Genomic DNA, 57247 nt, shown 5'->3' with positions numbered 1-57247 from the left:
CAGCTGCGCTTGCCAAAACGCGGTCAGGCCGCAAACCTCGCGCCGCGCCTCCCACCCTCTCCAGGCCGCCCCTCACGCCGACCGATGCAATCGGCTGTCCAGATTGAAAACCTGTCCGGAGGTGTGCGGCAAAAATCGATCGAGGTGAACAATGAAACGACCCACCTCCTGCGGAGTATTGAACCTTCCCAAGGTATGCGCCGCCAGGAAGGTCTTCTTCAACTCCTCCCCAAGGCCAGCGGTCATCCGCGTTTCCATGAATCCGGGGAGCACACAATTCACCCGGATGTTCCGCGCGCCATACTCGGCCGCCAAGCTCTGAGTGAGGGCCAGCAGACCCGCCTTGGCCGCCGCATAGTTGGCCTGCCCGGCCGGGCCTCGCCAGCCTGAAAAGGAGCCAATGAAAACGATGTGGCCCCGACGCTGCCGGCTCATGCGTTTTAACGCAGCTCGTGCCGCCCGGAATGCCCCGGTCAGGCAGGTATCGAGCACCTGGTCAAAGTCCAACTCCTCCATCTTCAGCATGCCACCATCGCGACAGACACCCGCATTGCAGACGAGGAGATCCAGCGCCTCCATCCCGCTGACAAACGCATCCACTGAGGCCGAGGAGGTCACATCCATTTCCGTCCGGCCCGGGGCATGCACGGCGTATCCCTGCCCGGTCAGTTCAACATGAAGGGCTTGAGCGAGATCGCCCAAGCCCCCGGTAATCAATGCCACTGGTGCGTGCATGCCCACCCACTACCACCACCAAGACGCGCTGGCTAGCCCGCCGGGCTGGTGAAGAGCACGGCAGAGGTATCGTAGCTGATGCGCACGCCCGCCACCTGGGCCAGATAGTTGAGCACCTCGCTCAACGGCATGTTGCTCAGATTCAGGCTCACCGATTTCTTGCCTATCTCAGGGGTCTTCAGGATGATATTGGGGATCACCTTGTCCTGGGTGGCCGCCTTAGCCTTCATGCGCACCGCCAGAATGGCCTCGCTCAACTCCACATCGGCGAATTCGATCTTGTCGATGATGATCTTTTCGTAGCTCTTGCGGAGCATCACGTTATCCTTGCCCAGTTTTTCCTCGATCTGGGCCATCATGGCGCGGGATTGCGTGTGATTGGGGTTCACCGCCAACACTTTGGCCAGTTTTTCCCGTGCAACATCGAACTGCCCTGCATAGAAGGCGGCGCGGCCATCCTGGTAGAGCACGTGGAGGGGTTCATCCGCCGCGCGGGCGATGGACTGGCCAAGCCAGACAGTGGTGGCCACCAGAAGGGCGGCGAGCAGGGCGTTCGTTTTCATAGTTGAAAAGGGGGAACAAGTTTTATTGTGCCCGCAATTTTCAAAAAACGTCAAGAGCATTCCCTTAGGGATGGAGAACCTCGGCAGCGGACAGAGCATTCAAATATGGCATCAGCGTAATCATCTGCTTTTTTCTCGAGTAGGGCGAAGTGGACGGAGAGTCTGGATACAGGCGTCCCTACAGAGTTGCGGCCTGAAGGGTTGCGAGAGAGGTGCGTGTGCTGTCGATGGTCGTTCGGCGGTGGCGGAATGCCTCCTGCCCGTTGAGCCCCAACGTCTGTCCAAACTTGGCGACATCGGCGAGCAAACGAACCCCGCAGATGCTTCAGCTAGTGCCTGCCAAGGAACCCGGGGGGGACTGACATGGAGGTGTTGATGGCGGAGGGGAGAAAGCGGATGCTGTCGGCCTTCCCACCTGATCAACGTCTCCGGAGGTACCCAGGGTTGACTCGCTTAAGGCTCGTCCAACCGCTGGGCTGTGCTAGAAATCCCCTTCGGGGTTTAACTTCGAACTGAGATTGACCTGCCAGAGCTGGTTCCTTGGCAGCCACCCCAAAACGCGCGCGATTGGTCGGTTCTCCTCACGTCGTCAACTACAGGGGCGCTGAGTTGCCCGCCAACCAAACTAAACTTCCACTCGCTCAGGAGTACCGTACGTCCTTGCGGGGCTCCATTTCAAACACCATCACCTGCTGGGTCTCGACCGAGCGATGCACCACTTCGAGGAGAAACTTGTAGTAGTGCGGGTCGTCCTGAAGGATGGCCAGCTTGTCCAGGCTTTCGGCCTCAATGCTGACGAACCAGTGCCAGGGGTCGGAGATCTTGATGCGCTTGCCCACATTCAGGTGCAGCACTTCCCGAATCTTCAGAAGGATGGCCCGGGTGGTCCACATCATTTCCTCCAACCGGTCCGCCGTGACTTCCGGTTTCAGAGTGAAGAGTGAAACCTGGCAAATCATACCTTCACCATTCGCGCTTGGTCTGTGAAGCGGTCGTTCGTACCGCACTCAAGTCGTGGTCCTGTGGACCTGCCAAAGTCTAGGAGCTCCAGTCGAGAGCCTTCTTGCGCCAGGCGTACAGAAATGCCACCAGCAAGATACCCACGAACGAGAGCATCCACCAGAAGATGGCAGCGCCGAAGACCGCGACGTAGTCTTTGAAAATGACCGCCCAAGGATACATGAAGACCACTTCGATGTCGAAAAGCACAAAGAGCATCGCCACGATGTAGAATTTCACGCTGAACCGGGGCTGGGCCTCGCCCAGAGGGAGCATGCCGCACTCATAAGCGGAATCCTTCATCTTGTTCCGCTTGGCTGACTTCCCCGCGAGCACGCTGGCCAGGAGCGTCACCCCGGCAAAGCCGGCGGCCATGAGCATTTGCATCAGGACAGGGAGATAGTTCTCAAGCATGACAGGAAGGGAAAGAAGGACCGCAACGAAGGGCTAAAAGAGAGCCGCAGGGTAGCGCGGAGGGCCGGAACGTCAAGAAAGCATCAAAAAAGCCGCCCCGGAAAAGGGCGGCTTGGTTTTGAAAGTTGGATTTGTGGGAACAGCGCGGACTGGAGCCCTTATTAGCGGGCGGCAGCGGCAGCGGCAGCTGCGGCTTCTGCGCGGGCCAGCGTATGAGCGCTGGATGCCATTTCAATACCCTTGAGTCCACGATAGCTCTTCAGTTTTTTCTCCACGAGGCCACGGCCTACAAGGTTCTGAAGCTTTTCATAAGAACGGAGTCGTAGCATTTCTTCGCCCCCGCTAACCGCGTTTTTTAGCTTTAGGTTCTCGTACACGAGCCCGAACAGAACGTTGAACTCATAAGTTTTGCCATCCGAGAGAACATTGACCAACTCATCAGTGACATGGTCAGGAACCCGACGTGAAAAACGTGTTTTTCTTACGGTAGCCATAGACTGGGAGTATAGCACCGCGCAAGCACGTTGGCGAGTTTTTGTTTGATTTCACAGGAAAAATCACCAATTTCCAGCCTAAAGTTGCCTATGGCGATAGTATTTTCCGTCTCCTCCGTATAGGCGGAATCTCAGCGGCTCGTGAAATTGCCCACCACCGTCAACTCACCGCCCTCGGCCTTGAGGGAAAAGATCTCCTCGCTGGCCGGGAAGGCGGAGGAGTCAAAGCGGTCCTGAAGATCGTCGGCGAATTCCTGAATCGCCTCGGCCCCCGCGGGGAAAACATAGAGGGAGTTGCGGTCCGGAGTCACCACCCAGACCTCTTTGCCAAAGACCTTCTCAAAGATCCTGCCCAATGAAGGCGCAGTCAGCAAGCAGGGGAAGAGGTGGTCTTCCCCCCGGTACACGGCGTAGATGACCTTTCCGGCCTCGTTCTTGATCAATTCTGGCTGCAGACCGGCCAGCCTGCGGTCGGCGGCTTCCGCAGCCTTCCTCTGAAAGCTGTCCGCGCTGATGCCCAGCTTGTTGAACTCCGACTCTGTGTAGGGCACGAGACGGGAGGTACTGGGATCCAGCTTCACCGGAGTGAAGACGGTCAGCCGGGCCTTCGCCAACGTCACCGAGATGGCAGAACGGACGACTTTGGGCTCCGGCAGCAGGAGGTAGTTCTCCACTCGAATCGGCACGGCCTTGGGAGTGCCTCCAGCCGCGGGCTGGGCTGTCGCGGGGGCCTCGGCAAGCAAAGTGGACAGCGGGGCCACAAGGGCTGCGACGGCACCAGCCGTGCCGAGGAGAGGGAGAAGGAAGCGTCTCACGCCGCCACGTTCCCTGAGGTGGGCCATTCTTCAACTGGCAAATGCCGGGGCACCCCACGACGTGACGCTTTCCCCTTGCGTGAGTGCGTCGACAGACGGATGTGGCCCCATGATCGCCTACCTCCGCGGCCACCTGGTCGAAGCCCTGCCCAACCAGCTCACGGTGGATGTCAATGGGGTGGGCTATCTCTGCCTCGTTCCCCTCTCCACCTACGACCGACTGGCGGGCAGTCAGGGGGAGGTGAGGCTGCTCACCCACCTGAACATCACCGAGCGCGATCACACCCTCTTTGGCTTCGCCACCAGCGAGGAACGGGACCTGTTCCGCCTGCTTATCAACCGGGTGAGCGGCATCGGCCCCAAGATGGCCCTGGCTGTGCTCAGCGGCATGGCAGTGGGCGACTTCAAGGACAATGTCATCCGCAACGATGTGACCGCGCTCTCCCGGATCAGTGGCGTGGGCAAGAAGACGGCGGAGCGGATCGTGCTGGAACTGAAGGACAAAGTGGGGATCGTGGACACCTGGCAGGCCGCCCGGAGCACGGGCAACAGTCTGGTGCCGGACCCCACCCAGGCTGCGCAAACGGATGCCGTGCTCGCCCTCATCGCCCTCGGGTTCAAGCAGACCGACGCGCAGAAAACGGTGCAGGATCTCGTGAAGAAGGCAGGTGGCGAGGTCAGCGCAGACAAGCTCATCCGCGATGCCTTGAGAAACCTCTGACAGCCAGTCTCCTGGCGAGTTACTTCAGCGTCTCCCAGTTGGGATTACCCAGCCCCTTTTCGATGAACCAGTCCAGGTTCACCGATTTGGGGTCGTTGCCCAGCCTCTTCACCCGGCCCCGCTGGGTGTCCACGAGGAAGAACCCCCTCATGGGGAACACGCGCAGGCCCCGATAGTCCAGTGCCCATGCCATGACGCGGTGCACCCCGGGAGGGAGCTGCTCGAAGCTGAACTGGCCGGTGAACTTGGCCAACCCCTCGTTCGGCAGATGGCCCTCGGGCACATGGGTGAACTGGAGGTCACGGGACATCACCTCCATGAAGTACAGGGGCAGTCCGGTCACCTGGGTGACGTGGAAGATCTCCCAGTGCCCATCATGGGGGTCCTTGTAGGTCAGAAGCACCGCATCGGCCACCCGCTCGCGATTAGGCAGGCAGGCGTATCCCCAGACCACTCCCCCTGCCCCCTGCTCGTTGGTCTGCACCACGCAGGCGGAGAGTTCCGCTGTATTGCTGCTGAGCAGCTTGGGGGTGAGGCTGAAGTTGTCCAACCGGGAATTCTTGAGCATGGCAGGCCTGAGGTGACCCAGATCGTCCGCCTTTCGCGCCAAGTTGCGATTCCCGGCCACATCTCCTTCCACGGTAAGGGGAAGCTTGTAGAAGAGCGTGTTGGCCGCGCCGCGGAGCCGTGACGATTCCCACACCGCCATCATGCGCCAGCCAAAGGACCACGAGATGGCCTGCATGAAGATCAGGGCAAAGGCGCCCGCCGTGAGAGACTGGAGGATGAATCGGCGGAGATCGGGCCGATGCTGGCCGAGATGCCGGGCGATGAGCCAGACCAGCACGACCAGAGCTACCGTGAGCGGCACGGCGTGGATCACATACCGGGCATGCACCGCATTGTCACCCGTCGTGGTGGCCCAGGACCGGCCCAGGGAGGTGAGAAAGGCCGCGCCTACGGAGTAGGTCCCCAGAAGCAGCCAGGGAAGCAGACGCTCCCGAAGCGCCTGCTCGCGGAAATGCCGCAGCCAGTAGCCCCCGCATGCGCCGAATAAGGCCAGGGAGGCTCCCCCCAGCCAGAGGCTGGTATGCATGAGGGAGAGGCTCGATCCCCGAGCCAGATGACAGCCCAGGAACCGGAGGATGAAGCTAGCGGCCGCCTTGGGCCGACGAACGAACTCGCTGACATTCCGCCCCATCGTGGCCTCTTCCCCCTGCTTGTAGGAGAAGGCTCCATCCACCTCGTTCTTGAGCCCGTGGAAGTAGAGAACGGCGGTGACCCCAAAGACAAGGAGCCAGGCCACCAGGAACCACTGGCGGTCCCTTCCGGGCTTCAGCGCACTGGACCACCAGATCATGGGCACCATGAGCACCCAGACCAGCAGACCGGTGGCAAAGGTCTGCGTGGCGCACTCTGCGCAAATGACCGCAAGCACGAGACGCAGCCGCGCTGGCCAGTTAGGACGCAACAGCACCACCAGCGCAGTGGTGAGGAAGAAGGCCGGACAGGCCACCTGAAACATCATGGGCCACAGCACGATGCGGTACTGCATCGGGGAGAGGATGGAAACACTGGCCAGGGCCAGCAGCGGCCACCACTGGGCAAAGGCGGCCTCCGAGGTGCGACGGATGAGCAAGCCCACATTTGCCGTCGTGAAGCACAGCAGGAGCCAGGTAAACCACATCTGGCGGGTGTATTCCCCCGGCCAGTAGTGGTGAAAGAGCATGATCACCCCGCGAACAAAGGCCATGCGATGCTCCATCTGCACGAGGAAGAAGTCCTGCCAGGTGAGCTGACCTGCGGCCGCCTTCACATCCATGTCCACGAACATCCAGTCATCCAGGAAGGGGATGTTCACCTTGTACTCCTGGATCATGCGGTTCAGCAGGATCGCGGGCAGGAGAATGAGGAGCCAGCAGCCCGTCTTCTTCAGCACAGGGAGCCACGCCGCCAAGCGAGACTGGTAGGTGCCCGCCGCATGGGTGTTGCTTGAAGTCGTAGGCCGTCCGCTCATCCGGCTTCAGCAAAAGCACCCGATGAAGCCGCTGGCAGGTGAATTTTCCCTCATCCCAGTGTGGCCTGGCCAGACTTCGTCAGGCCTGCCATGGGGACTTTCAGGGTCATCACGGTGTTGTCTGGCTTGGAGGCGGCGGAGAGGGAGCCCTTGTGCTCCTCTGCGATCCATCGGGCAATGCTGAGCCCCAGACCGCACCCTTCCGTGGTGCTGCCGCGGGAGTTCCCGCTGCGGAAGAAGCGGTCAAAAATCTTCGGCAATTCTTCAGGACCGATCCCACGCCCGCCGCTGCGCACGGTCACCACGGCCTGCTCCCCTTCCTGGCGCAACTGGTATTCCACGTACCCATCCAGCCGGTTGTACTTCACCGCATTGTCCGTGAGGTTCAGAAGGAGCTGACGCAGGCGATGACGATCCCCCCGCACCCGGCATGGCGTGTCGATGACCACGGTCACACTGAGGTTGAGCGTCTGGCCCAAGATGGAGGCCTCCCCGGCGGCGTCTCGCACCAGCTCGGCCATGTCCAGATCCTCCACCAGGAGGTGCACTTGATGAGCATCCGCCTGAGTGAGGAAGGTGAGGCCCGAGACGATCCGGTTGAGCCGCTCGATCTCATCCAACTGGTTTGCCACCCGGTCCCGATGATTTTCCGGCAGGGTGGTGTCCATGAGCGCCTGCTCAAAGCCATTGCGCAGGATGGTGAGCGGCGTCTTCAACTCATGAGAGGCATGCAGGGTGAACTCCCGTACCTCCTGGAACGCGGTGTCCAGACGTCGCGTCATGTCATTGAGCACGGAGGTCAGGCGGTCCAGCTCATCGCCAGTGCCCCGCAGGGGAATCTGCTGGTGCAGACTGTCCTGGTTGATCTTCTCCGCCGCCTGGGTCAGGGCCAGAATGGGAGAAAGCGCCCGTCGGATGAGCCACCAGCTCACGGCCCCCAGCAGCAAGACAGGGACACAGGACGCCGCCGCCGCCGCGAGGAAGTAGGACCAGTCTGCGGTGCCTGTGCCCTGAAGCGGCCCCCCTTCCCTGGCCAGCTCCAACCAGGTGAACAGGACCGAAATGACTCCGGCGAGCAGGAACAGACAGGTGTGCGCCCAGAAGAGCCGTGTGCGCAGGGACCTTTTCATTTTCATGGTTGCTTGTCCGACATCAGGTAGCCCACGCCCCTGACGGTGTGCAACAGCGGAATGGCATGACCTTGGTCAATCTTGTCACGCAGCTTCCGGACATACACGTCCACAAGGTTGGTGCCCGGGTCAAAGTTGTAGTCCCAGACAAGGCGGAGCAGCATGGTGCGATTGCAAACGGTGTCCACGTTCTGCATGAGCACTTGCACGAGCCGGAACTCTCGGGGGCTGAGCTCGATGTTTTTGCCAGCACGCTGGGCGACGCGGTGGGGCACGTCCAGAGTGAGATCCGCCAGACGCAACAGGATCGCACCCGACTCCCCACCCCGACGAGCGATGGCGCGAATGCGGGCCACCACCTCCCCCATGGAGAAGGGTTTTGCCAGATAGTCGTCTGCGCCGGCATCCAGGCCGCTGATGCGGTGGTCCACATCGCCCCGGGCAGAAAGCATGAGCACCGGGGTGGAATTGTGCATGGCCCGGAGCTGTTTGACGATGGAAAGCCCGTCTTTACCAGGCAGCATGATGTCCATGATCACGGCATCAAATGCCTGGGTGCTGATGCACTGCACGGCTTCGTCCCCGCGCATTAAGACCTCGGCGGTCCAGCCGGCGTCCGTGATGGATTCCCGCAGGGCTTCGGCCGTGCGGGGGTCGTCTTCCACTACCAGTATGGTCATGATTTCAGGGGCCCGCCCCGGAGCGGGGCAGAAAAGAAGCGTGGTTGAAAAGGATACGGATGCTCAGGTGGAAGATTCCTAGCTTCCAGTAAAATGGCCTTCATGGAAACTCGAATGAATCAAGTTTCATACGGGTTGCAGCAGTGCTGCAAGCTTGAAGCGAGTACGGGTTTTCCGGAATTTTTCATGCAGTGGTCTGCTGGGTAGGTCGGTTGGGCGAAGCAAAGTAGTATAGAGCTTTAGCTCGTCAGTCGCGCTACCCACGTGGCTCCAATATACGAGTTGAAGCTCTGTACTCCTTTCCCCGCGCCCCCAGCCGGTCATCTACCACACCCACATGAACGTCCGTTAATATTCGCTTGCCACGATTCTGAAGTGTGGTTGCTTTCTTGATGAGAATAAATCTCAACAATCCCAGCACAGGCTTTCGCTCCTGGCTCCTCCTCACGGGTCTCACTTTCTTGGGCGGCACTCTGTTGTCTGCCAAAGAGCTGAACGTCTATACCCACCGCCACTACAAGGCGGATGAGGAGATCAATGCGCTTTTCACCGAGCGCACGGGCATTAAGGTGAACGTGGTGTCTGCCGAGGCGGACCAGCTCATTGAGCGTCTCAAATCCGAAGGGGCGAACAGTCCGGCGGATCTGCTGGTGACGGTGGATGCTGGCAGGTTGCAGCGCGCCAAGGAAGCGGGTTTGCTGAAACCACTGAAGTCTGAGGTGCTGGAGCAACGGGTGCCTGCCGCCCTCCGCGACCCTGGCGGTCACTGGTATGCCTATGCACTGCGCGCCCGCGTCATCCTCTATGCGCAAGACCGCGTGAAGCCCGGTGAGATCTCGAACTACGAGGATCTCGCCGACCCGAAATGGCGCGGCCGCCTTCTGATCCGCTCCTCTGGCAACGCCTACAACCAGTCCCTGCTGGCCTCTCTGATCGCCGCAGATGGTGAGGAGAAAGCCGAAGCTTGGGCAAAAGGCGTGGTGGCCAACCTGGCCCGTCCTCCGCAGGGCGGTGATCGCGACCAGATCAAAGGCGTGGCCTCCGGGCTGGCCGATGTGTGCGTGTCCAACACCTACTATCTGGGGATGCTGCTGAACTCCAAAGATCCGGCCGAACAGGCGGCAGCGAAGAAGGTGACGGTGCTCTTCCCCAACCAGACGGGGCGCGGCACGCATGCCAACATCGCTGGCGCAGGCCTGACGGTGTACGCCAAGAACGCTGAAAACGCGAAGGCCTACCTGGAGTTCCTGACTACCCCGGAGATCCAGAAGCTGATCGCCAATGGCACCTATGAATTCCCTGTAAACCGCGACCTGAGCCTGAGCGAAACACACAAGGCATGGGGCGAGTTCAAGCTGGATGAGGTGACCTTCCCGCAGATCGGACGGTATCAGGAGCAGGCCGTGCGCCTCTTCGACAAGGCTGGCTGGAAATAACTCCGGCTCCTCGAACCTTCCTTCAATCTCGTGGCGGCAGGTGCGGCAAGGCACCTGCCGCTTCTGTTTTACCGGTCAGCAAGGTGGAGTTGACCCCTTCATGCTGCTGGCCAGACTGTACCGATGTCTGAATCCCCCACCAGGACATCCGCCCCCCGCCTCCGGGGCGGCAGGTTTCGCCCCTCCGTCGCCTTGGCGTGGATGCCCGCGTTGCTGGTACTTCTGCCTTTGTTATTAGTTTTTGTCCGCCTGGCTGCACCCGCTGGGGACGCATGGGCGCATCTCGTGGAGGTTCTGCTGCCGGGCTATGTCTGGCAGACGCTGCTGCTGATCGCGCTGGTGGTGGTCCTCGCTCTCGCACTAGGGGTGCCGACGGCCTGGTGGGTGGCGACCGCCCAGTTCCCGGGGCGCGCATTTTTTCAGTGGACTCTTCTGCTGCCCCTGGCCATGCCCGGCTACGTTGCGGCCATGGCCTATGGGGATGCCCTGGAGGGTCTGGTCCCCGTGTACATCTGGGTGCGCCAGAAGTTCGGCATCGATGCCTTCCTGGCTGCCCAGCAAGTCGCGCGATGGGTGCTCGCTGTCCTGGTTCTAGGGGCAACGCTTTCGCCGTACGTGTACCTGACCTGTCTGGCCTCGTTCAGCCGCCAAACCGCCGGTCCGCTGGAGGCGGCACGGCTCTTGGGTGCCGGGCCCGCGCGCCAGTTCTGGACGGTGGCCCTGCCCATGGCCCGGCCTGCCATGGCGGCAGGTGCCAGCCTGGTGGCCTTTGAGACGATCAACGACTACGGCGTTGTATCCTACTTCGGACTCTCGCCCCTCACGGTGGGGGTGTTCCGGGTGTGGTTAAGCGAGGGCGATCTGGGGGCAGCCATCCGGCTGGCGGTGTTTCTGCTGATCTTTGCCATGGGCGCGGTGATGCTGGAGCGGCTGCAACGCGGGCGGCGCGGTTTCGACAGCGAGACCGGGGAGACCTTGCTGGCCCGTCGGCGGCCCGGCTGGGCGTGGCGGGGAGGCATGGCATTGCTCTGCCTCATCCCCCTGCTGCTGGGCTTTGGCATTCCCGGCTGGCGGCTAGGCCGATGGGCCTCGCAGAGCTGGCAGGAAACGGATTGGGGCGCCACACTGCAGGCCGCAGGACACAGCTTTGGTCTGGCAGGCGGCGTGGCCTTGCTGGTCGTGGCCGCCGCTCTGCTCATGACGGGCACTCAGCGGGCCTGGCGCTCGGCTTCATTGAGGGTGGGACGGCGCATCGGCCTGTTGGGGTACGCGATTCCGAGCGCTCTGGTGGCCGTGGGCGTGGGTGGCCTGCTCACCTGGATCGCCACCCTGCCCGGGATGGGCTTTGCCGCACTGAGCGCCTCCGTGACCGGATTGGTCTTCGCTTACTTCGTCCGCTTTCTGGCGGTCGGTCTGCAGGCCGTGGATGCCGGGTTCAAACGGGTGCCTGCCTCGCTGCATGAAGCCGCGCGCACCTTGGGAACCAAACCTTGGGCTGCGCTCTGGCGCATCGAGGTGCCTCTGGTCTGGCCGGCCCTTCTGGCGGCCGCAACCCTCACCTTCATCGACGTTTTCAAGGAACTGACCCTGACGCTGGTCCTGCGTCCCTTTAACTACGAGACGCTGGCCACCCGCATCTTCCGGCTGACGGATGAGAGTCGCATCCCGGAAGCCGCCACGCCTGCCCTCGTCCTTATCGGCCTCAGTCTGCTGGGGCTGATCCCGCTCGTCCATCTGCGCCAACCCCGTTCCGAATGAGCCTGCTTCACCTCACGAATCTCTCCAAGACCTACCCTCGCTCGGAACGCCCGGCGGTGAGAGACGCCAGCCTGCAAATGCAGCCGGGAGAACTACTCGCTCTGGTGGGCGAGAGCGGCAGTGGCAAGACCACCCTGCTGCGTCTGATCGCGGGGCTGGAGACAGCCGATGCCGGACAGATCACGGTCGGGGACATCACCGTGACGGATGGAAGCAAGAACGTCGATGCGGAACATCGCGGCGTTGGCCTGGTGTTCCAGCATCACGCGTTGTTCCCCCACCTGACCGTCGCCGCCAACATCGCCTTTGGGATTCGCCGTCTCGACCGGGCGGAGCAAAAGCGACGGATCGAGGAATTGCTGGCTCTGGTGGGACTGCCGGGATATGAGCGGCGGTACCCCCATGAACTCTCGGGCGGTGAACGCCAGCGCATTGCCCTGGTGCGGGCTCTGGCACCCGAACCGCGGCTGCTGCTGCTGGATGAACCCTTCAGCAATCTCGACCCCCAGTGGCGGGTGGAGATCCGGGATGAGACGCGGCGGATTCTCAAGAAACGGGGCACCAGCGCCCTGCTGGTCACCCACCACACGCAGGATGCGCTCTCGGTCGCGGACCGCATTGCCGTGCTCTACCGCGGAGTGATTCAGCAGGTGGGCACGCCAGCGGAGATCTACCATGCCCCGGCCAACCGCTACGTGGCGCAGCTGTTTGGCGTCTGCAATTTCATCCCGGCCGCCAGCCTGGTGCGCCCCTGCGGCACGGTGATCGAGTGCGACATCGGCCCCGCTGCCGCTGAAGATCAGGGTCTGTGGGTCCGGCCCGAGGACCTGGAACTGGCCCCTTCAATGGCTGCGCCAGAAGGCGTGCTCAGAGGCGTGGTCCGGACGGTCTCCTTCCAGGGCGATCACTATGATGTGACGCTGGATTGCACGCTGCCGGGCAAGAACCCCTTCGACGTGCGCGTGCAGCACCGGGGTCCAGAAGCCATCGCCGCAGGAGAAATCTGGGCACTGCTTCCGCGACCACGCACAGGGCGCTAGGTGCCTGGCTGCTGACCTTTGCGGGCAGCGGCCTGGGTGCGGTGATGGGCGATTTCCTGCGGAGTCAGCAGCCCATCCCCATTGTCATCGGCCGAGTTGAAACGTCGCTCCAGCTGGGGAATGGTCAGGCCGCGCCCTTGGTTCGCGGTGACGAACTCCGGCCACGTCATCGGATGCGGCGGCACCGCCATGAGGCGGGCCTTTTTCTTAATCTCCGCCTTGTTCTCCGTCTTCGGTTCAAAGAACCACCAGACGCAGGAGGAGGACATGAGGGTGGCCCCGAACAGGGCCATGGTGCGCACCAGGACAATCATGACAAAGACAGGCGGGAGGTGGGGCGGAGACGCGCCGAGGGTGCAACCTTTCCCAATGGATTGCAAGCATATCAAAAAAACTGATTTTGTTTGGCGGATGCAGCACGCGAGCGGCAACTGGCGGTCGAAGTCCTCGCAATTCCCACCACATCCTCTATCCTGCCCACCATGCCCGAGGCGTCCCCCCAGCCCAAGCGCCCCCGCCGGTTCTGGCGGCGTTTGTTCCGGTGGATGTTCCTGCTGGGATTCCTGGGTGTGCTGACGCTGGGTGGCGGGTTGTGGTGGGGTTATCTGGAGCGGGTGAGCCTGGCCAACCGGGCTCTGGCTCAGATCGGCCCCTATCAAGCGCAGCTGGAAGGCCTGGACCTCGATCGCAACGGCCATCTGGAGGTACGGGGTCTTGTGCTGAAAGACCGGAAGAGCGGCGCAGTGGTGCTGCGCCTGCCCCGCATCGTGGGCGAGGTGGGCATCGACCACCTGCGGGCCAAGCGCCTCACGGAGATCACCCTGGAGGAACCTGAAATCCTGGTGGATCAACGCTGGCTGCAAGGCACCGCGGCTGCTGCCACCGCCGCCCCGGTGGACCCCACCAAGCCACCCGTGCTGGCAGGCTATTCCATCGGCCGATTCCGCATCAAGAACGCCAAGGTAGGCTTTCACCCGAATGCCCGAACCACGGCGGAGGTGACAATCAACTACGAGGCGGTGGACGTGGCGGTGGATGCCAACGGCCGCATCCGCAGTGGGGAGCAGGAACTGGCGCTGCTGCAGTTGAAGATCAATTCGGAGTCTGATGGAGCCCGGCCGGTACGGCTGGAGGAGTTCCGCGTGAAGGGCCGGGTGAAAGAAGGGGTGTTGGAGCTGGATGAACTGGCTTTGAAACAACCGGAACTGCATGCCACCCCCACCCTGCTGGCTGCGCTGATGGGCACGGCAACAGAGATGAAAGAACAACACTCGGCGCGGCAGGCCCAGAGCTTGCCAGACGCAGTGCCGGTGGTCCGCACGCAGGACGGGAGTGCCGGGGCCGGATCGCTGCTGACTGGTATTCGCATTGGGCGGCTGGAGATCCTGGACGCGGGAGTATCGGCGAAGCGATTTGTGGAGGGCAATCCGATGGGCATAGTGCTCCCGGAAAGCGAAGTCCACTTTACCTACCGTACCTCGGGCATCGAGTGGCAGTTCGGACAAGCTCCCACCATGGACGCACATGCACTGGAGGTGGCCTATCTGAGCGTCGCCACCCCGGACAACCAGGGCCATGTGCGCATGAAGGAGGGGCAGGTGCAGGTGGCCAAGATGGTACCCGGCCAGCCCGTGCGGGTGGAGCAGCTCCAGTTGCAAGAACCACAGGTGCGCTGGACCCCGGCGCTGAGGAAACTACTGGAGCACGTACGCGGCAAACAGGCCGCGCCGACCGCCCCAGTGTCGGTTGCGGAAAACGCTGCCGGGAAGACGGCCTTCCCGGGCGTGCTGCTGGTGAAGGCGGGCCTGGAGAAGGCCGATGTGTCACTCAAGGATCCCCAGCTCATGTCATTCTTCCTGGAGGTGAAAGGCGGGGTGAACACGACCGATCTGCTGCTGGACGCCACCGGCTGGCACTCAGCGCAACGCCAGTCCCTGGAGGTGGAGCAAGGCAAGCTGACCTTTCCTCCTGCCCCAAGCGGTGCTGCCAAGAAGGCCTGGCTGGAACTGCCACGCGGTGAGCTGGTGATCACCCCCGATGAGTGGAACCGCACCAAACGTGTGGAGCGGCTCATGCTGGAAAAACCGGTGGTGAGGATTCGAGATGGCAACACGCCCTGGCTGACCACGCGCTCGACCGAGCCGGAACTGGTGGGGCCTCCCTACCCGGTGCCGGAAGGCCCGCCCCCGCCGGTCGCGGAGGGACCGGAGGCGGCCACGGTGTCACAGATCACGGAAACTACTTCAGAGGTGAAAAAGGAGGAACCCGCAAAGGAAAGCGGGCCACCTTGGTGGAAGCAGCTCCACTTTGGCGAAGTGCTGGTGCGGGAGGGTCTGGTGGACCTGCTGGGTGACCTGCCCAAGCCGGTGGATGCGCATGCCACCATCCACCTGAGCACGGACACCACCTCAGAAGACGACCCGCTGCACCGGGTGAAGATCGAGAACTTCTCCGCCAGCCTGCCCACACTCTCACGCCTGCCTTTTCCCGTCGCCCAGGCCACCGCGCTGGAGGGGGCGGTGCGGCTACCCCAGATGTGGACGCAGCGGCGGATCGAGGAACTAAAACTGACCGGCGCCAGCGTGGATGCCGGGGAGCCGCTCATGCGGCTTTTTGAAAAAGAGGGTGCTGGAAAGGACGCAGAAGCACCAGCATTGGATGACGAGGCAGAGGAGCTGGCAGGTCCTCCGGTCCCCAAACCAGAACCAGCCGCCGGAGCTGGGACTGGGGCTCCCGAACCGCCCTGGGAGGTGGGTCGCATGGCCGTCGAGCAGACTCAAGTGACCATCTCGAACCTCATTCCCGGCCTGTCCTCCGTGAAGTTCGGGGTGGCGTTTGATGCCAAGGACCTCCCGCTGTCGCCGGAGGGGCTCTCCACTCACGTGGCCCCCCAGCGCATCGAGCTGGCCAACTTGCGTGTGCCTTCACCGTATGAACCACTGCGCCCGGTGGCGGAACTGGACAGTGTGTTCCTCAGTTTCACGCTGGGCGGGCTCATGCGGAAGGAGATCGACAAGGTGGAGATCGTGAGCCCCACGCTCTATGTGGGTGAGGACCTCTTCTGGTATGTGGACTACTACCGCAAGTACGTGATGGAGGGAGCCAAGCCGGGCATGCCGGTGCCCATGGTGGTAGCGGCCGGGGATGATCCTGCCTTCGTCCAGGATGTGGCCTCCGCAGTGGTGGCGGCAGAGCCTCCCACCAGCCAGGCAGCCTGGAGCGTGAACACATTGCAGGTGCACAGCGGGAAACTCATCGTGGCGCCCAAGGGCAAGCCCCTCAAAGGGTTCCGCGACCCCTTTCCCTTCAATATCAACACCCAGGTGACCCGCGGCACCCTCCAGGCGGATCTGGACATCCCCAAGGACACTTATGAGATCCCCGACCTCAACCTCCAGCTGGTGAACATGAAGGGGCAGGTGAAGTTCAACCTGCCCATCAAGCAGCGGGACAACAACCTCGTGGAGACCTTCGAGGTGGACAGCATCCGCTGGAAGGGCCTGAAGACGGGCAAGGCGTTTCTGAGTGTGACTTATGATTCCGCCGGGATCTACTCGCAGTTTGGTGCCGAGGCCTATGACGGGTATGTGAACGGCCAGGTGAATGTTTATCTGGACGACAGTTTCCACTGGGACGGCTGGATCGGTGGCAAGAACGTGACCACGCATGAGCTGACCCAGGTGTTCTGCCCGGGCTACTTCATCCTCGATGGCCGGGTGGAGGCCACGCTGGTGGCGCAGGGCAGCAAGGATGAGCTGTATCAGGCGGATGGTTCTTTCAAAAACCACTCCCCAGGCAAGTTCACCATCAAGGCGCTCAACGGCCTGATCAACGATCTGCCCAAGGAATGGGGCGACATCCAGCGGAAGCTCACCCAAATCGGACTGGAAACCCTGCGCGACTTCGAGTATGACCACGCCGAGGCGAACTGCCGCTTTTACGGACGCGAAGGAAATGGCATGCTGCATTTCAAAGGCCCGAACGGCTCCCGCAAATTCGAGATCAACGTCTATGACCACCGCTGGACCACGGACAAACCTGCCGCCACTGTCACCTCAGGCGAATGAGGCTGGCCTTCGGTGCCGTGCTCTCCTGCCGCTGGGCGTGGGACTGCTGGCTGCCGCAAGCCTCACGTCTTGCAGCAACTTCAAGGTGGATGTGAACTCGCCTGAGCCCATCAAGGTGGACGTGAGCATGCGGCTGGACGTGTACCAGTACAAGGGTGACGAACCCGGCAAGCCGGATGCCGCCCAGGTGAGCTATGAGGAAGCCGTGGAACGCCAGCGCAACCGCATGGCGGAAATCCAGCGGCTCAAGGACAACCGCTTTGTGGCCGAGGATCACCGCGGAATGTTGCATCTGCGCCAAAAGCCCGCCGGCGACTGGGGTGAATACGTGGAGCGCACGGTGAACGCGGAGAACGAAGACCGCACCCTGCTCATGCGGAAGGTGGCCAAGGACTCCAACAAGCCCCTGCATGAAGTGCAGGCCGAGCAGTGGAAACTCCGCACCGACAAAGCCTACCAAGGCGAGTGGATTGAAGTGCCGGGCGACAAGCCCAACACCTTCAAGTGGATCCAGTCCGACGGTCCCCGAGTGAAAAAATCCGCCTCAGCTTCCGACGCCGTCCCGGATGCGGTGACCCCAGCCTCACCCGCGCCCGTGCCGACAGGCACAGGTGAAACCAAACCGGCGGAGACGGGTGGGGCGACAGAGTAATGATGAATTCTGAATTAGGAATTAGGAATTTCCTTCCCTGCACCTCGAAGCATTGAAACTCGGGGAGCGAAGCCAATTCCTAATTCATCATTCCTAATTCCTAATTTTTCCTTGGTTGATCCATCGGCGGCCATTTAGGGCCGATGTTCACTTTGTCGCCGAGCTCCCTGGGTTTGGTGTTGAGCACCTCCACGTCCAGCACGGCCATGACGCGAGCACCGATCTCGCGCAAGTACATCTTGAACATCCACTGGGGATCCGCGTCTTCGGCATTGAACGCCACGCTATCTGGCAGACCCAGGCGGCGGGCCATGTAGAGGGCCCGTTCGTTGTGAAACTTCTGGGAGATGATCGTCATGTCCCGCTGAGCGAAGATCTGTCGTGCCCGCACCACGCTGTCGAGCGTGCGGAAGCCTGAGTAATCGCAGTAGATGCGATCCGCGGGAATGCCTTTGGCGATCAAGGCATCCTTCATGTCTTGCGGCTCATTCTGGCCGTCGCGGTCGTTGTCGCCGCTCACCAGCAGGAACTGCACCTTGCCAGCCTGAAACACCTTGGCGGCGGCATCGACACGGGCGTTGAAGAAGGCGTTTTCGTAGGGTCCAATCTTCTTCACGCAGCCCAGCACGAGGCCGACATAACGCACGGGGATGTCGTCCACCGAGCGGTACACCTGCTTGTGCGAAAGCGCCCAGACGATGCCGTAGCAGCCACCGACAATGAGCAGGGCATGCACGCTCAAGATCATGAGCCGCGCCAGCCAGCGCCGGATAAAGGCATCAAACCACGCGATCTCCCTCCTCAGGCGTTCGCCAAAGGTGGGCTTGTGGATCCCAGGGTGGCCGGCATGGGGGTGGGCGGCGGCTTCGTCCTTGTCTTGACGCATCGGCTAGCATCCTGCCTTATGCGGGCATTGATTCAACGGGTTTCGGAAGCGAGTGTGACCATCGAAGGCACGCTCACGGACAAGATTGGCACAGGGTACCTCGTGCTGCTGGGCGTCGAGGAGGAGGATCACACCGAGGACGCCGTCTGGCTGGCCACCAAGATCTCCAAGATGCGCCTCTTCTCCGATGCCGAGGGCAAGATGAACGCCGCCCTCGATGAAGTGGGCGGTGACGTGCTGGTGGTGAGCCAGTTCACCCTCCACGCCGCCACCAAGAAAGGCAACCGCCCCAGCTACATCCGCGCCGCCCGCCCGGAAAAGGCCATCCCCCTCTACGAACGGTTTGTCCACGAGCTGGAAACCGCCACCGGCAAAAAAGTCCCCACCGGCGTCTTCGGGGCAGACATGAAGGTGGCGCTGGTGAACGACGGTCCCGTGACGATCTGGATGGATTCGAAGGCCAAGGAATAGACGCCAGACTGCCAGACATCAGACTCCAGACCTGACGCTGTGCGGTGTGCGGCAGCGTAGCGTAGATTGGTGATTTGCAGAGGTCGTCGGATCCAGCGCACGCCCTGCTTTCCCCGGTGGTTGCGTGAGCACAAACTGCGCCCCCTTGGTGCACTCGTCCCTTCCACGTGTCCACTGAATTCCAGCCTTGGCAGGGGCTTCCCGTTGCACTTCATTGAGAGCACGCTAAACAAACACCTACAGATGAGCTTCTATTCGCTGGAACTTTGCGCAGGTGGGGGCGGTCAAGCCCTTGGGCTTGAAATGGCCGGATTCCACCATGTTGGAGTTCTTGAGTACGAACCTCAATTTTGCACAACGCTCAGACTCAACCGCCCTTCATGGAATGTTCTGCAACAGGATATTAGGTCGTTTAGAGCCACGGATTTTGGTGATGTGGACATTATCGCGGGCGGTGTGCCGTGCCCACCCTTCAGCATTGCCGGCAAGCAACTTGGTGCCAATGATGACCGAGACATGTTTCCAGCAGCACTGGATATAATCTCGAAAATCAAGCCTAGGGCGGTGATGCTCGAAAATGTGCAAGGCTTCGCATCCGCAAAATTCGCAGAATACCGCGGAAAGATCATGGCCCGGTTGGCAAAGATGGGATACGACCCTGAATGGCAAGTGATCCAGGCCTCTGACCACGGAGTTCCTCAACTTCGGCCAAGATGTATCATCGTAGCTCTTCGCTCCGAAGATAGAAAGTATTTCAGCTGGCCAAAGGCTTCTCCAACAGTACCCGCAGTGGGCGAAACTTTAGTTGATCTGATGGGAGCAAATGGCTGGCTTGGTGCAGAGGCATGGGCTGACAAGGCCATGGCTATCGCTCCCACGATTGTAGGGGGATCAAAGCGACATGGCGGACCGGATCTGGGGCCCACACGTGCAAAGAAACAATGGCGGGAGTTGGGTGTAGATGGGATGGGCATTGCCGACGAGGCACCTGACGTCCATTTCCCTGACCAAAAGATGCCGCGATTAACAGTACGAATGGTGGCGCGCATTCAAGGTTTCCCCGATCTTTGGCAATTCAGTGGAAAGAAGACGGCTGCGTATCGACAAGTCGGTAATGCATTCCCTCCTCCGGTTGCTAAAGCAGTCGGGCGGGCCATCATTTCCGCATTTAAGCGGAAGACCCCGGCAGAACTGCTTGAGTCACAGGATCAACTGCAACTACTCGAAAAAAGCCGAGCGCGCTACACAACAAAAGCCAAAAAGAAATCGCACCAGAAGAGCTAGCCTGGAATGCTCCATAGGTGATTGCACTTCGAAAACCTCAGACAGACTATTGTCTGTGGTGAGCGGCTTTCACCAAGCAGAAGTTTGGACGTATGGGTGTCCAATCTCTTTCAGTTCGATTCGGATGGGTACTCAGATCCTGCCGACAAGAACTGGGTCTGAGTCAGGAGGAGCTCGCGGAAATGGCGGGGCTTCACGCGACCTATATTGGGTTGGTTGAACGCGGAAAACGCAACCCATCCATTGATGCAGCCAGTCAACTCGCCTCCGCTCTCAATAGACCGCTGTCAGCGTTGATCGCATCTGCGGAGTCCACCAAGCGAGATCATTCGACAACCACACGCAAGAAGGGGGGCAACCGATGAGTCAGCCCTCAGCAATGGTTCGAAAGATCATTGAATTACTTCAAGCACACCCAAATGGGCTCACCTCTGGAGAGATCAGGGCAAAGTTAGGGATTGATGCAGAAGAGCAAGCTCAGTTAGACCGACGACGGCGAGAAATCCGGCAGTGGTACCATCTTGAAGTGGAACAGGTGGGGAACAGAGCAGTATACAAGCTTGGAGAACGAAAGGCAGTGGTCGGCTCTTCAGCCATAAATCTGCGCGTCCGAGCACAGGTACTAAATGCAGCAAGGGGCCGGTGCCAAATGTGTGGCCGAACGGTCGAGCACGATCATGTCAAGTTGGCCGTAGATCACAAGATCCCTCGCGATTGGGGAGGCAGCGACGAATTGGACAATCTCTGGGCACTCTGTGAAGATTGCAATTCCGGCAAAAAGAACCTCTTTGCGACAGAAGATCAGAACCTCATGAGACAGGTGATGTGCCACAGATCTGTCCATATGAGGATAGGAGAATTGCTTCGTATCAACCTAGGTAAACCTGTTCCCGCAAAGCTACTTGAGTTCGTAGCAAATCAAGATGATTGGAAAAAGCGAACTAGAGAACTCAGGTATTTGGGTTGGGAGATTCTGGTCTCCAAAACAAAAAGTCCGAGTGGCAGAGTGAACTCACAGTATACCGCTGTACGGACAGTCGAGTGGCCAGAAGATCCTACCGCGTGGATCAGAGAATATGAGCGCAATCGCGAGGCAGCCAATACCCAATCACGCAAGAGCAAATTGGGATTGGATGACCAAATGTAAGCATGAGTTGCCCGTAACCCATCCAGGACACTCGCCTCCCCCCTTGCACCGCCCCTCCCCCGGCGTTATAGCCGTACCCCGGTTTGCGGACGTTTTTCATTCTGCGGACTGGTGTGCAGCCGCCCATGCCTGACGAATCCCCCCAGCCCTCTGTCTCTCCGGTAGATCCCAAGCCCGCTGCGCCTCCGGCGCAGAAGCGGCTGGCGTACCTGTACAGCCGGTACCCGTATTTCTCCCAGACGTTCTGCGACACGGAGATGCTCGCGCTCCAGGCGCGGGGTTGGGACCTGGTGGTGGGGTCGATCTATCCGCCGGAGGACAGTTTCCGGCATCAGCGGCTGGATGGACTGGCGGCACCGGTGCTCTATGCTCCCCCTCCGCCGGCGCTGGCGGCGCTGGAAAAGGCGGCGCGCGCGGACGGGCGGTGGCCGGAATCCATGGTGATCCGGCATGAAGAGGCCTATGGGGCGAGCTACCAGCCGAAGGTGCGGGCGCGCAATGCGCTGTATTTTGCCGAGCAGTTCAAGCGCTTCGGCGTGGAACATGTGCACGTGCACTTCGCCAACCGGGCGACGCATACGGCCTTGTTCCTAAAGGAGCTAACCGGGCTGTCGTTCTCCTTCACGACCCACGGCCAGGATTTCATGGTGGACCTGGGCAGCGACGAGCTGCTGAAGGAGATGTGCGACGCTGCAGCCTTCATCGTCTCCGTATGCGACTACTCCCGCGATCTCCTGGCGCAGAAGTGCCCGGAGGCAGCCCCAAAGATGGTACGCATTTACAACGGCATGGAGCCGGGTGACTTCCCCGGGGCGCGTCCGCCGGTGGTGAACCGGCCCCCCGGCCCCACCCGGCTGCTGAGCATCGGGCGGCTGATTGAATTCAAGGGCTTTCACCGGCTCATCGAAGCAGTGGGTTTGGCCAAACAGAAGGGGGCGGATCTGAGCCTGCGCATCGTGGGCGAGGGCCCGTGGCGCGACCAGTTGCAGGGCCAGATCGACGGTCTGGGCTTGAACCATGCCATCACCCTGGTGGGCCGCCGCAGCTTGGAGGAGGTGGCTGGCGAGTTCGCCGAGGCGGAAGCCTTTGCCCTGGCCTGTGTGGTGGACAGCAAGGGAGCCAGCGATCTGCTGCCCACGGTGATCACGGAGGCCATGCTGAACGCTCTGCCGGTGATCAGCACGACCGTCGCCGGGGTGCCCGAGATGATCGAGCACGGCAAGACGGGCTACATCGTCGCGCCGAATGACGTCGAAGCTTTTGCCGAGGCACTGGTCCGGATGGCCACCTACCCGGCCCACGCGCTGGCGATGGGCGACTCCGGCCGCCGGCTCGCTTCAGATCGTTTCGCGGTGTCCAACACCATTGCGCAACTCACCGCCAAGTTCTCAGAAAGTGGCCTTATGAAGGAGGCTCCCGCTGAGCAGGTGGTGCAGCCCGCCGTGTGGGCGTTTTACGATCTGTCCCTGCCTGCACGACTGAAGTGGCTGGAGCGGGAAATCGTTCCCCTCCAGGGTCAGCATGCCCGGGTGGTGGCGGCTGGAGGCCGCGCTGAGGAAAAGGATCTGGTCGCGCTCGGCAAAACGGTGTGGGACCTGGAGTGGCTGCCTGATGGCATCGTTCTGGAGACGGAATGGCGCATGCGTGCGCCGTGGCGGGCTCAACTGGAAGCGCTGCGCACGGATCTGGCGACCTCTGTGGATGGAGAAGTGTTTCTCAGAGCCGCCCGTCGCGCTGTGTGGCTGGCCACCCGCGTGAGCCGCAGCAAGCAGCCCCCTCAATTGCTCTATGGCCCGGGGGGCGAGGAATCACTGACCGTTTGGCTGGCCTCCCGACTCACCGGGGTGCCGTGTGCCCTGGCGTTCGAGGAAGGCACACGCTGGTCCACCCAGATCCTGCGCCGCATGGCGGGCGAAGCCCAGTCCGTGAGTGATGCCTCCGGCAAGTTGGAAAACGGTCGGGACCACATCGGCCATGCGCTGGTACCGCCCGTACCTGCCGCGGGGGCTCCCGTGGTTTCAGGGGACAACACCAGCACCCGCAGCTTCCTCGACTGGCTGCAGGCGGTGAAGGTGAAGCCCAAGGGCGCTGCGGCCTCCGCCGGCGCCCCAGGTTCCTCTGCTGGCCCCGCATCTCCTTCTGACTCCGATCCTGATACTGATACCGACTCTGATTCCGCCAACGCATGACCGCCCCGCTTCCCACCGCCCCCTCATCCGCAAGCACGGGTCGGCCGAGACTGGCGTACCTGCACAGCCGGTATCCGGTTATTTCCCAGACCTTCATCGACAACGAGATCCTCGGCCTGGAGGCGGCCGGCTGGGAGGTGGTGGTGATTGCCTTGAACCCGCCGAAAAACGACATCCGTCATCCGCGGCTCAACGGGCTGAAGGCTCCGGTGCTGCACGCCCCACCCCAGGTGATCCGCAAGGAGGTGGAGACCCGTCTCAAGGCGGAGAAACGCTGGCCGGAAGAGCTGATCGCGAAGCACGCCCAACTGCCCGGCGTGGGCCAGGAGCGGGCTGAAGCCGCATGCCGGAACATCACGCCCTTCGTGGATCTGCTGCCCGCACTGGGCGTGGATCACGTGCACCTGCACTTTGCCAACCAGGCCACGCACTCCGCGCTGTTCCTCAAGGCGATGACGGGACTCACGTACTCCTTCACGCCGCAGGCCCAGGATTTCCTCGTGGATCTGGGCTCGCCGGAACTGCTTCAGGAGATGTGTCGCAAAGCAGAGTTTGTGGTCACCGCGTGCGACTTTGCCAAACAGGAACTGGTCCGCATGTGCCCCGATAGCGATGGCAAGATCATTCGCATCTACAACGGCATCGACCCTGAAAACTACAAACACGCGCACCCGATGCCAGGCAAGGGAGCGCTCCGGGTGATCAGCGTGGGACGCCTCATTGAGTTCAAAGGCTTTCACCACCTGATCAACGCCATGGATCTGGCACGCAAAGAAGGCGTGCACGTGGATCTGGATCTCATGGGCGACGGCCCGTGGCGGGAGCGCCTGGAGAAGCAGGTGGCGGATCTGCATCTGGGCACCCAGGTAACCTTTCACGGCACGGTGAACATCGAGCAGATGAAGCGTGGTTTCCTACAGGCCGACGCCTTTGCCCTGGCGTGCATCACCGATGAAAAAGGCGCGGCCGACATGCTGCCTACGGTGATCACAGAGGCCATGTTCACCCGCCTGCCCGTGCTGAGCAGCCGCGTGGCTGGCGTGCCAGAGCAGGTGGTGGACGGCGAGACCGGCTTCCTCACCGAACCGGGCGACGAAGCCGCCCTGGCGCGGGCACTGGTCAGACTGGCCACCGAAGAAGGCCTGGCCCAGAAGCTGGGTGAAGGCGGTGAGAAACGCGCGAGGGAGAACTTTGCCCTCAATGTGACCCTGCCCGTGCTAGCCGCAAAGTTTGAGGCCGTGGCCGCAGGGAAGAAGGCGCTTCGCTCGAAGCCCGCCCCAGCCAAGCTGGTGGCCTACTACGACCTGAACCACGTCGAGAGCCTGGCACTGCTGGAGATGGAATATCCCGTGCTGGCGGAACAAGGCGCCCAAGTCTGGGTGCGAGGAGGCAATCTCACCTGGCGCGAGCTTGAGAAGCTGAAGGACAGTCTGCTGCACCTGCTCTGGCTGCCCGATGGCATGGCGCTGGAGATGGAGTGGTCCCACTGGCCGGAGGAACGCGCCAAGCTGGAAAAGCTGCGCGGCGAACTGTCCACCTCAGTGGATGGCGAGGAGTTCTTTGAGTCGGCCCGGCGGGCGCTCTGGCTGGCCGTGCAGCTGAAACGCTTTGGCCAGCCGGGGATGTTTTACGCGCCCAGCACCAACGAAGCCCTGGTCGTGTGGATTCTGAATCAAGTCTGGGGCCTATCCTTTGTGGTGGCCGGAGAGCGCACGGATGCGTTCGACGGCAAACTGCGCACCCGGCTGTTCGCCGACGCGAGGAGCAAGGCCCTGACCAAAGAAGGCAATCCTCTGGAACGTCCCGAGGTTCCCGGAAAGAACCCAAGGGGCTTGTTGAAAGGGATCTGGTTTGGCAAACGGCGGGCGGTGTTCCGGAAGTGGCTGACGGGAGTGCTTAGTGCTTAGGGGGCGCGGGCGCGGTCAGAACATAGGTAACACATTTGGGGTCGAGGGTCGCTCAGGTCTTCAGTTGAAACTGATCCCCAGCGGGGATCTGCAGCAGAGCCCAATGTTGACGAGCCTCAAGCGAGTCAACGTTGGAGAAACTCGGGGAGCGCACGCATCCTGCGTGCTGTTCGCGGCATCTTGCCGCGAACGTCTGTCAGCGCATGACATCAGGTCCAACCGACGTGGGGGTGTTGATAGCGATGGGCCGATAGCGGGTGCTGTCGGCCTTCCCACCTGATCATCCTCTTTGGAGGTACCCAGGGTCTCCGTCCACTTCGTGGCCTTTGCCCCTGGGCTGGGCTCTGTGGGCCTTTCAGGCCCAAATCCTCTGAGGGGACTTGCTAAGGGCTGAGCCAGAGTCGGTTCCTTGGCGGCCACCTCAGAACGCGCGCGGTTGGTCCGTTCTCCTTACGTCGAAAACTACAGTCCATAGCAACGTCGGCTTGGCAGAAGGACACCTAAAGGCCACGATGTGGCGTAGGCAGCCTGTCTTGTTTCTCCTGCCTACGACCGCACAAGGGGCTCAACGAACCATCACGCCGACACCCAGCGCCCCCAACTGCAACGCTCCAAACGGTCACCGACTTCACCCCAGTTCCCGTCCACCCCTTCGCTCACCCACCGACGGGGACCGTCGGACTACCCCCGAAGCCACGCCACGGCGTAGTCCGATGGTCCCCATCGGCTCAGTCGCCAGACGGACGCGCTCTCAAACCACCCATCTCCATTCTCCGCGCCCAGCTCAGAAAATCAGCCTGCCCCATCTCCCATCGGCGAGACACACCATCCCCAAACCCACCGAACCCAACACCGATGTAGTTGTCGACGTGAGGAGGCACTAACTGAAGCGTCTGCAGCACCGCTTTCACGGATCATCACCAAACGGCCCCCCAGACCGCCGCAACTCCTTCAGAGTAAAGGTCCATTCCTATCCGACCCAACGTAGACTCGCTTGAAGCTTGTCAACGTTGGGCTTGTGGCCACATCCTCTTCGAGGAAGAGCTTGGAGTGAATTCGACTTGGTCGGTTCCTTATCTTCCGAGCTCGACAGTTGGCTCGTCCTCATCCCGTCGACACCTAGAGCCAGAACTAGCAGAAGGTAAACCCAAGGCGAGATGCAAGCTGGGGCAGCCTGTTCTGATCAACCCCATCCAGCATCGCCCAACAATCCCTCGCCTACTCAACCGTGGGTTTCATCACCTCCGCTACGACGTCACTCTCTTTCACGTACTCCACCCGTTGCTGGTCTTCCGGCCCCCACTGGCCGAGATCCAGGGCGCAACGCTCGATAAACTCCGTCCATTCGCGGAGGCCCATGGGGTATTTGATCGTACGGTGGAGCGAGCCTTTGGGGTGGGTTCGGGGATAGATGCACCCAGTGGGCACAGAGCCGGGCACCCGGCTGCTTCCGTACACCGCCGCCTTCGTGATGACTTTTCGTGGGCTTTTGGAGCCATCGGAACCTTCTACGGATACCGTCTTGAGGCGCATCACAATCTTCAGCTCACCGATGGTGGCACCCGAGATCTTGAGCTTGTGAATCACAAACAGCAGCTTCCCATTCAAACTTTCCCGGCCCTCGCCGAGCGTCGTGCCCAATGCCGTATTCAGCAGTTCACTCGCTTTCTCATCCACCAGCTTGAGAGATTCAATATCCGCCGGGAGCAGCATGGTGCCCGGTTGCTCGATGGGCCACGCCTGTTTGCCGGGATCGAGCTCAAACTCATGCTTCGTGCCGTTGTCGTCATCGAAGATCGTCCACTTCGGCACCTCAGCAGCCGGAGCCATTCCGAAGAGCAAGGCGACGAGGGAGAGGGCGAGGACAACTGCCTGAGGGCGGAGCGGTCTTTTCATTTTGGCAGCGTGGATCAAAAATCGCAAGATGCCAAGTTGGGACGACAGGTGTTTGATCGATCAATTCCAAAGTGACCGTCTTGGGTTCCGAAGACGATGAACCGATGCAGTCTGCCTATTTGGCTTCCACGCCTGATCATCGTCGCCAATCATACCCAAGGTAGACTCGCTTAAAGCTCGTCCAACCTTGGGCTGTGCTACACATCCCATTCTGGGATGGGCTGCAGAGTGGCCCCTGTCAGGCGAGCTGGGTGATATGAAAACGGCCTCACTACACACAGTGGTCGCCGAGTTCGCTTTTCGCCAACCCCAGCGAATCACACATGCGCCGCCGCCCCCGCCACCTCAATCCCAAATCAAAAATCACAATTCAAAAATCCCTTCCGCATCCCCTCATCCTCCCAAACTCTCAGCCTGCTCCAGCACCTGCTTGAACGGCACGCGCTCAAGCATCGCAAAAGCATCGTGCTTGGTGAGGCGCGCACGAGAGGTGGCGGGGCTGGCGATGCCGCAGAGGAATCGGGCTAACTGGCGCGGCGCACGCAGCGGGGCAAGGCCCTGGCGTTGAAGCTCCTGAATCCGCTGAAGATGCTCCACAGTGATGGCGGGCACGGGTGACTGGGGGATGACCTTGGGTTCGAGGGACGCACTTCCCGCCTGACTGCTCCGGCAGTTGCCGCAGGTGCCACAGTCTGAAGGCATCTCCTCGCCAAAGTAACGCAACAGATGCCTGGTGGTGCAGCTGGGGTCGACCGCGAGCTCCAGCACGCGCTCAAGCCTGCCCGCATCCTTCCGCTCGCGCTCGGCAAAGAGCGTCTGCATGCGCTGGCAGATCACTCCAGGATCGCGCTTGGTGGCGTCGTCACAGAGCCGGAAGCGGTGACGCAGTCCGGTGGGTTTGCACTCGATATCACCTGACTCCTCCAAGTAGGTGAGCGCCTTCAAGATGCGCTCGCGGGTCTCGCCAATGGCAGCGGCCGACTCGTCCACATTCACCGTGACCCAGCGCGTGCCGCGTTTGCCGCTGTTGAAAAGTTTCCTCAAGAACTCCTGACGGTCGGGCTTGTGTCCGGAGAGCAGACGGGCCTCGCCATGCACAAACCGAACCTGATACCCGCTGTAGAAGGCTCCCAGCGGATTGAGCACCTGGTCGAGTTCGAGGTAAGTCAGCACGGTCTCCAGAACCAGCGGACGGATGTCGGTGCTGTGCGCGAGGTCGTAGCGGCTGATGTCAAACTCATGGCCCTGACGCAGGAGGTGATCCACCACCTGACGGAGCGCGGCGGGGGTGGGAGTGTCCCCGTACACGAAGTTCTGCAAGACCACGAGGTCATCGGCACAGGCGAGCATCTCGCAGTGCGAACCCTGGCCGTCGCGACCAGCACGGCCAATCTCCTGCTGGTAGTTCTCCAGACTCTTGGGGAGATTGTAGTGGTACACGCTGCGGATGTCCGCCTTGTCGATGCCCATGCCGAAGGCGATGGTGGCGACGATGACGTCCACACCACCGGACATGAAGGCATCCTGCACCTCGTTGCGGTGGTCATCCGGCAAGCCGGCATGATAGGCCCGTGCATGGACCCCGGCTTTGCCTAGATAGGTGGCCACCTCTTCTGCCGTCTGCTGCAGGGTGACGTACACGATGGCGGGAAAGTGCCTGTCCTCCTGCAGTTTCTGAGTCAGGAGGGCCAAGCGATGCTTCACCGGGACGGGCGTGATCTGGATGGCGAGGTTCCGCCGCAGGAACGTCGTCTGGATGTGATCCTCAGGAGCGATGTGGAAGGTGCGCCGGATGTCCTCCGCCACACCGGGTGTGGCTGTGGCGGTGAGCGCCAGCACAGGGTGAAGTTGTAGTTTCCTTGCCACCTCCGCGAGACGCAGGTACTCGGGCCGGAAGTTGTGACCCCACTCGGAGATGCAGTGGGATTCATCGATGGCCAGAAGAGAGATTTTCACCCGACTCAAGCGTTCCATGAAGGACTCGCTCATGAGACGTTCCGGAGCGATGTAGAGAAGCTTCAACCGGCCGGAACGCATGTCGCCCAACACCTGGCCGACCTCATCGCCGCTGAGAGTGGAGTCGAGCCGGGCGGCAGGGATGTTCTTCGCCCGCAGCGCCTCCACTTGGTCCTTCATCAAGGCAATGAGCGGCGAGATCACGAGCGTGAGCCCGTCCATGAGCAGGGCAGGAAGCTGGTAGCACAAGGATTTGCCACCGCCCGTAGGAAACACCGCCAAGGAAGACCGACCCGCAAGAAGGGCCTCAATGACCTGCTCCTGTCCCTTGCGGAACGCGTCGTGGCCAAAATACTGTTTCAGCGCGGTGCGCAACTCACTGCCCATGATGAAAAGTGACGGCTCGAAGCCTGGAGTTTGAATTTTGAGATTTGAACTTTGAAGCTTGAGCCCTGCCCCTCAGCCCTCCTCGTGATTACGCATGAAGTCGGCAACCTGGGCGAAAAAGCCACCCAGAGTGGGAGCGAGATCTTCCGGAATGCCCACCTCCTTCATGGCGGCCCCCATGAGGTCCAGCCAGCGATCGCGCTCCGCCAGCCCGATCTTGAACGGGCCGTGACGCATGCGCAGACGGGGATGACCGCGCTCCTGAATGTACTGGTCTGGCCCCCCAAAGCGAAAGATCAAGAAGTCTCGCAGGCGGCGTTCGGCGGCCTCCCAGTCGTCCGACGGGTACATGGGGCCCAGCAGGTCATCCGCACGGACACGCCGGTAAAAAGCCGCCACGAGCCGCGTGAGCGCCTCTTCACCAAGCCGGGTATAGAATGTATCCACCATCGAGGGTTTTTCTTCCTGTGTTCAAAAGAACAGATGGACGCGAAGGGTGGAATTGTCCACAAGTTTGTCTCGCTGGATCGTTTGAAAGGGGCAGGCTCCGAACCTATGGCCGGGGACCGCAGCGACGTCGCCAGGTTTTTCCCCACATTTTGGGAACAAACGGGCGACACGCGCCTCGTATTCATTGAACAGTCTCATCGTCCCTGACCCATGAAATTTCCCCTTCTCTTTGCCCTTATGAGTGCCGTTGGACTCTCCGCCTCCTCTGCTGCTGAACCTGCCGCTGCCACCAAGCCTGCCACGACCCCGGCCAAAACGGAGGAGGCCATCTTTGGCGGTGGCTGCTTCTGGTGCACGGAAGGCTGCTACCTCATCGTGAAAGGCGTGAGCAAGGTGGTGAGCGGCTACACCGGCGGCCACGTGGAAAACCCGACCTACAAGCAGGTGTGCACCGGCGAAACCGGCCACGCCGAAGTGATCAAGGTCACCTTTGATCCCGCCGTAGTGTCCTACAAAGATCTGGTGGACCTCTTCTGGTACGCCCACGATCCCACCACACTGAACCGCCAGGGCGCGGATGTGGGCACCCAGTACCGCTCCGCCATCTACTACACCAGCGAGGAACAGAAGAAGATCGCCGAGGCCTCCAAGGCGGAACACGCCAAGGAGTTCTCCTCCCCCATCGTAACCGAGATTACCAAGGAGGCCAAGTTCTACCCCGCCGAGGACTACCATCAAAATTTTGCCAACAACAACCCGACCCAAGGGTATGTGTGCAACGTGGTGCTACCCAAGGTGGACAAGTTCAAAGCCAAGCTGAAGAAGCTGGCGAAGTGAGGTGACGAGCAGTGCCTGAGGCACGGATGCCTGTGAATTCATGACGGGAGCGGAGCGAATCCGCTCCCGTTTTTGTTTGGCGGCGAGGCGCAGAACGTACGTAGCGCAGATTGGCAATCGGCACGGGTAGCTGGCAGGCGGCGGGTACAAGCCCACCCCGACCTCCCCATCGGGAGTAAAGGAGGCGGGGGTTCCCAGCCCCGCTCAGGCGCATGTTGATTAGGGTGAGTCTTCGCACGTAGGGCGCTGTTGATGCACTGGGGTTCCAGAATGTCATAAGGGCCCCGAAAGCGGCGGTTCCCGCGCGCACTCCACAGCGACTTCGTCGCCAGGTGTTGGGAAGGTTTCGACCAAAGCAGGACCATCACCCTGCGGTGTCTCGCGTCGGGGACGCTCACACAGATCCCTCCGAATTCCCTGCAAGTCTGTGATCCTCCAAGACACTGGGCCGCCTTGCGTCCCATGCGGCTCTGTGGCATAGCGGAGGCCTTGAAAGCCCAGCCCGTCCCGGCCCAACCTCTCGCTCCTCAGGCGCATGCCTCCGAGCCGCCCAGGGCCGTGCTCGCAGCGGTGACCGCCTTTTTCCTGTGGGGCGTGCTGCCTGTGTACTGGAAGGCCACGATGTCCGTCGGCTCAATGGTGATCGTGGCCCACCGCGTCTGGGGCACGATCCTGTTCCTCATTCCCCTTCTGCGTTCCCGCGGGGAGCTGGGGGCCTGGGTGGCCGCTCTGAAGTCACCGCGATTGCTCTGGGTACACGGCTGGGCCGCCCTGCTGCTCACCGCCAACTGGTCGCTCTTCATCTGGGCCAACCAGCATGGCCGCATTGTGGAGGCCAGTGTGGGCTATTTCCTGAATCCCCTGCTGAACGTGCTGATCGGCTTTCTGTTCCTGGGCGAGCGGCTGACGCGGTTGCAGATCGTGAGCGTGAGCCTGGCCGCCCTGGGCGTGCTGCTGCAGGTAGTCATTCTGGGCCACTTCCCGTGGATCGCCCTGCTGCTGGCCAGCACCTTTGGTGTGTATGGTCTGGTGCGCCGGAAGTCTCCGCTCGGCTCGCTGACCGGGCTGGCGGTCGAGACCGTGCTGGTGCTGCCCTTTGCCCTGGGATGGCTGGCCTGGTGCCACCATCAGGGACAAGCCCTCTGGGGCGGCGGCACAACGCTGGAGGTGGGTCTGGTCGTCGGCGCGGGCGTCGCCACAGCGCTGCCATTGCTCACCTTTGCCTACGCCGCGCGGCAGTTGCGGTTCAGCACGCTCGGCCTGCTCCAGTTCATCGCCCCCACCGGGCAGTTTCTCATCGGGGCGTTGTTGTATCATGAACCCGTCACCGGTAAGGCAATGATGTCCTTCGCCTGCATCTGGGCCGGCGTGGCCGTGTTCTGCGCCGAGGCGTTTGGAAAGCGGCCGGGCAGCAAGCACTGACCCGGCTTAGCCCGATCAGTCGTGCTTTTCGCGAGTTGGTTCCGCCTTCTTCAACCACACCCAAGTCGCCCCCCAAGTACCGCTTTGGCCGCCCGCCGGCCATTGCCAGGAGGCCACCATGGGCAGCTTCTCCAGCAGGCGATGCACGCCTTCACGCAAGGCGCCCGTGCCCTTGCCGTGGATCACCCGGACGGTGGTGATGCCTTTTTCCAGGCACGCTTCAAAGTAGTCCGGCAGCAGGTCGCGGATCTCGTTGGGACGAAAGGTGTGCAGGTCCAGCTCGCCCGTGATGGGAATGGGCACCGGCTCCAGCGACTCTGGATCGAAGTCCCAGGACTCCGATTCAGGCTCGTTGGATTCGTTCTGGGGCATGGCAGACTCGTGCCGAAGGATGCCACGTCGTCCAGCAGTTTTCAGCGCGATATGGCGCACAAAACGCCTCGTCACAACTTGTGTCGTTTTGACCAACAGAAGTATGAACATGAAAACGCTTCTGCCCGTCGCCATGCTGCTTGCCACAGGTCTGCTTACTTCCTGCGGCAACGGTGCTGACAAGACCGCTTCGGGCACCGTGTACAACATCAACGTCACCGGGGGCAATACTGCCAACTGGACGCAAGGCGATGGCAAGGCCAGCCTCAAACATGTGGCCACGGAAGTGCCCAAAGTTCACAGCCTGCATTTCACCAACAAAGGCAACAAGCTCATGGTGGCGGTGATGTTCCCGGGCGATGCTCCGCCCGCTGCTGGGAAGTATGTGTTGGGTAACGTGGGTGAGGCCGGAGCAGTGACGGGCTTGTACGTGGACAACCGCGCCAAGATGGAAAGCTACACCGCGTCACAGGGCACCGTGGAACTGACCGTGAAGGACGGCGTGTACTCCGGTAAGTTTGAATTCAAAGGCCAGGGCGGATCGATTGGCGGTGGGCCGAAGGAGATAGTGGTGAAGGGGACGTTCGAAGGGGTGAATTGAGGCATGGGTGCGGGAGTCTAAAGCAGTGGAAATCCCGCGATAGCGTATGCGCGTCGGGTTAAGAATAAACATTGCCCCACACCGGATACTCTGACGCCAAGGGCGTCAGACAATAGGACCCAGAGTCGGGCGAGGCACTAGGCCGCCCCCCCCTGAGTTCGGGTCAAGAGGACCAGAACTTCGAAGTAAGTTCTACTGGCCATCTCGACATTCCTGAGCCGACTACCCGCACTGATATGCCGACGTCGCACCTAGCAATGTCTAGAACCCGAGCGCCTTGAGCCCCCGACTAGATTTTACAGTATGACACCATACGAAAAGCCCATGCACAAAGGAGGATGAGCAGAACTGACTCTGCAATACTTGCAGCTTGATCATGTCTTCACATGGAGCAACTATCCAGACTCTCTTTCTCTCAGAAGTTGCCTCATCATATGATTGCTGCCGTTCTCTCCAAAGCCTGGAACCTCTATTGCAAGAGTTTCCCACGCTTGCTGGCAGTGGCCTTGCTGGTCCTGGCGCGATGACTTGGATGTTGATCTATTTGATACGCGAGAACATCATGCTTGTGTATGAGAACCCGGAGCTTGCCGGCATCCTATGTTTGGCAGTTACCGTTATCGTCGCTTCATTCTACGCTAGTGTGGCAATATACAATGCTCATGCGAGTTCCTTGGGAAAACCATTGACGCTTGGTGGCGCTCTACGCGAAGGGTTACTCTCATGGCCATGGCTGTTGGGAGCCCGCTTGGCTCTGGCGGCAAGCCTCGGCATCGGGTTCATTCTGTTGATTCTCCCTGGCATCTATCTGCTAATCAGGCTTTCGTTGGTCGAATCCATGGCTGCGGTCAACCGGGCCCCTGCTAACGAAACCTTAGGCCGTAGCATGGAGTTCACAAAGGGCCATTTTTGGGCCATGGCATCGGATCCCGGGGCATCATAGTAGCCGAGAACTTTGCCTCGTCCGGCGAGTGGGATGAGTTCCGATGTTTGGCTTTGGACTGCAAAGGGCTCCATGCAGCAAACCAAAGTTTGAACTTACGAACTCCGACACGTCGGGACGTTCTGCAAACTCCAACCGCCCTTGTGCTGAGACTCTGCTCGTAAGCTCAAACTTTGGCTTTCCTCATTCGTGGTGGTCGTGCGTCATGAGCAGACTGAGGGAGGTTCAGCGTATGTTCCAATCAATCCCTCCGCTTCAAAGCCGACGGGGACCGTCGGCTCAGTCGCCGCAGGAACGCACGACCAATTCAGCTACACTCTCCGCTGCACCCAACAGGCCCTTTGCACTCCCACCCACCAGCCCAATCCCGCATGCAAAGCCAATGCGTCGGTCATGAAACTTGCACCCCTGACCGACGGACTACGTCCCAAAAGAGAAGAAGCCGGACAGGACCACTCAGTCCGTCCGGCTTCTTTAGTTTCAGGGGGGTGTGTCAGTAACCGGAGGAACAGAATAGGCCCCAAGTCTCCCCGAGATGAAGGATGCGCCGATGGACCTCCCTCCAGCGAACAAGATCTGTTCGCTGTTGAGATCGTGGGACCGGCGCAGAGGGTGGTGGCTAGCGGGGCATTGCCCTGCTGACCACCACCAGTGAATTATTCTCCAGCTTCGTCGTCGCCGATGGCGGCGCTGGGCAGGCCCGCGCCGTTGCTACGGCTGCTTTTGCTGCCGCTGTTGGCGAGTTTCTCAGCGAGGCGGGCTTTGACCTGCTCTTCGACATCTGCGTAGAGGGCGGTGTCGGCCTTGAGAGCCTCTTTGCAGGCGTCGCGACCTTGCGCGAGTTGAGTGCCCTTGTAGCTGATCCACGATCCGCGCTTCTGAAGGATGTCGTACTCGAGAGCAAGATCGAGCAGCGAACCCACGCCGCTGATGCCTTCGTTGTACATGATGTCGAACTCGGCCTCAGTGTACGGAGGGGCGAGCTTGTTCTTCACCACCTTGACCTTGGTGCGGTTGCCGGTGGTGGTGCCGTCCGAGCTCTTGATGGCGCCGATACGACGGATGTCGATGCGGACGCTGGAGTAGAACTTGAGGGCCTTGCCGCCAGGGGTCGTTTCGGGGTTGCCGAACATGACACCCACCTTCTCACGGATCTGGTTGGTGAAGATGCAGCAGGTGCGGGCTTTGGAAATGATGGCGGTAAGTTTCCGCAGGGCCGCGCTCATGAGGCGGGCCTGGGCACCCACGGTGGCGTCGCCGATCTCCCCTTCCAGTTCCTGGCGGGTGACGAGGGCGGCCACGGAGTCGATGACGATCACATCGAGGGCGTTGGAGCGCACCAGGGTCTCGCAGATGCGCAGGGCTTCTTCACCACTGCTGGGCTGGGAAACGAGAAGTTCTTCCATCTTCACGCCCAGCTTGCGGGCGTACGTGGGATCAAGGGCGTGCTCCACGTCAATGAAGGCGGCCAGACCGCCGGTCTTCTGGGCCTGGGCGATGACGGTAAGGGTCAGCGTCGTCTTACCGGAAGATTCCGGGCCATACACTTCGACCACACGACCGCGGGGAAAGCCGCCTATGCCAAGAGCTTGGTCAATGAGGAGGTTCCCAGTAGGGATGATGGAGATTTCCGTGCGATTCTCCTCGCCCATCCGCAGGATGGAACCTTCACCGTAGTCCTTGTGAATCTGCTGGATCGCCATTTCCAGATTCTTGGCCCGGGCGTCTGCAATCTTGTTTGAGACGGGTTCAGAGGACGTTTCTTTGGGTGCGCGGGCCATACGGTGTCGGTATTAGAGTTTGGTGAACAGTTGAGAGCGATAATGTTCGATTGAACAGGAGTTGCAACTCCTATTTTGAGAAAAGTTTCTGCACTGGAGGTCAATGCCCCGGTACAGGCGGGCTTAGATGCCGTCCAACATCTGCTGAATCATGCCATTAGGGCCCATGTAGCTGAGGGCCATGCTGATCACCCGCCACGCGATGTAAAGCAACACCAAGACGTAAAAAATACGGGGCAGCCACTCGGCGGCACGATCCTGAGCACGGGAGGCGAGTTCGGCCTCGGCGCGAGCCCAGCGTCCCATCTCAATGTCCAGCGTTCCCGTCTGTTCAGCGGTATCCACGGCGCTCCCCAGGGTCTTGGGAAGTGCTCCGGTGGCTTTCAATGCAGGTGCCAGGGCCTGGCCGTCCTCCACGCTCTGGGCAGCCTGAAAACCCGCCCCCTCTAGCACGGCGCTCTGGGACGCTTTGCCAGCCATCCGCAGGATTTCTGAGATGCGCAAAGCCGCCAACAGCCCCGTCTGGAACACTTGGCAGAACCGGGCGAGCGCCCAATGGCGACGGGCACCGCCCACGAGCGGAATGGTGCCCAGGAGGCGGTCCACTCCCGGAGACTGGGCAGCCAGCTTGAGCACGAACCACCAAATGGCCCCCACCAGAGCGAGCGCCGTCCAAATGATCAACAAGCGGCCGCCGGTCTGTAGCAGATAGTCCTGCAACCCGCCGCCATTCCACATGCGGGTGAAATCTGGGAAAAGAGCCCCCACATGCAGCAGCAGTACAGGGTAGATGAGGGCTCCGATGGCCTTGTCCCGGCTCTTTTGCCGGAGTTCGAAGTAGTGCGCGAGGTGCTCGCAGGAGGCCTCCAGGCGACCGCCCTTCTCCCCGGCATCCAGCAGGCTGATTTCCAGAGGGGTGACAATACCGGCATTGTGCCGGGCCACGGATTCCGTGAGGCTGAGCCGCTCGGCCAGCCCTTGTTTGATGCCGTTGAGGTAGGAGCGCATGGAGGCCGGGGGCCCCTGCTCCAGCAGGAGATCCACGGAGCGGTCCAGGTGCATGCCCGCACCCAAAAGCTTGGCAAATTCATGGTAGAGCTGGGCGCGCTGCTTGGTCGTCATGCACGCGCATCAAAACACAGGCCGGGGGCGCAACACAAAGGTTTTCCGGTGAAAGGGCATCTTTGTGTGGTAGAGCGGAGAAGGTTCCTCACATGCAGCTCCCAGATGACGAAAAGTGGATGCGCCTGGCCCTGGCCGAGGCCCGGCACGGTATTGGTCTCACATCGCCCAACCCGGCGGTGGGGGCGGTTCTGGTCAAGGATGGCCAGCTCATCGGGCAGGGCTGGCACCATCGGGTGGGGCTGCCTCACGCGGAGGTGGAAGCCTTGCGAAACGCAGAAGCGAACGGAAACGAGGCTGTGATCCGGGGAGCGACCGCCTATGTCACCCTCGAACCCTGCTCCACCCATGGCCGCACCGGGGCCTGCACGGTGGCGCTCACCAACGCTGGCATAAGCCGCGTGGTCTATGGGGCCACCGATCCCAATCCGGGACATGCCGGGGCGGCCGACCATTTGCTCCAAGAAGCGGGCATTGCCGTGTTGAGCGGCGTACTGCGAGAGGAGTGCGAGGAAGTACTGCGCCCTTTTGCCAAATGGATCACGACCGGCCTGCCCTATGTGGTGGCCAAGGCAGGGCAAAGTCTGGATGGCCGCCTGAGCCGCCCTCCGGGAGAGTCCCAATGGATCACCAGCGAGGTCTCACGCGCTCATGCCATGCAGTTGCGGGTGCAGAGTGACGCCATCCTCATCGGCGCGGAGACGCTCCGCCGTGACAATCCGCGACTCACATTGCGGGGCGATACCGTTCCGGAGGGGAAGATCCAGCCGTGGCGCGTGGTGGTGACCCGCGGAGGGGATTTGCCCAAGGACGCGAACCTGTTCAATGACGAGTTCAAGGAGCGAACCCTCGTACTGGAGGGGGAACGTCGTTTCCCTGAGATCCTCCAGGAACTGGCCGCCCGCGGAATCACCAGCGTGCTGCTGGAGAGCGGCGGCAATCTGCTTGGCCAGGCCTTTGCCGCCGGAGCGGTGGATGAGGTGTGCTGGTACATTGCCCCCAGAATTTGCGGCGGCGGCACATTGGCGGTTGGTGGGCTTGATTTTGCGGTGGGGGCGAACTCCATGGAGCTGGAGAAGGTGCGCGTGGAGGTGCTGGGGAGCGATGTGTGCGTGCGGGGGTTGGTTATCCGGTAAAATGGTAAAGGGTTAGAGGTAAGTGGTGGAAGAGGCGATGGGAGAGGTTGGTCGGACTATGGCGGGCTGATGTGGTGGGTCACTGATTCCTTCCCACATGCGAGACGGCACCCTGAGAGCTCCCTGCTTCGTTGGCCGTTTGGCTTACCTAGAACCTCAAAAGCCGAGAGCCGACGGAACCTTCCGGGTTCAAGGCATCACTCGCACAAGAGAACCAAGAACCAACCTCCTACATGACCGCAATCAGGGCTTGGGAATCGGAAACCGCTCCGAAAACCCCGCCCTGCATGGTCACCATTTTCAATGCGGCAAGGTGGTTGCCGTGATCAGTGGCACCGGTACAGTCTGAGAGGATGAGACACTCGTAGCCGCGGTCGTTGGCGTCCCGCATGGTGGTGTGCACGCACACATCGGTGGTGATGCCGCAGAGCACGATGTTCTGGATGTTGCGCCGGGCGAGAAGGAGATCCAGATCGGTGGCGTAGAAGCTGCCCTTGCCGGGCTTTTCAATGACAGGCTCGCCGGGCAGAGGGTATAGCTCAGGGATGATGTCCCAGCCCGCCTCACCGCGGATGAGGATCCGACCGCAGGGACCGGTGTCGCCGATGCCAGCACCGATGCGCTGACTGCGCCAGCGTTTGTTGGGCGGCAGGTCTGCCAGGTCCGGTCGGTGGCCTTCGCGGGTGTGCATGATGTGGTAGCCCTTCGCCCGGGCCACCTCCAGCAGGTTCTTGATGGGTTCAATCGGGGCTCGCGTGAGGCTGAGGTCATACCCCATGGAGTCCACATAGCCTCCCGGGCCGCAGAAGTCCGTTTGCATGTCGATCACCAGGATGACGGTGTTTTCCGGGCGGAGGTCTTCGTTGTAGGGCCAGGGGTAGGGGTTTGCGTCAACAGTGGGCATGGATGGAACAGGTGAGCGGATGAAGAAGGAGGACATGGTGCATCCACCCCCGTCACGCGTGACAGCCAGCACCGTGCCAACACAGCCTCCCTCAAAAAGAGCTCATCTTGAGCAGTTTGGGGTCAGCATCATTGAACGTGACGACACCCCGCCCTGTCCCAAATGTCGCGTTGGGGTCCACTTGCAACACCCGGCCGGTCCGGGGGATTCCTGGGCCATCCGGCGGCATTGCAGTCCCAGTTGGCCACCACAACGCATCCTCTGCAAAGAGGTCTGTCTCGCAGGACAGTTGGTTCCCATCGTTCTCTCATCTTCCCATCCCATCATGCTCAAGCCTTTGACTCCCCTCCCCGACTGGTGCCGCCGCACCACCGCGCTTTCGCTGGCCCTGATGGCCGCCACGTCCGCCTCCCCGATTCTTGCGGAATCGCCCTCGACCCCGCCTGATGGCGCACCGCCCGCAGCGGCGGCTGGGCAGGCCAAACCGAACGGCAACGACAAAGACAAAGAGAAGGACAAAGCAAAGGAGCCGGAAAAATCTGCTGACAAGGACAAGGAAAAACCCCGCCAGGTGCAGAGCCAGCACAGTGTGGTGATCAATGGCACTGCCGTGTCCTACACCGCCACCGCAGGCATGATGCCGCTGAAGGACGCCGAGGGCAAAACCACGGCAGAGATCTTCTTCATGGCCTACACGAAGGACGGAGTGGCCGATGGCACGAAGCGTCCGGTGACGTTCTCCTTCAACGGCGGACCAGGATCTTCCTCCGTCTGGATGCACCTGGGCCTGCTGGGACCGCGTCGCGTGAAGCTCAAGGAAGACGGTTCCGCGCTGCCCCCGCCCTACCAGTTGGTGGACAACGAGTATTCGCTTCTCGATGAAACCGACCTCGTCTTCATCGATCCCGTGGGCACGGGCTACAGCCGGGCCACGAAACTGGATGAGGCCAAGCGCTTCTACGGCGTGAAAGAAGACACCGCGAGCGTGGCCGAGTTCATCCGGTTGTATGTCACCAAGAACACCCGGTGGGCCTCGCCCAAGTTCCTCATCGGCGAGAGTTATGGCACCACCCGGGCGGCGGCATTGAGCGGCGAGCTGGGCAGCAAGCACCTCATGAATCTCAATGGCATCATGCTGGTGAGCACGGTGCTCAATTTCCAGACCATCTGGGGTGGCTCGGGCAACGATCTGCCACATGTCCTCTATCTCCCGAGCTTCACTGCGACGGCGTGGCACCACAAGAAACTGCCCGCCGATCTGCAGAAGCTGCCGCTGACGGAAGTGTTGAAGCAGTCCGAAGCTTTTGCCATGGGCGACTACAACCATGCCCTCATGCAAGGGAGCGCCCTGCCCCCGGCCACACGCCAGGCTGTGCTCAAGCAACTGGCCAGCTTCACCGGCCTCACCGCTGAGTACCTGGATCGCGCCGATCTCCGCCCCTCTCTGCAACGATTCGGCGTGGAACTGCTGCGCGACAAGGACCTCCAGGTGGGTCGGTTTGACAGCCGCTACACCGGTCATGTACGCGACCGTTTGACGGAGACGACGGAGGGCGACCCCAGCGCTGACGCCGTGTTCAGCGCCTACGCCTCCACGTTCAATCACTACATCCGCACCGAGCTCAAGTTCGAGGAAGACAAGCCTTATGAGATCCTCACCGGCAGCGTGCAGCCGTGGAACTGGGGCGCAGAAAATGACTTCGTGAACGTGTCCGAGACCCTGGCCAAGAGCATGACCAAGAACCCCTTTCTGAAGGTGCATGTCTCCCAGGGCTACACGGATCTGGCCACGCCCTACTTCGCCGCCAGGTACACCTTCAATCATCTGGACGTGGCACCGGACATCGCCAAAAACCTCCAGATCGACGAATACCAGTCTGGTCACATGATGTACCTGAACCTGCCGGATCTGGTGAAGCAGAAGGCAGATCTGGCCAAGTTCATTCGCGGTGCCTCTGGACTCCAGCCCTGAGAAAGAGGCTCCCGCGGACGACATAGCAGGAAGTGGCAGCGGGAGGGATGGGCACCACCTGAGCGGATCTGAGATCCGTTTCAGGTAAGTCTGGAGCCCCCTCTCCGCTCCTGCACCCCGTCCGTCCATGAAGCCGTCTTCGCCTTTTTCATCACGTCTGCGGCTGGGCGCAGCGCTGTTCAGTATTGTGGCTTGGGTCGATCTTGCGATCCCCGCCATGGCCGGGGCCGAAACGGAAACTCAACGCTGGACCGGAGTCGCTGCCATCACCTTTTCCGGCACCTCCACCCTGCACAACTGGTCCGGCCAGGTGAAGGCGGAGCCCTTTACCGCGCAGGTGACAATGGATGATCGAGGAAATCCGACCTCGCTGAAATCAGCCGTGCAGGTGAAGGCAGCGAGCATGGACACCGACGAGCCGAAACGGGACGAAAACATGCGCAAAGCAATGCGGGTCACGGACTACCCGCTGGTGACCGCTGCGATGAACACCCCTTTCAGTGCGATCGCCAAAGGAGGCAGCGCCTCACCCGTGCAGTTGCCGCTCACCTTGAACCTGGTGGGGAAGGCCCATGATATCACCGGCACCATCAGCGCTTGGGAAAAGCAGGGGGACACCGCTACGTTTGAGCTCGACTTTGATTTGTCTCTGAAGAAGTGCGGGATTACCGTGCCGCCGGCGCTGATGATCCTCCGGGTGGGCGATACGGTAAAAGTTCACGCCTTGGTGAAGCTGGTGCGCAAGCCTGCCTGATCTGACTCCCCCAGACGAATGCCCGCCTACATCCACCACATCAGCACCCAGGTGCCAGGGCACACCTACAGGCAGAGCGACATCCGCGACAGGATCAAGTCATGGACGCGGGATGTCCGCACCCGGCGGCTCATCCACAATGTGTACAACCGTTCCGGCATTGAGACCCGCGCCAGTGTGCTGGGGGACTTCCAGCCCGAAGGTGGATCCGACCCCGCGCTCTACCAAACCACCGACACCGGTGATGGTCCCGAGGTGCTGCCCACCGGCACCGCCGCGCGCAACGCGTGCTACAACCGTGAGGCACGAACACTGGCCGTGCAAGTGGCCCGCCAGGCCCTGAGCGGAGCAGTGGGGTTCAGCGTCACAGACATCACCCACATCATCTTTGCCAGTTGCACCGGCTTCACGAACCCCGGGCCGGACTATCACATCATTCGCGAGCTTGGGCTGAATGTCGGGGTGGAACGCTACACGCTGGGTTTCATGGGTTGCTATGCCGCCTTCCCCGCCCTGCGCATGGCGGGACAGTTCTGCGAGGCCAATCCGCAGGCGGTCGTGCTGGTGGTGTGTCTGGAGCTGTGCTCGCTGCATATGCAGATCAATGATCAGCCAGACTGCATTCTGGCCAACTCCCTCTTTGCCGACGGTACCGCCGCCGCGGTGGTCAGTTCAAGGAAACCTCCGCCAGACCTCCCGGCGTACCGGCTGCGAGCATTCGCCTCCGCGCTGGTCACGGACGGGGAGGCGGATATGGCCTGGGACATCGGCAACGAAGGGTTCAACATTGTGCTCAGCAGCTATGTGCCCGAGATTCTTGGCACCCGGATTCGCGACCTGTTGGAAGAGGTCCTCCAGCGTGCCAGCCTCACGCTCGAGGAAATAGATGAATGGGCCGTGCATCCCGGCGGGCGGGCCATTCTGGACAAGGTGGAGGAGGCCCTTCATCTGCCCGCCACCGCCCTGCAGGCATCCCGCCAGATCCTGCGTGATTTTGGCAACATGAGCAGCGCCACCGTGCTGTTCGTGTTGAAGGAACTGCTCGACTCCGCCACCACCCCCGACGCCATTACCTGCGCCATGGCCTTTGGTCCCGGTCTCACCGTGGAGACGGCGGTGCTGGAGCGATGCGGCTGCGCACTCCCGGTCAACAGGGTCGCCACACCTGCCACGGTGGAGGCCGCGGAAGCCATGCCCTCGCCCGTGGCGGTGATTGCGGTGGCATGAATCCGTCCCCTTCCGCGCCAGATTGCGATGTGGCCATCGTAGGCGCGGGTCCGGTGGGTCTGCTGCTGGCGAACCTGCTGGGACCTACGGGTCTGAAGGTGCTGGTGCTGGAGAAAAATCTCGCCCCGCCCTCTCATTCGCGCGCCATCGGGATCACGCCGCCCTCGCTGGAGATCCTGGGCTCGATCGGCATGGCGGACGCGTTTGTGGTGCGGGGCGTGAAGATCCAGAATGTGCACGTGCACGGGGTGTCCGCGCAGACCGGCGTGTGTTCTTTCCGTGAACTTCCTGGGGCGCACCCTTACATCCTCTCCCTTCCCCAACAGCAGACGCTTTCACTCCTGGAGCAGCATCTCCGCCTTTCGCCCAACGTGGCCCTGCTCCGTGGCCGGGAGGTGGCGCAAGTGGAGCCGATGGGCGAGCAAGTGATGCTGGGGTTCACAGAACCTGCTCCGAAAATGACGGCCCGTTTTGTGATCGCCTGCGACGGCTGGCGCAGCGGCATCCGCCAACAGTTGCAGATTCCCGTCCGGGAGACACGGTACGGCTGCCACTTTGTGATGGGCGACTTCATCGACAGCAGCGGGATGGCAGAGGAGGCGCATTTATTCTTCACCCCGGACGGAGCGGTGGAGTCATTTCCTCTGCCCGGTGGCATCCGGCGCTGGATCGTCCAGACGCCCGGCCCCTTGCTGGTGATCCCGCGCGGGTACATCTGCCGAATCGTGCAGCAGCGCGCAGGCATCGTGCTGGACGCGGCCACCCAGCTTAACCACAGCACCTTCAACCCCCAACGGTTGGACTGTGCCTCACTCTATCGCGGACGGGTCATCCTCTGCGGAGATGCAGCCCACGCCATGAGCCCCATCGGTGGCCAGGGCATGAATGTGGGCTTTGCCGATGCCGAGATGCTTGCCGACCTTCTGCCCGGGATGGTTCGAGGCACGGGCGACATTTCGGAAGAGCTGGAACGCTATGAGCAAGACCGTATGCGCGCTGCTCGGGTTGCCGCAAATCGGGCCGCCCAAGGCATGTGGCTGGGGACCTGGACAGGGATCTCCGCCTCCTGGTTGCGGGATGTGATTCTGGGCGGAGTGTTGTTGCGGGGTCCATTTGCGAGGCTCATGGCCAGCCGCTTTGCGATGATGGATGTGCCCCGGGGGAGAGCGCAGTAAAAAGTTGGAATGCGGTGGGTTCGATTCCTCCTCGTGGCACATTTGACACGGAACGGGACGAAGATGTCGGTTCCTTCCCTACTGACCTCCACACCCAGCACGCCACTGTGGGGCGAGCGCTCCGCTTGCCACGAACGTCCCCTGATGAAGGCAATCCCGACACGTCGGGATGCCCTACAACCCGGGGTATTTAAAGGTGAGGGTGAGATGCGACCTCATGGGACGTTTGGCAGGAACCGGGACAAGGATGTCCCTCACTCCTTTTACTGATCCCCCTCGCTGTACCTGTGTTCGAGTGCGTGAGCTCAAGTCTTGTGTCTCCCGCGCAGCGGCCTCACGCCATCTGCCCGCGCATCTCGGCCGCATACTGATTCGCGTTCAATCCCGCGAGAAGGTGCAACGTACGCCCGGGGAGCTTGATCACGGCACCGATGCCCTCCTGGAGCAGGGCGGATTCGTTGATGCGGCCTTCATCCTGTACCACGAGGCGCAGGCGAGTCTCGGCACAAGCGTCCACGCGCTCAATGTTGGCCTTGCCACCGAGGGCGGCGATGTAGGCGCTGACTTTGCGGGCCGCGTCTGGATCACGCAGTTTTGGCTGCAGGCCGGTGGGGGCTGCAGCGGCCTTCACAGGTGAGGCGGTCTCCACTTCATCCGCCTCGGGGCCCGCGGACTTGAGGTATTCCTGGATCTCCGTCTTCAGGTTTTCACTGCGGGTGCCGAAGATGGCCTGCACGCCGTCACCCACCACCACCACGCCAGCGGCCCCCAGGGCTTTGAGTTTCTCAGGGCTCGCCTTATGCACATCTGCCATCTGCACGCGCAGGCGGGTGATGCAGGCATCCAGGTTTACGATGTTGGAACGCCCGCCCAAGGCGCGAACAAGTTGCAGGGCAAAGCTGTCTGCCCCGGAGGCCCGGGCGGCTTTGACCGACTCGTCCTCCACCTCCCGCCCCGGGGTCATGAGGTTGAACTTCCGGATGGCGTAGGTGAACACGCTGTAGTACAAGACGGCCCAGATTGGCCCCAGGACAAAGAGCCAGAGGGCCCCATGAGACTTGGGAAACAACACCACGTAGTCAATGAGGCCGTGAGAGAAGGTGAAGCCGTGCTTGATGCCCAGCAGCACACAGAGGCAGTAGGCCAGCCCGGCCAGCACAGCGTGGATGCCATACAACACCGGAGCGACGAAGAGGAAGGCGAACTCGATGGGCTCAGTGATGCCGGTGAGGAAGGCAGTGAGCGCGCCGGAGATCATGATGCCGCCCACCTTGGCCCGGTTTTCTGGTCGGGCAGAGCGCCACATGGCGATCGCGGCGGCAGGCAGGCCCCACATCTTGAAAAGATAGCCGCCGGTCATGTTGCCCGCCGTGGGATCCCCGGCAATGAAACGGGCAATCTCCCCATGCACGACCTGACCGGATACAGGATCCTGGAAATCACCTGCCTGGAAGAAGAAGGGCACGTTCCACACATGATGCAGGCCAAAGGGGATGAGCGCCCGCTCCACCACGCCGTAAATCGTGAACGCCAAAGCAGGCTGGCCATGCACGGCCCAGTTGGAGAAGGCCTTGATGGCCCCGCCGATGGGCGGCCAGATGAAGCTGAGCACCGCACCCGCGATGATGACGGCAAAGGCCGTAATGATGGGCACCGAGCGCTTCCCGGCGAAGAAACCGAGGTAGCTGGGGAGCTGGATCTTGTAAAAGCGGTTGAACACCGCTGCCGCAATGAGCCCGACAATGATGCCTCCAAAGACGCCGGTCTCGATGGAGGGGATGCCCATGATAGGCGTGACCTCAATGCCGCGCAGCGTCGCGCAGATGCCCATGGCGGCGAGGAAGACGACAAACCCCACGGTGCCCGCCAGGGCGGACACGCCATCGTTGTCCGTGAGGCCGATGGCCACCCCGATGGCAAACAGCAGCGGCAGATTGGCAAAGATGGCGTTCCCCGAGGACGCCATGATCTGGGAGACGATCTCCGGCAGCCACGAGAAATTCGCGCTGCCAACTCCCAGCAGGATGCCGGCCACGGGGAGCACAGAGACCGGCAGCATCATGCACTTGCCGATCTTCTGTAACAGCGAGAAGGCGTGTTTGAATGAGGGCATGTCAGTGGGCGGCTAGGGTTGGTTCTCGTGCCGAAGGAGCGGCAGAGGGATTCGAACCTTGGGGAGGTACTGGACGTTCGTCAGGGTCACCCACCAGCGCACGCACCTCCTCTGGAGAGCCCGCTGCGAGAGCCTTTTGCGCGAGCACGCGGCAGTCCTCAAGCTTTAGAGAACGGACCTGCGCCTTGATGGCGGGGATGGATGGCAGGCTCACGCTCAGTTCATCCACGCCCAGGCCGATGAGGATGGGCACGGCATGGGGATCGCTGGCGAGACCGCCACAGATGCCCACGAACCGCCCCTCCCGATGTGCGCCCTGCACGGTCAGGGCAATGAGTTGAAGTACTGCGGGGTTCAAGCCGTCAACCTTGGGCGCCAGCTTGGGATGGCCCCGGTCCATGGCCAGGGTGTACTGCGTGAGATCGTTGGTGCCGATCGAAAAGAAGTCGGCCTCCTTGGCAAACTGCGCGGCCATCACGGCAGCCGCCGGCACCTCCACCATGATGCCGGTGGGGATGGTGGGCAGACCCAGCCGCTCTGCCTCCTCGGCCATGATCGCCTTCACCTCGCGCAGTTCGCCCAGGGTGGCGATCATGGGGAACATCACGCTCACCTTCTTCCCTGCTGGCGCGGCCCGCAGGATGGCGCGCAGCTGGGTGCGCAGGAGTTCAGGGCGGTCCAGCCCCACGCGCACACCCCGCTCGCCCAGGAATGGGTTGTCCTCCTTGGGGATGGGCAGATAGGTCAGCGGCTTGTCCCCGCCCACATCCAGGGTGCGGATGATCACGGGGCCGTCTGTGCCCACCGCCTCGATGATGGCGCGGTAGGATTCGTACTGCTGGTCCTCGGTGGGAGCATCGGAGCGCTCCATGAAGAGGAATTCCGAACGCAGCAGGCCCACACCTTCACCGCCTAGACCCGCGATCTTCTTCGCATCCTTGAGCCCGCCGATGTTGGCCACCACCTCTATGCGGTGGCCGTCCCGCGTGATGGCGGGTTCATGCGCATGGGCTTGATCCTCCTCACGCTTGAGCTCTGCGCGATCCTGCGCGGCACGGATCCGGGTTATTTCCTCAGAGCTGGGATGCAGACGCAGGGTGCCCTTGCCCGCATCCAGGATGGCGGCCGTGCCATTGCGCACGTCCAGCACCGCGGGCTCCGTGCCAGCCAGGGCGGGTAGACCCAGCGAGCGGGCGAGGATGGCCACGTGGGACGTGGCACCACCACGCACGGTGCAGAAACCCATGACCCGCGCACGATCCAGCGAGGCAGTATCGGAAGGCGTGAGATCTTCGGCAATGAGGATGGCATTCTGCGGATACTCCAGCCGGGGCATCTCCGCCCCGGTGAGCAGCGCCAGCACCCGTCGCCCCACATCGCGCACATCATTGGCGCGCTGGGCCAGCAGTTCATTGCGCAGGGCTGCCAGCCGGTTGGCGTGGGTGTTCACCGCCGCCCGCCAGGCAAAGGCCGCGCTCTTGCCCTTGGAGATCGCGGACTCGGCGATCTCCAGCAGATCCGGGTCCGACACCAGCTCTTCGTGCGCGGCAAAGATGGCCGCCTTGGCCGCATCCGACTTCGCATGAAGCTGGGCGCGGATGGCCCCGAGCTGACCTTTGGCAGTCTCGATGGCGGCGCTCAGATGGCGGCGCTCGTCATCCACCCCTTCGCCCTCTTCAGTGACGGCAATCTCTGCATGTCTCACCTGGAAGATCTCTCCCACCGCCAGGCCTGGCGAGGCAGCCACGCCGAGCAGTACGTCGGGATCCTCTGACTTCCTCCGCGAAGCCTCTGACGGTGCGGAGGTGGAGGCCACGGTAGTGGAGGCGGGGGCCGGTGCCGGTGCAGAGCCTTCATCACCGCTGCCCTGGGCCAGCACTTCGGATAACTTCGCCACCGCGGCTTCGGCATGCGCGCCACTGGCGATGACATGCACCTTGTCCCCACGGGCCACCTCCAGGGCCATGATGGAGGTCACGCTGCGGGCATTGGCCTGACGCTCACCCACCTGCAGCTTGATGGCGGTGCCGTGGAAGCTCTTGGCCACGTTGGCAATCACCGCCGCAGGGCGGGCATGCAGCCCGCTGGCATTGGGAATGAGGATGGCCTCTGAGGTGACTGGCGCGGCTTCACTCCCCTCCGCTCCTTCGACAGCCGCATGGAGTTCGAGGGTCAACAGGACGTCCTGGCCCGCCACCACGCTGCCGGAAGCCTTTTCCCATCGCGCCACCCGTTCACTGTTGGCGATCACCACCTGGGTGAGGACACTCCGGGCATGGGTGGCGATGAAGTCGAGATCAAACTCGATGAGCGGCGTCCCGGTCTGCACCTTGTCGCCCACCTTGACCTTCGCCGTGAAGCCCTGGCCTTTGAGCGCAACGGTATCGATGCCGATGTGCATGAGCACCTCCGCGCCCTCTGCGGTGCGCAGGGTCACCGCGTGGCCAGCGGCGTGCAGGGTCATGATTTCACCGTCGCAAGGGGCCTTTAACACCGCATCCACCGGATCGATCGAGATGCCGTCACCCACCATCTTCTGGGCAAAGACAGGGTCAGGGATGCGTTCAATCGGCCACGTCTGGCCGGACAGGGGTGCGAGCAAGCGAAGGGTGGCCATGACCGGATGAGGAAAGAATTTGCTACCGTATGTACGAGCCTCGCGTTCAACAGGCCGCGCGCCTCATGCCCCACGTTTCACCACCAGGCCTCCACCTGAATGCCGTAGGAAAGGCCATCTGTCGCATTCTCATAGGCATCGCCGCCAATGCGTCCCCGGAACCCGTCGCTCCACTTCGCGTAGGTCACGAAACCGCGCAGCACCGGCCGGCTGAAGAATTTGCCGCCCATGGAGATCTGTGGGGCGAGGGTGATCTTCCACAGGTGGCCCTCCGTATCCTGCGGCTCACTGCGCACCCAGTCCACCCCGGTTTCCAATGCGACGCTGAAGCGGTCGTTGAAGTGATAGATTGGACGCATGCCGAGGGAACTCCAGCGTTCCAGAGAGTCCTCCCCACCGTAGTCGGTTTCTTCATAGAGCCCGAGCGCCTGCATGGAGAAGTGCGGCGAGGGCTGAATGGTGAAATGGTTGGTCACCCGGAAACGGTCTGCGCTGTCCAGGTCCGGTCCGGAGGAGTCCAGCGTGCTGGCAAAGTTGTAGGCCGCGCCCTGGCCATACTGCACGGTGAACTCATTGTACCCGCCGAGGAAGGCCTCCTCACCCGTCCGGTGGATCAGGCCCACCGCCCAGCCGTTGGAGCTGTCGATGGACATGCGGCTGCCATCGGGGTTCGCGATGTTGCGCACCTCCCCGCCCTTGGTTGTGGCCAGATCAAACCACAGCGAGAGCTTGCCCAGCGGCACATCGATGTCGTAGATGCGCAGATCCAGGTTCTGCTTGGCCACATCGCCATTGTCCGTGACGTAGTCATCCACGCTGCCTCCGATCCAGGCCAGCGCCAGTTTGCCAAAGTCTCCCAGCGGCACGTCTTCCACGCCACCGCCATAGCCGCTCATATCCAGGTAGTAGAAGTCATTGATGTGGATGTCATGCCGGCGGTAGTAACGCTGGCCCCCCCAGAAGCGGATGTCCGGATAGCCGGGGATGACATTGCCGCCCTCGATAAAGGCCTGTCGCAACGCGATGTCGTTGCCGTCATCCAGGTTGTTCAGCGAGTCATAGGTAAAATTCTCCGTGCTGCTGTAGGAGAGCATCACCGTGGTCCGCACATAGGGGGCCTCCAGAGGATCATCCTCCCGCAGCCAGTTGTGGGTGAGACCCAGCTCGCCGTAGGTGTCGGATTCATTGCCCAGGCGATATTTCGCCCCCGCCCCGGGAGCCTTGAAGGCCTCCATCTTCCCGCCCTCGCCATTCATGCCAAAGCCGGACCTCAGGTACCCGTGGAATTCAAAGGGCGAGGGCAGATCATAGAGCTTGGAGGGATCCAATGACCACCCGGAGGCATCGCGATAGATCTCCCGCGACTCCGTGGCGCTGTCATGCAGCCTGGCTTTGATCGATTCGATGGCTTCCGCATTGGTCTGGGCACGCCGCGTGGTGGCCAGCAGTTCTGGCGACGGCTGCGTGGACGCACGCTCCAGCTCCTTGATGCGCTCGTTCATCTGGGCCAGCTCAGTGGTCTGACTCTGGCTCACCGGCCCCGCAGGTGTTTCCCGTTTGAGCCGGGCGTTGTCACCTTCCAGCACGTGAATACGTTCCTCCAGCTTGTCGATGCGCGACTCGTAGCCCGCCTTCACCTCGCGGAGCTGGGACTCCACCTGCGCCTGAATCAGCGCCTTGAGCTGCTCCGGGTCCACCTCCACCGCCAGCGCGGCGGAGGGGCCAAGGATGAGCAACATCCGGGCGGCACGGGCCGCAGCGCGGGTGGCAAGAGATGGCTTGTTCCGAAGAGAAGACATGAACTTCAGGGGTGGCTCTCACGTCAATCGCTAATCCATGTCCACCGATGTATTGGAATGGACAAAATTAAAAATACTCCGGTGGGCGGTTTTCTGGCAAGCAGGATGTCAGATGCCGTGACAAAAGGAGCGAGCCCGCCGCGCGGGAGATGGAAGACTTGAGCTCGCGCCAAAGAGGACACGCACAACGAGGCGCTTCCGGGCTGGGCCAAGCTTCTCATGAACTGGCCAGCCCATGTGCTTTTCACTTTTCACCTCAGCTTATCACTGCGCTCCTGTAGGGCGACCGCTTCGGTTGCCTCATCAAGGGACTTTCGTGGCAAGCGGAGCGCCCGCCCTCCAGGTCACACGCTGGGTGTGCTGATCAGTGAAAGGAACTAGCGACATTTCTGTCCCGGTTGGACGCGCTGCCCCTGAGCCGGCAGACGGCTATCACGTCTCATCACCACAGCACATCTCCCGCTTCGCTCCCCAAGCCGGTTGGGACAACCGGACTACGCCCGCAGCGGCGGCTGAAAGTAGTCCAGCGCTTCAGGTATTGGATGCGACGTGTCGCTCGTGGCAAGCGGAGAGCTTGCTCTGCAGAAGGCGCAGGTCCCTCATGTCTAGCGTCTTTTGTCCGCCGGTCTTCCGTCTCTCGCCAAGCTGGCACGACTGACGAGCTAAAGCTCTGTACTGCTTTTCTCCGCCCTCGATGCTGTAGGGCGAGCGCTCCGCTTGCCGCGCACTACACCGGCGGCCTCATATGCCCCTCCACCTCGGGACACGGAGTCACGGGAAAAGGAAAGCCGGATTCTGATTCCTCAATGCGGTCAATGATTGCCATGACATGGCAGGCGCTGGGAGTGCTTTGAGGTCCGCGATAAAACGTGACGCAACCCGCGGACTCCGCGTAGCTGTCAGCGTCATGCAGACAAACTCGTCCACAGATGAACCAGACGCGGAAGTGTTTCATGATGGGCGTGTGCCGCTGGCGGCTTCCGGTTCGGCATCGCCCACCGGGAGGATCGCCCCATCTGGTTTGATCGATCAATCGTCAGGGCCCATGGGGCACTGTGAACGGAAAAAAAGGAGGTGTCATGCTTGATGACAGCCTCCCATGCGAAAGGGGACGGGTTGTTGCCCCCAGTTCCTATTTACCAGCGACCGCCGCCGCTCTTGCTGCCGCTGAACTGGCCTTCGGGACGGTCCGTACGCGGACGGGCCTCAGAGACCTCCAGCTTGCGCTGCATCCAGTCTTTGCCGCCCAGAGCGCGGATGGCCGCCTGCATGGCATCAGCGGAGTCCATGGTGACAAACGCGAAGCCACGTGGGCGCCCGGAGGTGCGGTCGGTGGGCATGTTGACTTCTCGAACTTCGCCGTGGGCGGAGAAAAGGCTGCGGACGTCATCTTCAGTAGCAGTCCATGGCAGGTTGCCGACGTACATTTTGGTGTTCATAGTATTGGTGCTCGGACCCTCTGCTTGCGTCTTGGACTGTTCCCGAGTTTTCCGGGTTTCAAATCACTCACGAACACAACGTTCATCAGGGTGACCTACCATGCCTTTGATTGGACAGCTGTTCTAGCTGGCGCACCATCGTCCTCTTCCAGGCGAAAGATAGCATTAGTTTTGACTAAAATGCCTGCGAAGTTGGAAACAGCTCAGGTTCATCATCTTTAACAGGGCCTGTTTTGCGTCATCGTCCCACCCCCTGGCGACAGGTTTGGACGAAATAGTGGATGAGCCGGAGCTTGCGGGCCACGCCTCCGTCAATCACGAAGGGATAGAGCATCGGCTGTCCTGCGCTGGCAGACAGTTCATTGAGCACCGCCGCGACTTGCAACCACGCGGAAAGGTTCAGGAGGAATTCTGCATCATCCAGCTTGCGGACACCGAGCACCCCGGGCAGAGCCACCGTTGTGGGCTCGAACTGGTCGCAGGTCAGCGTCAGCTGGGACAAGTCCAGCCCCAGGCTGTGAAAGGTCTGCAGGCCGTCCATCATCTGCAGATAGTGGGCCCAGGTCTCCGCCCAGTCCTCCCATGGGTGGCAGGAGGCATAGGCGCTGATGAAGTTGTCCGGAGAGCAGGCGTTCCCCACCGCATAGTGATGATACAATGCCCAGCTGTAATCCTGGCGCTCATCCCCAAAGCACTCCCTGAATGCGAGCCGGTGCGCATGATTCCACGGCAGGGCATCAAACCACTGCTGCCACACGAAGTGGCCGCTCTCGTGACGGAAATGCCCTAGAAGCGTGCGGCTTTCTTCACCCAGAGTCTGGCGGTTGATCTGGCGATAGGTGTCATCCGCCTCCTCCAGATTCACTGTGATCAATCCGTTCAGATGCCCCATCGTGACGCCTGAGTCCAGCCGGGTGCTGACGATGCGAAAGGTCAGCCCGTCAAAGAGATTGCGCCCGCCTGGCGTCATGGGAATGCCCAGGCCGATCATCTCAAAGATCAACCGTCGTTTGGCGGCCTCCACCTTGCCCCACAGCATCACATTGCGGCGGTCACCCAGATTGGGGATCATCCGGTCCATCTGGCAGGAGAGGCACAAGCCCCCCTGCTGTCCGGGCATGGCCAGCCAGTTGCACACGCCATATTGTACGCCGTTGGCACACAATCGTGCGGGGGCCGGTCCAGTGGACTCCAGCACCACGAAGGCCTTTCGTGCCGGATCACAGGCCACCGGGCGGCGGCAGGCCAGGCACGAAGTGCTGTCGAAGAACAGGGTGTTGCCACAGGGGCAGAGGAAGCGTTGCATCAGACAGGCAGAACAGAAAAGCCGGATCATCACCCTGGCGATGACCGCATGGCCATCTCTTCTCATCCACTGGCAAGGGCCGGCTGCGTCCCGGCAGGCGCAAACCCCGGTGTGGCTCCCTGTTCCTTCCGCCCTGTGCCGGAATGCGCAACCCGTTTCTCAATCCTCCAAGATGAACTCTTGATACACTTTTGCTGTCAAATCCCTATCTTATGCCGGTGACTATGCGAAATGGGGCGATGAACATCCCCGTGTCGGACCTCATGGATCTTCTTCCGGCACAGCTGTTGTCCGGTTGCGGCAGCACGCGCATTTCGGGCTTCGCCTCGCTCAAGGAGGCGGGTCCAGGTGATCTGAGCTTCTTCAGCGACATGCGCTATCGCCGTCTGCTGGAACAGACCCAGGCCACCGCCGTCCTGATGCCGTTGGACTGGACCGAGTTCCCGGAAAACGTGGTTTGTCTGGGCGTTCAGAATCCCTCGGTCGCCTTTGAGACCGTCACAGAGCGCTTTGGCCTCCAGCCTGAAACGTTCACCCCCGGGATCCACGCCTCCGCCGTCGTGGGCAACTGCGTGGACACGAATCTGGATAAAGTGAAGATCGGCCCGCATGCGGTGATCGAAGACGGGGTGCACATCGGAGATGGCTCCGTAGTCGGAGCCGGCTGCTTCGTCGGCCGGGGCGCCTCACTGGGCGAAGACTGCCGCTTGCACGCCAACTCCACCGTTCATGAAGGCTGCCTGCTGGGTGACCGCGTCGTTCTCCACTCCAGCTCCGTGATCGGTGCCGACGGCTTTGGCTATGTGTTCAAGGACGGCCGCCACCGGAAGGTGCGGCAGTCCGGCATCGTTCAGCTCGACGATGACGTGGAGATCGGTGCCAGCACCACCGTGGACCGTGCCCGCTTTGGCCGCACCTGGATTGGAGAAGGCACCAAGATCGACAACCAGGTGCAGATCGCGCACAACGTGGTGGTGGGCAAGCATTGCATCATCATCGCCGGCTGCGGCATCGCCGGCAGCTCCCGGGTGGGTGACTACGTCGTCATCGCCGCCCAGTCCGGCGTTGCCGGTCACGTCAGCATCGGCTCCCAGTGCACTCTTGCCGCCCGCACCGTGGTGACCAAGGACCTCCCCGCCGGTTCAGGAACCTACATGGGCTTCCCCGCCACCCCGGTGATGGAAGAACGCCGCCGCATGGTTGCCGGCCGCCAGCTCCCCGAGCTGATGGAACGCGTCCGGAACCTTGAACAAGCACGGAAGAACGGGGAAACGGTAACTCAGTGATTCTGTGATTCGGTAATTCAGTAAAACGGTCAACCAGTGCGTTAGACGTAATCTCAAGGTACACTCGACAAGCGGCCCGCGGGTTTACTGAATTGCTGTTCTACTGAATTACCGAATCACCTTTTACTGAGCCTCGGTTCTCCCCAGATGGCGTAGTTCGCCTTGGGATCCAGGCCGCGGGCTTTGGCGAGAAGTTGCAGGGACGAAACACCGGCAAGGTCGCAAGTCATGAGTTGGGCGGGATCGGTGCCGTTGACCGTGACGCTGGCGAGCGGTTTGCCATCGCCCAGCACCGTGAACTCGACCCTTCCCTTGGCTCCGAGTTCAGGGTGTAACCCAGCCAGCACGGTGAAACGGCCATAGACGTTCTTGGGCAGAGGGAAGGTCAAGGTCTTGCCCATCACCACGCTGATGCCCCGGGCGAGTTCGCGAGTCTCTGTCGCTGCGGCGTCACCCGTGGCGGCAGGTGCCTTCAGCGTCAGCGGAACGGGACGCGTGCCTTTTTCCATGAGGAAACCGCTGCGGGCGCAGCCCCAGTTCGGTGAGCCGGCGAACTGCGACTGAGGGTAGTAGAGGTTCACCGCCTCAATGGGAAAGAAGCCCGCGATATCCACATCGCGCAGCGCGGTCAGTTCGGCAGGCTCGCCACGCTCCTGCCCCAGACAGAGCACGGTGTAGAGGGCATCCGCCGTGACCTGGGCGTCCACCACCGCCGCCTTCATCTGCCAGGTCTTCACAGTCTCCGGATCTTTGGCATAGAGCGCCTGCAGGATGGGGATGGTGGTCTGCCGGGCATTGAGGATGCCCTCGTGCATGCGATGCAGCAGACGCCAGGAAGCCTCCTCCACGCTCAAGCCCAGCAGTTGCGGTTTGTAACCGGGGATCTTCACCTCCAGCGTCCCGTTTTCGATCGGGCCATGCATGGGCTGCCCCTTCATGTCATCCGGCGGCGGCAGGAACTGGGTGAGCAGGGTGAACATGTTATCACCCGGAACCGTGTGCGAAGGGCTGCCGTAGTCCTCCACCTGGTGGCAGATCGTGCCCAGGTACTTGGCCGCATCGGTCGTCTGCCCCGCCTTGAGCGCCGCCACCGCCCGGCCCATGAAATAACGCAGCGTGTCCAGGTTCACCGCCTGGGAGGCGTCCGGCAGGTGCAGGTTGAGCAGGTACACCTCGCCCGGCCTGGTCTCCGGCATCGCCGCGTACTTGGCGTTCTCCTTGTCCGTGTACACCTCGTCAGGGATCAGGCAGTACTTGCTGGCCAGCTTTTCCATTTCGGGACCCAGCAGTTCCTTTTGCCAGTCAGGCAGCACCTCCGTGGCCGCCTTCGTGATGACCAGATGCGGCTCCCCCCAGGCGTGAGCGGAGAGCGGCAGGAACGCGGTGCCGAGGGCGGCAAGGGTCTGCGCAAGCCAGCAGAAGCGGCTCTTGAGGAGGCTGGAGAAGGCGTTCATGGTGGAAGGGCAGGCCAGGGCGAGCAGTCGCGGGCAGAATCCCAAGTTCATAGATCCATGCTCACAAGCGCCGGGATGAAACGCATTCGCTCGTGGATTTCTCAGAGGAATCGCCAGCGTCAGATCAAGTGCCTGAGAACCAAAGCATCCCCGTTGATCACCGCCAGGACAAGGAGCGGCGGTTTGTGCTTGCACAACCGCCTATGGGAAACGGAGCGATTGACCGCCAAATTCCCTTCGCCGTATGTGGGCACACGACCGCATTCGATGCCGGAGGCATCCCAGCCCTTAGCCGGGGGTTGAGCGTAGCGATACCCCCGGATTGCTCCCCGTTCTCTCACCCCGCGAGGGGTGACAGCAACGTGTCCTTGCGAAGAACTTCGTAAGCATCCGATCCGCGCTATCTCGTCAGCCGTCTCCAGACCCGACGCCAAAGGCGTCATACAACCAAGCCCAGGGTCAGGCGAGGCACGAGCCGCCACCCTGGGTACGCTTGCCAAGAAGCTGGGAACTCCGAAGCGAGTTCTACAAACCGTCGCCCTCTCTCATCACTCCCACCCCACTGCATTTCGCGCTGGCATTCCCCTTACGGCACTGGCATGCTTTTTCTCCACGCCATGCCCCCTAAATCCCTCCTCTCCCTGGTTGGCTGCGCCTGCGTCCTGGCCAGTCCCTTGCTTCCACCTGCCGTTGCGGCAGAGCCGTCTTCGCAGCCTGCTATAACTCCTCCTCCAGCGGCCCCGCCATCCGCAGACGCCTCAGGCCCCCGCTCCACCGAGATGCCCCTCCCTGGCGGCGGAAAGGTGGTTCTGAGTGCAAGGGAGCATTTCGGAGGCTTTCGGGGCGAACTCATCTATCATTCCCCTGAGGGCAAAACGATCCGGCTTTGGGAC

The 57247-nt window shown here is 61.5% G+C and carries 45 protein-coding genes (1 of these 45 running past the window's edge); 21 read left to right on the top strand and 24 right to left on the bottom strand.

Annotated elements, in window-relative coordinates; translation table 11 throughout:
- Nucleotides 1-72: 72 nt before the first annotated feature.
- The 6 genes from BV034_RS01560 to BV034_RS01535 all read right to left on the bottom strand — a co-directional run bounded on the left by BV034_RS01560 (nt 73) and on the right by BV034_RS01535 (nt 4020).
- Nucleotides 73-735, bottom strand: coding sequence for an SDR family oxidoreductase (locus tag BV034_RS01560; RefSeq protein ID WP_050023424.1), 663 nt, complete (start codon nt 733-735; stop codon nt 73-75).
- Nucleotides 736-767: 32 nt separating this feature from the next.
- A complete protein-coding gene (locus tag BV034_RS01555) occupies nt 768-1298 on the bottom strand; it encodes a hypothetical protein (protein ID WP_050023422.1) in 531 nt (176 codons plus the stop codon).
- A 641-nt stretch (nt 1299-1939) separates the two neighbouring features.
- Nucleotides 1940-2257, bottom strand: coding sequence for a Dabb family protein (locus BV034_RS01550; RefSeq protein ID WP_050023421.1), 318 nt, complete (start codon nt 2255-2257; stop codon nt 1940-1942).
- Nucleotides 2258-2336: 79 nt separating this feature from the next.
- Nucleotides 2337-2711 (bottom strand): NADH-quinone oxidoreductase subunit A, encoded by a 375-nt coding sequence (locus BV034_RS01545; protein WP_009965905.1) that lies wholly within the window; start codon nt 2709-2711, stop codon nt 2337-2339.
- A 161-nt stretch (nt 2712-2872) separates the two neighbouring features.
- Nucleotides 2873-3205 carry a hypothetical protein gene (locus BV034_RS01540; RefSeq protein WP_265592509.1) on the bottom strand — a complete coding sequence of 111 codons (333 nt, stop codon included), beginning with the start codon at nt 3203-3205 and terminating at the stop codon, nt 2873-2875.
- Nucleotides 3206-3336: 131 nt separating this feature from the next.
- Nucleotides 3337-4020, bottom strand: a complete 684-nt coding sequence (locus BV034_RS01535) for a hypothetical protein (RefSeq protein ID WP_265592508.1) — start codon at nt 4018-4020, stop codon at nt 3337-3339.
- Nucleotides 4021-4129: 109 nt separating this feature from the next.
- On the opposite strand from BV034_RS01535, the gene ruvA reads away from it, so the two are divergent.
- Entirely contained in the window at nt 4130-4741 is a 612-nt protein-coding gene (gene ruvA, locus BV034_RS01530; RefSeq protein WP_050023416.1) for a Holliday junction branch migration protein RuvA, read from the top strand.
- A 19-nt stretch (nt 4742-4760) separates the two neighbouring features.
- Here ruvA and BV034_RS01525 read toward each other — a convergent pair whose 3' ends face one another.
- Genes BV034_RS01525 through BV034_RS01515 form a run of 3 tightly spaced genes read right to left on the bottom strand, consistent with a single transcriptional unit; the run spans nt 4761 to nt 8568 of the window.
- Nucleotides 4761-6758: a hypothetical protein gene (locus tag BV034_RS01525; RefSeq protein ID WP_050023414.1), complete on the bottom strand. Its 1998-nt coding sequence runs from the start codon at nt 6756-6758 to the stop codon at nt 4761-4763.
- A gap of 50 nt (nt 6759-6808) precedes the next feature.
- Entirely contained in the window at nt 6809-7894 is a 1086-nt protein-coding gene (locus BV034_RS01520; RefSeq protein WP_081887512.1) for an ATP-binding protein, read from the bottom strand.
- A complete protein-coding gene (locus BV034_RS01515; RefSeq protein ID WP_009965913.1) occupies nt 7891-8568 on the bottom strand; it encodes a response regulator transcription factor in 678 nt (225 codons plus the stop codon). Before BV034_RS01515 ends, BV034_RS01520 begins: the two co-directional genes overlap by 4 nt.
- Nucleotides 8569-8960: 392 nt before the next feature.
- On the opposite strand from BV034_RS01515, the gene BV034_RS01510 reads away from it, so the two are divergent.
- From BV034_RS01510 to BV034_RS01500, 3 genes are all read left to right on the top strand, one after another.
- Nucleotides 8961-10004, top strand: a complete 1044-nt coding sequence (locus tag BV034_RS01510; protein WP_050023410.1) for a Fe(3+) ABC transporter substrate-binding protein — start codon at nt 8961-8963, stop codon at nt 10002-10004.
- A 123-nt stretch (nt 10005-10127) separates the two neighbouring features.
- Nucleotides 10128-11762 carry an iron ABC transporter permease gene (locus BV034_RS01505; protein WP_081887511.1) on the top strand — a complete coding sequence of 545 codons (1635 nt, stop codon included), beginning with the start codon at nt 10128-10130 and terminating at the stop codon, nt 11760-11762.
- Nucleotides 11759-12802, top strand: a complete 1044-nt coding sequence (locus tag BV034_RS01500; protein ID WP_050023407.1) for an ABC transporter ATP-binding protein — start codon at nt 11759-11761, stop codon at nt 12800-12802. The genes BV034_RS01505 and BV034_RS01500 overlap by 4 nt, the downstream gene beginning before the upstream one ends.
- Here BV034_RS01500 and BV034_RS01495 read toward each other — a convergent pair.
- On the bottom strand, nt 12799-13116 hold the full coding sequence (locus tag BV034_RS01495) for a hypothetical protein (protein WP_050023405.1): 318 nt from the start codon (nt 13114-13116) through the stop codon (nt 12799-12801). The two genes, BV034_RS01500 and BV034_RS01495, sit on opposite strands and share 4 nt — an antisense overlap.
- A gap of 168 nt (nt 13117-13284) precedes the next feature.
- On the opposite strand from BV034_RS01495, the gene BV034_RS35530 reads away from it, so the two are divergent.
- Nucleotides 13285-16869 (top strand): hypothetical protein, encoded by a 3585-nt coding sequence (locus BV034_RS35530; RefSeq protein WP_050023403.1) that lies wholly within the window; start codon nt 13285-13287, stop codon nt 16867-16869.
- A complete protein-coding gene (locus tag BV034_RS01485) occupies nt 16814-17521 on the top strand; it encodes a DUF1318 domain-containing protein (protein ID WP_265592507.1) in 708 nt (235 codons plus the stop codon). The genes BV034_RS35530 and BV034_RS01485 overlap by 56 nt, the downstream gene beginning before the upstream one ends.
- Before the next feature lie 100 nt (nt 17522-17621).
- Here the strand turns inward: BV034_RS01485 and BV034_RS01480 are convergent, their stop codons facing one another.
- A complete protein-coding gene (locus BV034_RS01480) occupies nt 17622-18407 on the bottom strand; it encodes an ElyC/SanA/YdcF family protein (RefSeq protein ID WP_081887509.1) in 786 nt (261 codons plus the stop codon).
- 18 nt (nt 18408-18425) lie between these two features.
- Here BV034_RS01480 and dtd point away from each other — a divergent pair, with 18 nt between their 5' ends.
- The 5 genes from dtd to BV034_RS01455 all read left to right on the top strand — a co-directional run bounded on the left by dtd (nt 18426) and on the right by BV034_RS01455 (nt 25405).
- Nucleotides 18426-18878 carry a D-aminoacyl-tRNA deacylase gene (gene dtd / locus BV034_RS01475; protein ID WP_050023400.1) on the top strand — a complete coding sequence of 151 codons (453 nt, stop codon included), beginning with the start codon at nt 18426-18428 and terminating at the stop codon, nt 18876-18878.
- Nucleotides 18879-19121: 243 nt separating this feature from the next.
- The gene (gene dcm, locus BV034_RS01470; protein WP_050023440.1) at nt 19122-20162 is read left to right on the top strand and encodes a DNA (cytosine-5-)-methyltransferase; all 1041 of its coding nucleotides are present in this window, start codon (nt 19122-19124) and stop codon (nt 20160-20162) included.
- Nucleotides 20163-20254: 92 nt separating this feature from the next.
- Complete coding sequence (locus BV034_RS34370) at nt 20255-20527, top strand: helix-turn-helix transcriptional regulator (protein ID WP_081887508.1); 273 nt, start codon at nt 20255-20257, stop codon at nt 20525-20527.
- A gap of 907 nt (nt 20528-21434) precedes the next feature.
- Nucleotides 21435-23498, top strand: coding sequence for a glycosyltransferase family 4 protein (locus tag BV034_RS01460; protein ID WP_050023390.1), 2064 nt, complete (start codon nt 21435-21437; stop codon nt 23496-23498).
- Nucleotides 23495-25405 carry a glycosyltransferase family 4 protein gene (locus BV034_RS01455; RefSeq protein WP_050023388.1) on the top strand — a complete coding sequence of 637 codons (1911 nt, stop codon included), beginning with the start codon at nt 23495-23497 and terminating at the stop codon, nt 25403-25405. Before BV034_RS01460 ends, BV034_RS01455 begins: the two co-directional genes overlap by 4 nt.
- A gap of 1218 nt (nt 25406-26623) precedes the next feature.
- Here the strand turns inward: BV034_RS01455 and BV034_RS01450 are convergent.
- The 3 genes from BV034_RS01450 to BV034_RS01440 all read right to left on the bottom strand — a co-directional run bounded on the left by BV034_RS01450 (nt 26624) and on the right by BV034_RS01440 (nt 30094).
- On the bottom strand, nt 26624-27301 hold the full coding sequence (locus BV034_RS01450) for a hypothetical protein (RefSeq protein ID WP_050023386.1): 678 nt from the start codon (nt 27299-27301) through the stop codon (nt 26624-26626).
- Between the two features lie 393 nt (nt 27302-27694).
- Complete coding sequence (locus BV034_RS01445) at nt 27695-29644, bottom strand: ATP-dependent DNA helicase RecQ (RefSeq protein ID WP_050023385.1); 1950 nt, start codon at nt 29642-29644, stop codon at nt 27695-27697.
- Between the two features lie 72 nt (nt 29645-29716).
- Nucleotides 29717-30094 (bottom strand): hemin transporter, encoded by a 378-nt coding sequence (locus BV034_RS01440; RefSeq protein ID WP_050023383.1) that lies wholly within the window; start codon nt 30092-30094, stop codon nt 29717-29719.
- 210 nt (nt 30095-30304) lie between these two features.
- Here BV034_RS01440 and msrA point away from each other — a divergent pair, with 210 nt between their 5' ends.
- Together msrA and rarD are read left to right on the top strand one after the other, a co-directional pair.
- The gene (gene msrA / locus BV034_RS01435) at nt 30305-30931 is read left to right on the top strand and encodes a peptide-methionine (S)-S-oxide reductase MsrA (RefSeq protein ID WP_050023381.1); all 627 of its coding nucleotides are present in this window, start codon (nt 30305-30307) and stop codon (nt 30929-30931) included.
- Nucleotides 30932-31393: 462 nt separating this feature from the next.
- Nucleotides 31394-32353 (top strand): EamA family transporter RarD, encoded by a 960-nt coding sequence (gene rarD, locus BV034_RS01430; RefSeq protein WP_050023379.1) that lies wholly within the window; start codon nt 31394-31396, stop codon nt 32351-32353.
- Nucleotides 32354-32368: 15 nt separating this feature from the next.
- On the opposite strand, the gene BV034_RS01425 is transcribed toward rarD, so the two are convergent.
- Complete coding sequence (locus BV034_RS01425; protein WP_050023378.1) at nt 32369-32725, bottom strand: Smr/MutS family protein; 357 nt, start codon at nt 32723-32725, stop codon at nt 32369-32371.
- Nucleotides 32726-32834: 109 nt separating this feature from the next.
- Here BV034_RS01425 and BV034_RS01420 point away from each other — a divergent pair, with 109 nt between their 5' ends.
- Complete coding sequence (locus BV034_RS01420) at nt 32835-33326, top strand: hypothetical protein (protein ID WP_265592506.1); 492 nt, start codon at nt 32835-32837, stop codon at nt 33324-33326.
- Between the two features lie 1599 nt (nt 33327-34925).
- On the opposite strand, the gene recA is transcribed toward BV034_RS01420, so the two are convergent.
- Together recA and BV034_RS01405 are read right to left on the bottom strand one after the other, a co-directional pair.
- Nucleotides 34926-36050: a recombinase RecA gene (gene recA / locus BV034_RS01410; RefSeq protein ID WP_050023372.1), complete on the bottom strand. Its 1125-nt coding sequence runs from the start codon at nt 36048-36050 to the stop codon at nt 34926-34928.
- Nucleotides 36051-36173: 123 nt separating this feature from the next.
- On the bottom strand, nt 36174-37172 hold the full coding sequence (locus tag BV034_RS01405; RefSeq protein ID WP_050023370.1) for a type II secretion system F family protein: 999 nt from the start codon (nt 37170-37172) through the stop codon (nt 36174-36176).
- A 92-nt stretch (nt 37173-37264) separates the two neighbouring features.
- On the opposite strand from BV034_RS01405, the gene ribD reads away from it, so the two are divergent.
- A complete protein-coding gene (gene ribD, locus BV034_RS01400; RefSeq protein ID WP_050023368.1) occupies nt 37265-38308 on the top strand; it encodes a bifunctional diaminohydroxyphosphoribosylaminopyrimidine deaminase/5-amino-6-(5-phosphoribosylamino)uracil reductase RibD in 1044 nt (347 codons plus the stop codon).
- Between the two features lie 229 nt (nt 38309-38537).
- On the opposite strand, the gene BV034_RS01395 is transcribed toward ribD, so the two are convergent.
- The gene (locus BV034_RS01395) at nt 38538-39212 is read right to left on the bottom strand and encodes an isochorismatase family cysteine hydrolase (protein ID WP_050023366.1); all 675 of its coding nucleotides are present in this window, start codon (nt 39210-39212) and stop codon (nt 38538-38540) included.
- Nucleotides 39213-39537: 325 nt separating this feature from the next.
- Here BV034_RS01395 and BV034_RS01390 point away from each other — a divergent pair, with 325 nt between their 5' ends.
- From BV034_RS01390 to BV034_RS01375, 4 genes are all read left to right on the top strand, one after another.
- Entirely contained in the window at nt 39538-41184 is a 1647-nt protein-coding gene (locus tag BV034_RS01390; protein ID WP_081887506.1) for a peptidase S10, read from the top strand.
- Between the two features lie 127 nt (nt 41185-41311).
- Entirely contained in the window at nt 41312-41938 is a 627-nt protein-coding gene (locus tag BV034_RS01385; protein ID WP_050023364.1) for a YceI family protein, read from the top strand.
- 18 nt (nt 41939-41956) lie between these two features.
- On the top strand, nt 41957-43165 hold the full coding sequence (locus BV034_RS01380) for a type III polyketide synthase (protein ID WP_063768642.1): 1209 nt from the start codon (nt 41957-41959) through the stop codon (nt 43163-43165).
- Entirely contained in the window at nt 43162-44340 is a 1179-nt protein-coding gene (locus tag BV034_RS01375) for an NAD(P)/FAD-dependent oxidoreductase (RefSeq protein ID WP_050023362.1), read from the top strand. Before BV034_RS01380 ends, BV034_RS01375 begins: the two co-directional genes overlap by 4 nt.
- Before the next feature lie 334 nt (nt 44341-44674).
- On the opposite strand, the gene ptsG is transcribed toward BV034_RS01375, so the two are convergent.
- From ptsG to BV034_RS01350, 5 genes are all read right to left on the bottom strand, one after another.
- Nucleotides 44675-46453, bottom strand: a complete 1779-nt coding sequence (ptsG, locus tag BV034_RS01370; RefSeq protein WP_050023361.1) for a PTS glucose transporter subunit IIBC — start codon at nt 46451-46453, stop codon at nt 44675-44677.
- Between the two features lies 1 nt (nt 46454).
- Entirely contained in the window at nt 46455-49070 is a 2616-nt protein-coding gene (ptsP, locus tag BV034_RS01365; RefSeq protein WP_050023355.1) for a phosphoenolpyruvate--protein phosphotransferase, read from the bottom strand.
- Between the two features lie 77 nt (nt 49071-49147).
- Nucleotides 49148-50869 (bottom strand): carbohydrate porin, encoded by a 1722-nt coding sequence (locus BV034_RS01360; RefSeq protein ID WP_050023353.1) that lies wholly within the window; start codon nt 50867-50869, stop codon nt 49148-49150.
- 1136 nt (nt 50870-52005) lie between these two features.
- Nucleotides 52006-52308 carry an RNA-binding protein gene (locus BV034_RS01355; protein ID WP_050023351.1) on the bottom strand — a complete coding sequence of 101 codons (303 nt, stop codon included), beginning with the start codon at nt 52306-52308 and terminating at the stop codon, nt 52006-52008.
- Between the two features lie 238 nt (nt 52309-52546).
- Entirely contained in the window at nt 52547-53680 is a 1134-nt protein-coding gene (locus BV034_RS01350) for a putative zinc-binding metallopeptidase (RefSeq protein ID WP_081887504.1), read from the bottom strand.
- 173 nt (nt 53681-53853) lie between these two features.
- On the opposite strand from BV034_RS01350, the gene lpxD reads away from it, so the two are divergent.
- A complete protein-coding gene (gene lpxD / locus BV034_RS01345; RefSeq protein ID WP_050023436.1) occupies nt 53854-54900 on the top strand; it encodes a UDP-3-O-(3-hydroxymyristoyl)glucosamine N-acyltransferase in 1047 nt (348 codons plus the stop codon).
- Nucleotides 54901-55016: 116 nt separating this feature from the next.
- Here lpxD and BV034_RS01340 read toward each other — a convergent pair whose 3' ends face one another.
- A complete protein-coding gene (locus BV034_RS01340; RefSeq protein WP_050023347.1) occupies nt 55017-56405 on the bottom strand; it encodes an NPCBM/NEW2 domain-containing protein in 1389 nt (462 codons plus the stop codon).
- Between the two features lie 548 nt (nt 56406-56953).
- Here BV034_RS01340 and BV034_RS01335 point away from each other — a divergent pair.
- Nucleotides 56954-57247, top strand: partial view of a hypothetical protein gene (locus BV034_RS01335; RefSeq protein ID WP_265592505.1) — the 5' portion only. It continues 1446 nt past the right edge of the window; only the first 294 of its 1740 coding nucleotides appear in the window; it begins with the start codon at nt 56954-56956; its stop codon lies beyond the right edge, outside the window.

Source organism: Verrucomicrobium sp. BvORR034, assembly GCF_000739635.1.
Taxonomy (GTDB): Bacteria; Verrucomicrobiota; Verrucomicrobiia; order Verrucomicrobiales; family Verrucomicrobiaceae; genus Verrucomicrobium.
Note: the sequence above shows the minus strand (reverse complement) of the source record. Positions and strands in the feature narration are given on the sequence as shown.

Bases quoted from the DNA above. Each gene is read 5' to 3' on its own strand.
- BV034_RS01560 (WP_050023424.1), bottom strand. From the start codon at position 735: ATGCACGCACCAGTGGCATTGATTACCGGGGGCTTGGGCGATCTCGCT.
- BV034_RS01555 (WP_050023422.1), bottom strand. From the start codon at position 1,298: ATGAAAACGAACGCCCTGCTCGCCGCCCTTCTGGTGGCCACCACTGTC.
- BV034_RS01550 (WP_050023421.1), bottom strand. From the start codon at position 2,257: ATGATTTGCCAGGTTTCACTCTTCACTCTGAAACCGGAAGTCACGGCG.
- BV034_RS01545 (WP_009965905.1), bottom strand. From the start codon at position 2,711: ATGCTTGAGAACTATCTCCCTGTCCTGATGCAAATGCTCATGGCCGCC.
- BV034_RS01540 (WP_265592509.1), bottom strand. From the start codon at position 3,205: ATGGCTACCGTAAGAAAAACACGTTTTTCACGTCGGGTTCCTGACCAT.
- ruvA (WP_050023416.1), top strand. From the start codon at position 4,130: ATGATCGCCTACCTCCGCGGCCACCTGGTCGAAGCCCTGCCCAACCAG.
- BV034_RS01525 (WP_050023414.1), bottom strand. From the start codon at position 6,758: ATGAGCGGACGGCCTACGACTTCAAGCAACACCCATGCGGCGGGCACC.
- BV034_RS01520 (WP_081887512.1), bottom strand. From the start codon at position 7,894: ATGAAAATGAAAAGGTCCCTGCGCACACGGCTCTTCTGGGCGCACACC.
- BV034_RS01515 (WP_009965913.1), bottom strand. From the start codon at position 8,568: ATGACCATACTGGTAGTGGAAGACGACCCCCGCACGGCCGAAGCCCTG.
- BV034_RS01510 (WP_050023410.1), top strand. From the start codon at position 8,961: ATGAGAATAAATCTCAACAATCCCAGCACAGGCTTTCGCTCCTGGCTC.
- BV034_RS01505 (WP_081887511.1), top strand. From the start codon at position 10,128: ATGTCTGAATCCCCCACCAGGACATCCGCCCCCCGCCTCCGGGGCGGC.
- BV034_RS01500 (WP_050023407.1), top strand. From the start codon at position 11,759: ATGAGCCTGCTTCACCTCACGAATCTCTCCAAGACCTACCCTCGCTCG.
- BV034_RS01495 (WP_050023405.1), bottom strand. From the start codon at position 13,116: ATGATTGTCCTGGTGCGCACCATGGCCCTGTTCGGGGCCACCCTCATG.
- BV034_RS35530 (WP_050023403.1), top strand. From the start codon at position 13,285: ATGCCCGAGGCGTCCCCCCAGCCCAAGCGCCCCCGCCGGTTCTGGCGG.
- BV034_RS01485 (WP_265592507.1), top strand. From the start codon at position 16,814: ATGACCACCGCTGGACCACGGACAAACCTGCCGCCACTGTCACCTCAG.
- BV034_RS01480 (WP_081887509.1), bottom strand. From the start codon at position 18,407: ATGCGTCAAGACAAGGACGAAGCCGCCGCCCACCCCCATGCCGGCCAC.
- dtd (WP_050023400.1), top strand. From the start codon at position 18,426: ATGCGGGCATTGATTCAACGGGTTTCGGAAGCGAGTGTGACCATCGAA.
- dcm (WP_050023440.1), top strand. From the start codon at position 19,122: ATGAGCTTCTATTCGCTGGAACTTTGCGCAGGTGGGGGCGGTCAAGCC.
- BV034_RS34370 (WP_081887508.1), top strand. From the start codon at position 20,255: ATGGGTGTCCAATCTCTTTCAGTTCGATTCGGATGGGTACTCAGATCC.
- BV034_RS01460 (WP_050023390.1), top strand. From the start codon at position 21,435: ATGCCTGACGAATCCCCCCAGCCCTCTGTCTCTCCGGTAGATCCCAAG.
- BV034_RS01455 (WP_050023388.1), top strand. From the start codon at position 23,495: ATGACCGCCCCGCTTCCCACCGCCCCCTCATCCGCAAGCACGGGTCGG.
- BV034_RS01450 (WP_050023386.1), bottom strand. From the start codon at position 27,301: ATGAAAAGACCGCTCCGCCCTCAGGCAGTTGTCCTCGCCCTCTCCCTC.
- BV034_RS01445 (WP_050023385.1), bottom strand. From the start codon at position 29,644: ATGGGCAGTGAGTTGCGCACCGCGCTGAAACAGTATTTTGGCCACGAC.
- BV034_RS01440 (WP_050023383.1), bottom strand. From the start codon at position 30,094: ATGGTGGATACATTCTATACCCGGCTTGGTGAAGAGGCGCTCACGCGG.
- msrA (WP_050023381.1), top strand. From the start codon at position 30,305: ATGAAATTTCCCCTTCTCTTTGCCCTTATGAGTGCCGTTGGACTCTCC.
- rarD (WP_050023379.1), top strand. From the start codon at position 31,394: ATGCGGCTCTGTGGCATAGCGGAGGCCTTGAAAGCCCAGCCCGTCCCG.
- BV034_RS01425 (WP_050023378.1), bottom strand. From the start codon at position 32,725: ATGCCCCAGAACGAATCCAACGAGCCTGAATCGGAGTCCTGGGACTTC.
- BV034_RS01420 (WP_265592506.1), top strand. From the start codon at position 32,835: ATGAAAACGCTTCTGCCCGTCGCCATGCTGCTTGCCACAGGTCTGCTT.
- recA (WP_050023372.1), bottom strand. From the start codon at position 36,050: ATGGCCCGCGCACCCAAAGAAACGTCCTCTGAACCCGTCTCAAACAAG.
- BV034_RS01405 (WP_050023370.1), bottom strand. From the start codon at position 37,172: ATGACGACCAAGCAGCGCGCCCAGCTCTACCATGAATTTGCCAAGCTT.
- ribD (WP_050023368.1), top strand. From the start codon at position 37,265: ATGCAGCTCCCAGATGACGAAAAGTGGATGCGCCTGGCCCTGGCCGAG.
- BV034_RS01395 (WP_050023366.1), bottom strand. From the start codon at position 39,212: ATGCCCACTGTTGACGCAAACCCCTACCCCTGGCCCTACAACGAAGAC.
- BV034_RS01390 (WP_081887506.1), top strand. From the start codon at position 39,538: ATGCTCAAGCCTTTGACTCCCCTCCCCGACTGGTGCCGCCGCACCACC.
- BV034_RS01385 (WP_050023364.1), top strand. From the start codon at position 41,312: ATGAAGCCGTCTTCGCCTTTTTCATCACGTCTGCGGCTGGGCGCAGCG.
- BV034_RS01380 (WP_063768642.1), top strand. From the start codon at position 41,957: ATGCCCGCCTACATCCACCACATCAGCACCCAGGTGCCAGGGCACACC.
- BV034_RS01375 (WP_050023362.1), top strand. From the start codon at position 43,162: ATGAATCCGTCCCCTTCCGCGCCAGATTGCGATGTGGCCATCGTAGGC.
- ptsG (WP_050023361.1), bottom strand. From the start codon at position 46,453: ATGCCCTCATTCAAACACGCCTTCTCGCTGTTACAGAAGATCGGCAAG.
- ptsP (WP_050023355.1), bottom strand. From the start codon at position 49,070: ATGGCCACCCTTCGCTTGCTCGCACCCCTGTCCGGCCAGACGTGGCCG.
- BV034_RS01360 (WP_050023353.1), bottom strand. From the start codon at position 50,869: ATGTCTTCTCTTCGGAACAAGCCATCTCTTGCCACCCGCGCTGCGGCC.
- BV034_RS01355 (WP_050023351.1), bottom strand. From the start codon at position 52,308: ATGAACACCAAAATGTACGTCGGCAACCTGCCATGGACTGCTACTGAA.
- BV034_RS01350 (WP_081887504.1), bottom strand. From the start codon at position 53,680: ATGAGAAGAGATGGCCATGCGGTCATCGCCAGGGTGATGATCCGGCTT.
- lpxD (WP_050023436.1), top strand. From the start codon at position 53,854: ATGAACATCCCCGTGTCGGACCTCATGGATCTTCTTCCGGCACAGCTG.
- BV034_RS01340 (WP_050023347.1), bottom strand. From the start codon at position 56,405: ATGAACTTGGGATTCTGCCCGCGACTGCTCGCCCTGGCCTGCCCTTCC.